The organism is Deltaproteobacteria bacterium, from assembly GCA_016183235.1.
Classification (GTDB): domain Bacteria; phylum UBA10199; class UBA10199; order DSSB01; family JACPFA01; genus JACPFA01.
On the sequence record JACPFA010000008.1, the window covers coordinates 1 to 56,457 of the forward strand.

60 protein-coding genes (1 of these 60 only partly in view) are annotated in these 56,457 nt (G+C 42.1%); 31 read left to right on the top strand and 29 right to left on the bottom strand.

Annotated features, from left to right (window positions below; all coding sequences use genetic code 11):
• Positions 1-155 precede the first annotated feature (155 nt).
• From HYU97_01150 to HYU97_01205, 12 genes are all read left to right on the top strand, one after another.
• A complete protein-coding gene (locus HYU97_01150; protein ID MBI2335355.1) occupies positions 156-758 on the top strand; it encodes a DUF1016 domain-containing protein in 603 nt (200 codons plus the stop codon).
• A 135-nt stretch (positions 759-893) separates the two neighbouring features.
• Entirely contained in the window at positions 894-2,459 is a 1,566-nt protein-coding gene (gene murJ / locus HYU97_01155) for a murein biosynthesis integral membrane protein MurJ (GenBank protein ID MBI2335356.1), read from the top strand.
• A gap of 46 nt (positions 2,460-2,505) precedes the next feature.
• Entirely contained in the window at positions 2,506-3,987 is a 1,482-nt protein-coding gene (gene lysS, locus HYU97_01160) for a lysine--tRNA ligase (GenBank protein MBI2335357.1), read from the top strand.
• Between the two features lie 6 nt (positions 3,988-3,993).
• Positions 3,994-5,226, top strand: a complete 1,233-nt coding sequence (locus tag HYU97_01165) for an ABC transporter permease (protein MBI2335358.1) — start codon at positions 3,994-3,996, stop codon at positions 5,224-5,226.
• Positions 5,219-6,433, top strand: coding sequence for an ABC transporter permease (locus HYU97_01170; GenBank protein ID MBI2335359.1), 1,215 nt, complete (start codon positions 5,219-5,221; stop codon positions 6,431-6,433). Before HYU97_01165 ends, HYU97_01170 begins: the two co-directional genes overlap by 8 nt.
• Before the next feature lie 3 nt (positions 6,434-6,436).
• On the top strand, positions 6,437-7,108 hold the full coding sequence (locus HYU97_01175) for an ABC transporter ATP-binding protein (GenBank protein ID MBI2335360.1): 672 nt from the start codon (positions 6,437-6,439) through the stop codon (positions 7,106-7,108).
• Complete coding sequence (gene bamA, locus HYU97_01180; protein MBI2335361.1) at positions 7,105-9,366, top strand: outer membrane protein assembly factor BamA; 2,262 nt, start codon at positions 7,105-7,107, stop codon at positions 9,364-9,366. Before HYU97_01175 ends, bamA begins: the two co-directional genes overlap by 4 nt.
• Positions 9,367-9,451: 85 nt before the next feature.
• The gene (locus tag HYU97_01185) at positions 9,452-9,970 is read left to right on the top strand and encodes an OmpH family outer membrane protein (GenBank protein ID MBI2335362.1); all 519 of its coding nucleotides are present in this window, start codon (positions 9,452-9,454) and stop codon (positions 9,968-9,970) included.
• A gap of 16 nt (positions 9,971-9,986) precedes the next feature.
• Entirely contained in the window at positions 9,987-10,640 is a 654-nt protein-coding gene (locus tag HYU97_01190) for an FHA domain-containing protein (GenBank protein ID MBI2335363.1), read from the top strand.
• 113 nt (positions 10,641-10,753) lie between these two features.
• Positions 10,754-11,629, top strand: a complete 876-nt coding sequence (locus tag HYU97_01195) for a YicC family protein (GenBank protein ID MBI2335364.1) — start codon at positions 10,754-10,756, stop codon at positions 11,627-11,629.
• Positions 11,619-12,182, top strand: a complete 564-nt coding sequence (gmk, locus tag HYU97_01200) for a guanylate kinase (GenBank protein MBI2335365.1) — start codon at positions 11,619-11,621, stop codon at positions 12,180-12,182. Before HYU97_01195 ends, gmk begins: the two co-directional genes overlap by 11 nt.
• Before the next feature lie 10 nt (positions 12,183-12,192).
• Complete coding sequence (locus HYU97_01205; protein MBI2335366.1) at positions 12,193-14,343, top strand: bifunctional (p)ppGpp synthetase/guanosine-3',5'-bis(diphosphate) 3'-pyrophosphohydrolase; 2,151 nt, start codon at positions 12,193-12,195, stop codon at positions 14,341-14,343.
• A gap of 90 nt (positions 14,344-14,433) precedes the next feature.
• On the opposite strand, the gene HYU97_01210 is transcribed toward HYU97_01205, so the two are convergent.
• Positions 14,434-15,030: a hypothetical protein gene (locus tag HYU97_01210; GenBank protein MBI2335367.1), complete on the bottom strand. Its 597-nt coding sequence runs from the start codon at positions 15,028-15,030 to the stop codon at positions 14,434-14,436.
• Between the two features lie 194 nt (positions 15,031-15,224).
• Entirely contained in the window at positions 15,225-15,380 is a 156-nt protein-coding gene (locus HYU97_01215) for a 50S ribosomal protein L28 (protein MBI2335368.1), read from the bottom strand.
• 74 nt (positions 15,381-15,454) lie between these two features.
• Between HYU97_01215 and HYU97_01220 the strand changes: the two genes are divergently transcribed.
• The gene (locus HYU97_01220; GenBank protein MBI2335369.1) at positions 15,455-16,345 is read left to right on the top strand and encodes a transposase; all 891 of its coding nucleotides are present in this window, start codon (positions 15,455-15,457) and stop codon (positions 16,343-16,345) included.
• Between the two features lie 66 nt (positions 16,346-16,411).
• On the opposite strand, the gene HYU97_01225 is transcribed toward HYU97_01220, so the two are convergent.
• Together HYU97_01225 and HYU97_01230 are read right to left on the bottom strand one after the other, a co-directional pair.
• Positions 16,412-16,990 (bottom strand): hypothetical protein, encoded by a 579-nt coding sequence (locus HYU97_01225; GenBank protein MBI2335370.1) that lies wholly within the window; start codon positions 16,988-16,990, stop codon positions 16,412-16,414.
• 156 nt (positions 16,991-17,146) lie between these two features.
• On the bottom strand, positions 17,147-17,239 hold the full coding sequence (locus HYU97_01230) for a hypothetical protein (protein MBI2335371.1): 93 nt from the start codon (positions 17,237-17,239) through the stop codon (positions 17,147-17,149).
• Between the two features lie 111 nt (positions 17,240-17,350).
• On the opposite strand from HYU97_01230, the gene HYU97_01235 reads away from it, so the two are divergent.
• From HYU97_01235 to HYU97_01245, 3 genes are read left to right on the top strand one after another with little or no spacing between them, the layout of a single operon-like run.
• Positions 17,351-17,950, top strand: coding sequence for a type IV toxin-antitoxin system AbiEi family antitoxin domain-containing protein (locus HYU97_01235; GenBank protein MBI2335372.1), 600 nt, complete (start codon positions 17,351-17,353; stop codon positions 17,948-17,950).
• Entirely contained in the window at positions 17,947-18,858 is a 912-nt protein-coding gene (locus tag HYU97_01240) for a nucleotidyl transferase AbiEii/AbiGii toxin family protein (GenBank protein ID MBI2335373.1), read from the top strand. Before HYU97_01235 ends, HYU97_01240 begins: the two co-directional genes overlap by 4 nt.
• Positions 18,849-19,697, top strand: a complete 849-nt coding sequence (locus tag HYU97_01245; protein ID MBI2335374.1) for a hypothetical protein — start codon at positions 18,849-18,851, stop codon at positions 19,695-19,697. The genes HYU97_01240 and HYU97_01245 overlap by 10 nt, the downstream gene beginning before the upstream one ends.
• Before the next feature lie 25 nt (positions 19,698-19,722).
• Here the strand turns inward: HYU97_01245 and HYU97_01250 are convergent, their stop codons facing one another.
• The 4 genes from HYU97_01250 to HYU97_01265 are packed head-to-tail and all read right to left on the bottom strand — an operon-like array spanning position 19,723 to position 23,308.
• Positions 19,723-20,031, bottom strand: a complete 309-nt coding sequence (locus HYU97_01250) for an EVE domain-containing protein (GenBank protein MBI2335375.1) — start codon at positions 20,029-20,031, stop codon at positions 19,723-19,725.
• Positions 20,028-20,828, bottom strand: a complete 801-nt coding sequence (locus HYU97_01255) for an ABC transporter permease (protein ID MBI2335376.1) — start codon at positions 20,826-20,828, stop codon at positions 20,028-20,030. Before HYU97_01255 ends, HYU97_01250 begins: the two co-directional genes overlap by 4 nt.
• The gene (locus HYU97_01260; GenBank protein ID MBI2335377.1) at positions 20,825-21,760 is read right to left on the bottom strand and encodes an ABC transporter permease; all 936 of its coding nucleotides are present in this window, start codon (positions 21,758-21,760) and stop codon (positions 20,825-20,827) included. The genes HYU97_01255 and HYU97_01260 overlap by 4 nt, the downstream gene beginning before the upstream one ends.
• 3 nt (positions 21,761-21,763) lie before the next feature.
• A complete protein-coding gene (locus tag HYU97_01265) occupies positions 21,764-23,308 on the bottom strand; it encodes a peptide ABC transporter substrate-binding protein (GenBank protein ID MBI2335378.1) in 1,545 nt (514 codons plus the stop codon).
• An 86-nt stretch (positions 23,309-23,394) separates the two neighbouring features.
• Between HYU97_01265 and HYU97_01270 the strand changes: the two genes are divergently transcribed.
• A complete protein-coding gene (locus HYU97_01270) occupies positions 23,395-24,282 on the top strand; it encodes a TraB/GumN family protein (protein MBI2335379.1) in 888 nt (295 codons plus the stop codon).
• Here the strand turns inward: HYU97_01270 and HYU97_01275 are convergent.
• Genes HYU97_01275 through HYU97_01290 form a run of 4 tightly spaced genes read right to left on the bottom strand, consistent with a single transcriptional unit; the run spans position 24,277 to position 28,217 of the window.
• Positions 24,277-25,140, bottom strand: coding sequence for a 4-hydroxybenzoate octaprenyltransferase (locus tag HYU97_01275; GenBank protein MBI2335380.1), 864 nt, complete (start codon positions 25,138-25,140; stop codon positions 24,277-24,279). The two genes, HYU97_01270 and HYU97_01275, sit on opposite strands and share 6 nt — an antisense overlap.
• Positions 25,124-25,675, bottom strand: coding sequence for a UbiX family flavin prenyltransferase (locus HYU97_01280; protein ID MBI2335381.1), 552 nt, complete (start codon positions 25,673-25,675; stop codon positions 25,124-25,126). The genes HYU97_01275 and HYU97_01280 overlap by 17 nt, the downstream gene beginning before the upstream one ends.
• On the bottom strand, positions 25,672-26,352 hold the full coding sequence (locus HYU97_01285; protein MBI2335382.1) for a ubiquinone/menaquinone biosynthesis methyltransferase: 681 nt from the start codon (positions 26,350-26,352) through the stop codon (positions 25,672-25,674). Before HYU97_01285 ends, HYU97_01280 begins: the two co-directional genes overlap by 4 nt.
• Before the next feature lie 47 nt (positions 26,353-26,399).
• On the bottom strand, positions 26,400-28,217 hold the full coding sequence (locus HYU97_01290) for a UbiD family decarboxylase (GenBank protein ID MBI2335383.1): 1,818 nt from the start codon (positions 28,215-28,217) through the stop codon (positions 26,400-26,402).
• 114 nt (positions 28,218-28,331) lie between these two features.
• Between HYU97_01290 and HYU97_01295 the strand changes: the two genes are divergently transcribed.
• The gene (locus HYU97_01295; GenBank protein ID MBI2335384.1) at positions 28,332-29,132 is read left to right on the top strand and encodes a tetratricopeptide repeat protein; all 801 of its coding nucleotides are present in this window, start codon (positions 28,332-28,334) and stop codon (positions 29,130-29,132) included.
• Between the two features lie 19 nt (positions 29,133-29,151).
• Here the strand turns inward: HYU97_01295 and HYU97_01300 are convergent, their stop codons facing one another.
• The 3 genes from HYU97_01300 to HYU97_01310 form a co-directional block, all read right to left on the bottom strand.
• Complete coding sequence (locus tag HYU97_01300; GenBank protein ID MBI2335385.1) at positions 29,152-30,420, bottom strand: amidohydrolase family protein; 1,269 nt, start codon at positions 30,418-30,420, stop codon at positions 29,152-29,154.
• Positions 30,421-30,579: 159 nt separating this feature from the next.
• Positions 30,580-31,644, bottom strand: coding sequence for a dehypoxanthine futalosine cyclase (mqnC, locus tag HYU97_01305; GenBank protein ID MBI2335386.1), 1,065 nt, complete (start codon positions 31,642-31,644; stop codon positions 30,580-30,582).
• Positions 31,616-32,374 (bottom strand): menaquinone biosynthesis protein, encoded by a 759-nt coding sequence (locus HYU97_01310; GenBank protein MBI2335387.1) that lies wholly within the window; start codon positions 32,372-32,374, stop codon positions 31,616-31,618. The genes mqnC and HYU97_01310 overlap by 29 nt, the downstream gene beginning before the upstream one ends.
• A 12-nt stretch (positions 32,375-32,386) precedes the next feature.
• Between HYU97_01310 and HYU97_01315 the strand changes: the two genes are divergently transcribed.
• Positions 32,387-33,295 carry a CoA transferase gene (locus HYU97_01315; GenBank protein ID MBI2335388.1) on the top strand — a complete coding sequence of 303 codons (909 nt, stop codon included), beginning with the start codon at positions 32,387-32,389 and terminating at the stop codon, positions 33,293-33,295.
• Entirely contained in the window at positions 33,292-34,140 is an 849-nt protein-coding gene (locus HYU97_01320; GenBank protein ID MBI2335389.1) for a Gfo/Idh/MocA family oxidoreductase, read from the top strand. The genes HYU97_01315 and HYU97_01320 overlap by 4 nt, the downstream gene beginning before the upstream one ends.
• On the opposite strand, the gene HYU97_01325 is transcribed toward HYU97_01320, so the two are convergent.
• A complete protein-coding gene (locus HYU97_01325) occupies positions 34,121-34,897 on the bottom strand; it encodes a DUF2071 domain-containing protein (protein MBI2335390.1) in 777 nt (258 codons plus the stop codon). The two genes, HYU97_01320 and HYU97_01325, sit on opposite strands and share 20 nt — an antisense overlap.
• Positions 34,898-35,237: 340 nt before the next feature.
• Between HYU97_01325 and HYU97_01330 the strand changes: the two genes are divergently transcribed.
• Complete coding sequence (locus tag HYU97_01330) at positions 35,238-36,338, top strand: 3-isopropylmalate dehydrogenase (GenBank protein MBI2335391.1); 1,101 nt, start codon at positions 35,238-35,240, stop codon at positions 36,336-36,338.
• Here the strand turns inward: HYU97_01330 and HYU97_01335 are convergent.
• The 3 genes from HYU97_01335 to HYU97_01345 are packed head-to-tail and all read right to left on the bottom strand — an operon-like array spanning position 36,327 to position 38,826.
• Positions 36,327-36,932, bottom strand: coding sequence for a M15 family metallopeptidase (locus HYU97_01335; protein ID MBI2335392.1), 606 nt, complete (start codon positions 36,930-36,932; stop codon positions 36,327-36,329). The two genes, HYU97_01330 and HYU97_01335, sit on opposite strands and share 12 nt — an antisense overlap.
• Positions 36,925-37,464 carry a hypothetical protein gene (locus HYU97_01340; protein ID MBI2335393.1) on the bottom strand — a complete coding sequence of 180 codons (540 nt, stop codon included), beginning with the start codon at positions 37,462-37,464 and terminating at the stop codon, positions 36,925-36,927. The genes HYU97_01335 and HYU97_01340 overlap by 8 nt, the downstream gene beginning before the upstream one ends.
• A gap of 3 nt (positions 37,465-37,467) precedes the next feature.
• Positions 37,468-38,826, bottom strand: coding sequence for a hypothetical protein (locus HYU97_01345; GenBank protein ID MBI2335394.1), 1,359 nt, complete (start codon positions 38,824-38,826; stop codon positions 37,468-37,470).
• Positions 38,827-38,912: 86 nt separating this feature from the next.
• Between HYU97_01345 and uvrC the strand changes: the two genes are divergently transcribed.
• From uvrC to HYU97_01370, 5 genes are all read left to right on the top strand, one after another.
• Positions 38,913-40,748, top strand: a complete 1,836-nt coding sequence (uvrC, locus tag HYU97_01350; protein ID MBI2335395.1) for an excinuclease ABC subunit UvrC — start codon at positions 38,913-38,915, stop codon at positions 40,746-40,748.
• Entirely contained in the window at positions 40,745-41,884 is a 1,140-nt protein-coding gene (locus tag HYU97_01355) for a tetratricopeptide repeat protein (GenBank protein MBI2335396.1), read from the top strand. Before uvrC ends, HYU97_01355 begins: the two co-directional genes overlap by 4 nt.
• An 89-nt stretch (positions 41,885-41,973) precedes the next feature.
• Entirely contained in the window at positions 41,974-42,795 is an 822-nt protein-coding gene (locus tag HYU97_01360) for a hypothetical protein (GenBank protein ID MBI2335397.1), read from the top strand.
• Positions 42,796-42,852: 57 nt separating this feature from the next.
• Positions 42,853-43,683: a nucleotidyl transferase AbiEii/AbiGii toxin family protein gene (locus tag HYU97_01365; protein ID MBI2335398.1), complete on the top strand. Its 831-nt coding sequence runs from the start codon at positions 42,853-42,855 to the stop codon at positions 43,681-43,683.
• A gap of 269 nt (positions 43,684-43,952) precedes the next feature.
• Complete coding sequence (locus tag HYU97_01370; protein ID MBI2335399.1) at positions 43,953-44,312, top strand: hypothetical protein; 360 nt, start codon at positions 43,953-43,955, stop codon at positions 44,310-44,312.
• A 202-nt stretch (positions 44,313-44,514) separates the two neighbouring features.
• Here HYU97_01370 and HYU97_01375 read toward each other — a convergent pair whose 3' ends face one another.
• The 9 genes from HYU97_01375 to HYU97_01415 all read right to left on the bottom strand — a co-directional run bounded on the left by HYU97_01375 (position 44,515) and on the right by HYU97_01415 (position 51,358).
• The gene (locus HYU97_01375; protein ID MBI2335400.1) at positions 44,515-45,456 is read right to left on the bottom strand and encodes a branched-chain amino acid transaminase; all 942 of its coding nucleotides are present in this window, start codon (positions 45,454-45,456) and stop codon (positions 44,515-44,517) included.
• Positions 45,453-46,445 carry an S-methyl-5-thioribose-1-phosphate isomerase gene (gene mtnA / locus HYU97_01380; GenBank protein ID MBI2335401.1) on the bottom strand — a complete coding sequence of 331 codons (993 nt, stop codon included), beginning with the start codon at positions 46,443-46,445 and terminating at the stop codon, positions 45,453-45,455. The genes HYU97_01375 and mtnA overlap by 4 nt, the downstream gene beginning before the upstream one ends.
• 4 nt (positions 46,446-46,449) lie before the next feature.
• The gene (locus tag HYU97_01385) at positions 46,450-46,710 is read right to left on the bottom strand and encodes a type II toxin-antitoxin system Phd/YefM family antitoxin (protein ID MBI2335402.1); all 261 of its coding nucleotides are present in this window, start codon (positions 46,708-46,710) and stop codon (positions 46,450-46,452) included.
• A 66-nt stretch (positions 46,711-46,776) separates the two neighbouring features.
• Positions 46,777-47,259 (bottom strand): nucleotidyltransferase, encoded by a 483-nt coding sequence (locus HYU97_01390; protein ID MBI2335403.1) that lies wholly within the window; start codon positions 47,257-47,259, stop codon positions 46,777-46,779.
• A complete protein-coding gene (locus HYU97_01395; GenBank protein ID MBI2335404.1) occupies positions 47,249-47,641 on the bottom strand; it encodes a MarR family transcriptional regulator in 393 nt (130 codons plus the stop codon). Before HYU97_01395 ends, HYU97_01390 begins: the two co-directional genes overlap by 11 nt.
• Before the next feature lie 211 nt (positions 47,642-47,852).
• The gene (gene gatB / locus HYU97_01400) at positions 47,853-49,277 is read right to left on the bottom strand and encodes an Asp-tRNA(Asn)/Glu-tRNA(Gln) amidotransferase subunit GatB (GenBank protein ID MBI2335405.1); all 1,425 of its coding nucleotides are present in this window, start codon (positions 49,275-49,277) and stop codon (positions 47,853-47,855) included.
• Complete coding sequence (gene gatA, locus HYU97_01405) at positions 49,274-50,740, bottom strand: Asp-tRNA(Asn)/Glu-tRNA(Gln) amidotransferase subunit GatA (protein MBI2335406.1); 1,467 nt, start codon at positions 50,738-50,740, stop codon at positions 49,274-49,276. The genes gatB and gatA overlap by 4 nt, the downstream gene beginning before the upstream one ends.
• 15 nt (positions 50,741-50,755) lie before the next feature.
• Positions 50,756-51,037, bottom strand: a complete 282-nt coding sequence (gatC, locus tag HYU97_01410) for an Asp-tRNA(Asn)/Glu-tRNA(Gln) amidotransferase subunit GatC (GenBank protein ID MBI2335407.1) — start codon at positions 51,035-51,037, stop codon at positions 50,756-50,758.
• Between the two features lie 12 nt (positions 51,038-51,049).
• Positions 51,050-51,358, bottom strand: a complete 309-nt coding sequence (locus HYU97_01415; GenBank protein MBI2335408.1) for a zf-TFIIB domain-containing protein — start codon at positions 51,356-51,358, stop codon at positions 51,050-51,052.
• A 65-nt stretch (positions 51,359-51,423) separates the two neighbouring features.
• On the opposite strand from HYU97_01415, the gene HYU97_01420 reads away from it, so the two are divergent.
• The 3 genes from HYU97_01420 (at position 51,424) to aroC (ending at position 54,163) form a co-directional block, all read left to right on the top strand.
• Positions 51,424-52,272, top strand: coding sequence for a prepilin peptidase (locus HYU97_01420; protein ID MBI2335409.1), 849 nt, complete (start codon positions 51,424-51,426; stop codon positions 52,270-52,272).
• Positions 52,273-52,820: 548 nt separating this feature from the next.
• Entirely contained in the window at positions 52,821-52,997 is a 177-nt protein-coding gene (locus tag HYU97_01425) for a helix-turn-helix transcriptional regulator (protein MBI2335410.1), read from the top strand.
• Entirely contained in the window at positions 52,994-54,163 is a 1,170-nt protein-coding gene (gene aroC, locus HYU97_01430; protein MBI2335411.1) for a chorismate synthase, read from the top strand. Before HYU97_01425 ends, aroC begins: the two co-directional genes overlap by 4 nt.
• On the opposite strand, the gene HYU97_01435 is transcribed toward aroC, so the two are convergent.
• Positions 54,160-55,380 carry a hypothetical protein gene (locus HYU97_01435; GenBank protein ID MBI2335412.1) on the bottom strand — a complete coding sequence of 407 codons (1,221 nt, stop codon included), beginning with the start codon at positions 55,378-55,380 and terminating at the stop codon, positions 54,160-54,162. The genes aroC and HYU97_01435 overlap by 4 nt on opposite strands.
• Before the next feature lie 198 nt (positions 55,381-55,578).
• On the opposite strand from HYU97_01435, the gene HYU97_01440 reads away from it, so the two are divergent.
• Both HYU97_01440 and HYU97_01445 read left to right on the top strand, forming a co-directional pair.
• On the top strand, positions 55,579-56,289 hold the full coding sequence (locus tag HYU97_01440) for a hypothetical protein (GenBank protein MBI2335413.1): 711 nt from the start codon (positions 55,579-55,581) through the stop codon (positions 56,287-56,289).
• Between the two features lie 56 nt (positions 56,290-56,345).
• Positions 56,346-56,457: the beginning of a 3-dehydroquinate synthase gene (locus tag HYU97_01445; GenBank protein ID MBI2335414.1), read on the top strand. The gene runs 1,478 nt beyond the window's last position; the window shows 112 of its 1,590 coding nt (coding positions 1-112); its start codon is at positions 56,346-56,348; the stop codon falls past the right edge of the window.

Here is a 56,457-nt window from a genome sequence, read left to right on the forward strand (position 1 = left end):
CCCCTATGCCTACATGAGGCACTTGCTGACTGAACTGCCCCGATGCCAAACCGCCGATCAAATCGAAAAACTCGTGCCCCACAAAATTGATTCCAAGATTTTAAGGTAAGGTGTAGGGTGGGTTTGGTGATCGCTTACGGGACAAAGATGGTGTGATGAATTTGATCCGCAAGGGACACATCATCGCAACGCCGACTGATACCATTAAGGATCCCTATATCCTCGATTTTCTCGGCCTGCCTGACTCTTCAAAATTCCATGAAAGAAATCTGGAAACGGCAATTATTGATAATCTGCAGTCGTTTCTTCTTGAGCTTGGAAAGGGGTTCGCTTTCATCGGGCGACAAAGGCGCCTACAATTTGATGACAACTTTTTCTACATCGATCTAGTTTTCTATAACTGCATTTTGAAATGCTATCTCTTGATCGATTTAAAAATTGGCGAATTAACCCATCAAGATGTCGGACAGATGGATAGCTATGTCAGAATGTTTGATGAGAGATACCGTACTGAAGGAGACAACCCAAGTATTGGCTTAATTCTTTGTACTAAGAAAAATGAAACGATTGCTCATTATTCGATACTGAAAGATAGCAAGCAGCTTTTTGCGTCCAAGTACATGCTCTATTTGCCCACAGAAGAGGAATTGCGTCAGGAAATCAATCGGGAGCGGAGATTGATTGAAAGCAGAAGCATTCCTCTTCCTAAAAAAGTTTTAGCAAAGAGAAACAAGAGGCGAAGCAAAAAGATAAAATAACAAACAAAATTTTATGACAGAAGAAAATGAACTTATTGAAATTATCTTATTTTTTATTCCCTCCTGCCGGATTCAGAATGACACCTTACAAATAAGTGGAAACTCAATCACTAATCGGCTAACAGCTGAAAGGATATGGAGGTTCTAACCAGTAAGCGTGCCATGGCCAAACGGGCCGGGGTGATGAGTTTTTTTACTTTCTTAAGCCGCATAACGGGGTTGGCACGAGACACGGCGATTGCCTATTTTTTGGGGGCGAGGGAAGCCGCCGATGCCTTTTATGTGGCCTTTCGTATTCCCAATCTGTTGCGGCGCTTGTTTGCCGAAGGTAATTTGACCGTTTCCTTTGTTCCCATTTTTACCGAATATCTCAAAAAATCTGAAAGCGAAGCCAAGCGGGTGAGTGACATAACCTTTACCTACTTAACTTTGTTTCTCATTTTATTAGCGGTAAGTGGAGTGGTAGGGGCGAGTTGGTTTGTTAAAGCAACGGCTTATGGTTTTAATCAAAACCCCGAAAAATTTGCCTTAACCGTTGCCCTTACTCGAATTACCTTTCCTTATATTTTAACGATCAGCCTTGCGGCCTTGTGTATGGGCATCCTCAATGCGCGCTTTCGTTTTGGGCCCAGCGCCGCCAGCCCCATTTTTATGAATTTGGGGATTATTCTCTTTGCCTTTGGTTTTCAAAAATTTTTTGATCTGCCCAGCGTGGCCATTAGTTGGGGTGTGTTGTTGGGGGGCGCCTTACAGCTATTGGTGCAAATTCCCTACCTCATTAAAGAGGGTTTTTTGTTTAAGCCTTCGTTTAATTTATTGCACCCCGGGGTTCGGCGGATTGGTAAATTAATGGTGCCAAGTATTATTGGTTCAGCGGTGTATCAAATCAATATTTTTGCCATTACTTTTATGGCCTCTTATTTACCCACCGGCAGTGTGAGTTTTCTTTGGTATGCCGACCGAATTGTAGAATTTCCGATGGGGGTTTTTGCTATTTCGTTTGCTACGGTGGCTTTGCCTTCTTTTTCTCACTTGGTGGCAGAGCAAAAGACTGATGCTTTGAAAAAAAGTTTACGCGATGCTTTAAGTCTTAATTGGTTTATCAATATTCCCGCAAGTGTAGGTATTGCGGCTATTGCCTTGCCCATTGTGGTGTTGCTCTTTCAGCGGGGTGGGTTTGACGCCGAGGCCTCTCATCAAACTGCTCGAACGGTTCAATACTTTGTGTTGGGCCTACCCTTTGTGAGTGCCAATCGTATCCTCACTGCCTTTTTTTATTCAGTACAAGAATCGCGCAAACCCGTGATTGCCGCAGTGGCGGCTATGATCGTTAATATTGCGGTGGGTTATTCACTCAAAGATACATGGTTACATTATGGTTTGGCCTTTGGGGTGGCGATGGGGTCGGTGACTAATTTCATTGGGCTTATTTGGCTATTACATCGGCAAGTAGGCGCTTTGGGTTTAGGCCAGCTAGGGTTGCCTATTTTCAAGATGAGCTTAGCTTCGGCCTTCATGTGGCTGGGTTTATGGGGCGCTGAAAATCAACTCATTCGATTTTCTTTCTCTGGGCTTTGGGGGCATTTGATCTTGGTGCTTTTACTGATGGCCCTGGGGGTATTGATTTATTTAGCCTGCGCCTTACTTTTTAAGATAGAAGAATTAACCCCCGTTTTAAGGCGCCTTAAACGCAATAACTAATAGTATTGCTTGATAGTTTTGTTGCTTCCGATTAAACGGATTATCCATGTCTGAAGAAAATCAATATTATTTACAACGCAAAGAAAAGGCCCAGCAGTTAGCAGAAAAGGGCATCAACCCTTACCCCAATGGGTTAAAGCCAAGCCATCCCTTAGGTGAATTGGTCAGGGCTTACAATGATAAAACCAAAGAAGAACTTGAACAAAGCAAAGTTCAAGTTCAAGTGGCAGGGAGGGTGTTATTGATTCGTTCTTTTGGTAAGGCGGCGTTTATCACCCTGCGGGATCGTAGTGGCGACCTGCAGTGTTATGTTCGTAAAGATCAAGTGCCCGAAACAGAATTTGAAGTCTTTAAAACCCTTGATATGGGCGACTTTGCTTATTGTGAGGGGTATTTATTTCGCACCAAAACCAATGAACTCAGTGTGCATGTCGAGCATTTTCATTTAGCCGGCAAAGGCTTAAGAAATCTTCCGGAAAAATGGCATGGGCTCACCGACATTGAGGCCCGCTATCGGCAGCGTTATGTTGATTTGATTGTCAACCCTGGTGTGAAAGATGTTTTTCGCAAGCGCGCCCAAATCATTGCCGAGATGCGCAAATTTTTTATCGAACGCGATTTTCTCGAATGTGAAACTCCCATGATGCATCCCATTCCCGGTGGGGCTAAAGCAAAACCCTTTGTGACCCATCACAATGCGTTAGGTATGGACCTCTATTTAAGAATAGCCCCCGAGCTTTATTTGAAACGCTTGGTAGTGGGTGGCTTTGAACGAGTTTTTGAGGTCAATCGCAATTTTCGGAACGAAGGCATTAGCATTCAACATAACCCTGAATTTACCATGTTAGAATTTTATCAAGCCTATGCCACTTATGAAGATTTGATGACCCTAACCGAAGACTTGTTAGAAAAGTTAGCCACAACCATTGTGGGTAGCAGCAGCGTGACTTATCAAGGCGAAGTTTTACAATTTAAAAAACCTTTTAAGCGGCTACCCCTTTATCAATCACTGCTTGAAATAGGCAAGGTGCCACCCGAAATCATGGGCTCACGCGAAAAGGCCCTGCAATTTGCCGAAGCCAAAAACATCAAGCTCACTAGCCCCAAAGAAAGCCTGCCCGTTTTGTTAACCGAAATTTTTGAAGACATCGTAGAACCCAAACTCATTCAACCCATGTTTATTACCCATTATCCAACCGAAGTGTCGCCGCTGTCCCGCCGCAATGCCCAAGATCCCGATCTCACCGATCGTTTTGAATTATTTATTTTTGGTCGTGAAATTGCCAATGGCTTTAGCGAATTAAACGACCCGGTCGATCAACGCGGGCGTTTTTTAGAACAACTTAAAGCCAAAGAAGCCGGTGATGAAGAAGCGATGGGGCTCGATGAAGATTTTATCAATGCTTTGGAATATGGCATGCCCCCCACCGCAGGCGAGGGTATTGGCATTGATCGATTGGTGATGTTATTAACCGACCAACCTTCGATTCGTGATGTGATCTTGTTTCCTCACATGAGGCATAAATAGCTCGTCATGAAAATTGAGCGCTATCTAGCTAAAAAAATCTTACTCGGTAAAAAACAATCGAAAATTCTTTCTTTCTTATCGTGGATGGCCATTTTAGGTGTGGGGGTTAGTTGTGGGGCCTTCTTTTTTATTCAAGCGGTCATGGGTGGTTTTTTTAGTGATATTCAAAAAAAAGTCATTGGGTTTAATGCCCACTTGGTGATGGAACTAAGCAGCAACGGTGCAAGCCAACCTATCTTAAACACGATTCAAAAACTTTATCCCGAGGCAAAGCTGGCCTTTTATCAAGAGGCCGAAGGGATATTGCAATCGGTTTTCAGTGAAGGTGATAGCGGGCAGGGCGTTTATATTCGTGCGATCGATTTGGCAAAGCCAGGCACTTATGCTGACATGAACCTTCGCTTTTATCGCGGTTTAAGTTGGGAAGATTTAGGCAAAACCATCGAAGGTTTGCCCACTGTGATCGTGGGCGAAGAACTTGCCAATCAAATGGGTTTGGCCCCAGAACTTTTAGAAGAAGTCGATCTTATTTATCCATTCTCCGATGTCGACCCCTCGGGGGAGGCTATTCCTTCGATTAAACAATTTCGTTTGATCGGTACTTTTCGCACCGGGTATCTCAATTATGATGGTAAATACCTCATGGTTTCTGCCCAAAACACAAAAAGTTTTTTTGAAGAAGATTTGCCTTGGCAAGTGGCCTTATGGTTTCCCAATCCCGATCAAGCGCCTGCTGCCAAGAAAAAATTGGCCCAATTACCTGAATTAAAAAATATTCAAACCTGGCAAGAAATGAACACCAAACTATTTCATGCGTTAAAATTAGAACGCTTAGCCATGCAGATTGTTTTGGTCATGATGGTGGTGTTTGCGTCTTTTAATATTGTGTCGATGCTCACCCTCATGGTGGCCGAATATTTCCCAGACATAGCAGTTTGGAAATCTTTGGGCCTGCCATCAACCAAGGCGGCAGGCGTGTTTAAACAGGTGGGGCTTTTTATTGGCATTGTTGGTTCTTGTGTGGGGCTCATTTTAGGTTGGGGAGCGGTTTTATTGGTGCAGTGGGGGCATATTCAATTGCCTCAACCTTACGACATTGAAACGCTGCCTGCGATGGTGCATCTGCCGTTGATTTTGATAACCCTTTGCCTTGGCCCGGTAGTGAGCATGTTGGCCGCCATTCTGCCCGCCCGCCAAACCGCACGTTTAAATGTCATGGATGCCCTGCGTTATGAATAAATTGAAGATTTTTTTTAATCTGCCGTTACGCAAAGGCCCCTTTCGGTTGGTGACAGCTATTGCAGTGGGTGGCGTTGCCTTAGCGGTGATGGTTTTATTGGTTACTCAGTCGGTGGTGCAGGGGGTTGAAAAATCTTTTTACAAGGCCTTGTTGGGGTTCAATGCCCATTTGGTGGTGTTTAACCCGCTGACTTGGCAATCCGATCCCGACTTGGCAGATCAAATTGCCGCCCATCTAGGTGACTCTTTACAGGCCACCACCCCTTATCTTTATTTAGAGGGGATCCTCGCTCACCAAGGCAAAAAGAAAGGCGTGAGTATTAAAGGGGTCGAGTCAAAAACTTTTCATCAGGTTTACGATGTCAATATTTTCTCTCATTTAACCCCGCCAAAACTTTCTTCCGTTCCAGCCATTTTTAATGCTACCGATGGCAGTAGGCCGGTGATCTTAGGCTCTAAGCTAGCGAGGGAGTTGGGTATTCAAGAGCCAGGGCAATCCCTTAAAATTTTTCTTCCGCAAAAAGATACAAAACTTAAATTAAATGCTTTTCGTTCTTTAACCGTCGTTGGTTTTTTTGAGTCTGGCTATTATGAATACGATGCCAATGTCGCCCTCATGCCTTTGGCCACTTTACAAAACATGGTGGGGGTTCAAGATAAAATCACCGGAATAGAAATGAAACTTCGCGATCCTATGCAAAGTATGCAGTTTGCCAAAAAATTAGAAGAAGATTTGGGTTCGTCATACCGAGTTTTGAGTTGGATGCAACTCAATGGCGAACTCTTTTCGGCCTTACGTTTAGAGAAAAAAGTGTTTTTTTTCATCATGGGGGCCTTGGTGTTGATTGCTTGCTTTAATATCTTGGGTGTGTTGGTGCTCATGATTCACGAACGCAAACGTGAAATCTCTATTTTGCGGGCGTTAGGGTTGAATATGCGGCGAGTTAAAAATATTTTTGGTTGGATTGGGGTTTATTTAGGCCTTTTCGGGTTGGTTTTTGGGTTTATTTTTGCAGGCATTGTTTTATTTTCCCTCAAACATTGGTTAGTCCTTCCGGTGAGTGCCGAAGTTTATATGGTCGATAAAATCCCGGTGGCCTTTTCCTATGCCATGGCCTTGTTGGTGGTGGGGTGGACTTTGCTGCTTGCCTATTTTGCAGGAAGGCTGGCCTTGTTTCGCCTCAAAAATTTACGGGTGGAATTTTAATTTATGACAATCCTTTATAATGTCGTTGGGCTTAGCAAATCTTTTATCAAAGAGCGCCAACCCATTGCGGTGCTAAAAGGTGTCCATTTTCAATTACAAGAACAGGAGGCACTGGTGGTGCTGGGCGCTTCTGGGGCTGGCAAATCAACCCTTTTACATTTATTAGGCACCTTAGATACCCCAACCGCAGGGCAAGTGTTTTATCGGGGGGAAGAGCTTTTTTTAAAAAATGATAAACAATTGAGTGAGTTCAGAAATAATAAAATTGGGTTTGTGTTTCAATTTCATCATCTCATTTCAATTTTAACTGCTTTAGAAAACGTGATGTTACCTTTATTAATTAGAAAATCAGATGAAGAAAATGCTCGCGCGAAAGCCTTAGAGATGCTAGCCAGGGTGGGTTTAAGTCACCGCAAGGATCATCGGCCCGGAGAACTCTCTGGGGGGGAACAGCAACGAGTAGCAATCGCAAGGGCTTTGGTCGGCTCCCCTGAAGTATTATTAGCCGATGAACCCACCGGTAATTTAGATAGTAAAACTGGCGAAGAAATTGCTCAAATCATGATAGACCTACAACGTGAATCCAATATGGCCCTTCTTTTAGTGACCCATAACGAAAAAATTGCGAACCATTTTTCTAACCATCGCGTGATGGAAGATGGAGTGTTGTTATGAGGTGGTGGTTAGCTCTGCTTACCATGTTGTTATGGCTACCTTCCGCATGGGCAGCCCCGCGCATTGTCGATATTAAAGTAGAGGGTTTAACGACCATTGAAGCCAGCCAAGTCAAAGCCGCCATGGTAAGCAAGGTAGGGGGTGCTTTTGTTCCTGAAAAAGTCAGTGAAGATATTAAGGCCATCTACAAACTTGGCTATTTTGGTGATGTGGCGATTGATAAAGTAGCTTCGGGTGGAGGCGTGGTGTTGGTGGTTCGGGTTACCGAAAAACCACCTATTTATGGGGTTAAAATTGAAGGCGCAAAAAAAATCAGTGAAAAGAAGATCCTTGAGGTTGTCACCATCCGGCCCCTGCTGCCGGTGAGCGAGGCCAAAATTATCGAATCGAAAGATAAAATCCGCGAGCTTTATGCCGAAGAGGGCTATAGCCGGGCCAGCATTCACACCGAATTGGTCGATACTGCCCAGGGGCAAATTTTAATTTTTAAAATTAGTGAAAATGAAAATGTTAAAATCAAAGGCATTCATTTCGAAGGCAATAAGGTTTTTAAAGATCGCAAATTAAAGGGCATGCTAGCGACCAAGAAAAAGAGTATTTTGTCGTTTCTTACCGGTTCGGGGAAATTAAAAGATGAGTTGCTCGAGCGCGATGTAGCTTTTGTTACCTATCATTATCTCAACAAGGGCTACATGCGAGTGCAAGTGAGCCCGCCCGATATTGAATATTCTGAAAAGAAAAAAGGGTTAGTGCTAACCTTCCACATTCAAGAGGGCGACCCCTACAAAGTAAGTGAGGTGGGTGTTGCAGGGGATATTCTTACCAGCAAAGAAGAAATGCTTCGCTATCTCAAAGTGAAGCCAGGCCAATTTTATAGTCAGCAAAAAATCGAAACCGATATGGCAAGATTTCAAGAGCTTTATGGCAACCAAGGTTATGCTTTTGCCGATATTAAGCCACTTACTCGGGTTAACGATGAAGACAAGACCGCAAGTGTTGAATATACGATCGATCGGGGTAATAAAGTTTTTGTAGAACAAATCACTATCTCAGGTAACGATATCACTCGCGACAAGGTCATTCGTCGTGAATTAAAAATCAAAGAAAATAGTCTTTATAATGAAAGTTTAGTGCGTTTATCCAAACGCAAATTGCAACAATTAGGGTATTTTGAAAATGTTGAATTTTCAACCCCCCGTGGCAGTTCAGACAATCAGCTCAATCTTAATGTGAACGTAAAAGAGCGTCCCACTGGCACCTTCAGCGTAGGCGCTGGGTTTTCTTCTATCGAAAATTTTATTTTAACCGCATCGGTTTCTAAACAAAATTTTCTAGGTTTAGGGATTAGTGGGTTTTTATCGGCCGAGCTTTCCAGCCGGCGGCAACAGTTTATTTTAAATTTTGCAACCCCCTATTTTTTAGATTCTGATTTTATGTTGTCGGTTAATGCCTTCAAAATGCTTTCAGAGTTTGATGAATTCCGTCGCGATTCTTTGGGCGGAGAAATCAATTTTGGCCGAAGGCTTTTTGATTTTACTTCTTTTTCTCTGGGGTATCGCATCGAAGATGTTTCGCTTAAAAACTTTTCAATCATTGTGCCGGAGTTATTTACACGCAATAAAGATGGTCTAACTTCAAGTGGGGTGTTTACCGTCAACCACGATACGCGCGACAATGCCTTATCTCCTACCAAAGGGGACTATGAGAGTTTTTCTCTAGAGTATGCGGGTAATGGTTTGGGTGGCGACAATGATTTTATTAGGCTGATTGGAAATGCACGTTACTATTTAAACCTGCCTTTAAAAACCGTGTTAAAAGCCAATGTAAGAGTAGGTTGGATCAAATCTCTCAACGATAACCCCATCCCTTTATTTGAAAGGTTTTTTACAGGCGGGATTAACTCACTAAGAGGTTACGAATTACGAGCCGTTGGGCCAAGAGTGCAGATCCCGGGTTCAGCCACCGGAGCTGATGAAGAATTTGTGTATGGAGGCAATAAACTCTTTGTTTTTAATTTAGAATATGAATTTCCCATTTATCCATCTGGGGGGTTCAGAGGGGTAGTTTTCTTTGATGCGGGCAATGCTTATTCAGAACATGAAGACCTAAATCCCCTCAAAGTTCGTACTAACGTGGGAGTAGGTTTCAGATGGGTGTCTCCGTTTGGGCCATTACGCTTTGAATGGGGGTTCCCTTTAAATCGTAGGCCTGGGGAAGACCGCAGCGTGTTTAATTTTACGATTGGTTCGTCTTTCTAGTGGCGATAAAACACTTGTTTTCACAGACCCTATGGTTTATAGGGGCGAGCAATTAACTTTAAAAAAAATGGAGTAAAAAAATCGTATGCGTAAAATATTTTTTGGGGTTTTATCTTTAAGCCTGGTGGTCATTTTCAACCCATTGGTGGTTAAAGCAGAAAACCTTAAGATTGGTATCGTCGATTTTCAAAGGGCCCTCAATGAAGTCAATGAAGGCAAGACTGCTAAAGCAAGGCTTAAAGCGGAGTTTGAAGAAAAACAAAGATCGTTAACGGCAAAACAAAACGAACTCAATACCCTCAAAGATAATTTACAAAAACAGGCCACGGCCCTAAGCAAAGAAGCTCTCCAACAAAAAGAAAAAGAATATCGTGATAAGTTTGTTGAATTACAAAAAACCCTTGGCCAATTCCAAAAAGAAATGGCTACCAAAGAGGGTGAAATTACCAAAAATATCATTGTTAAGCTCAAACAAGTTACCAGCGAAATAGGCAAAAACGAAAGTTTCACGATGATTTTCGAAAAATCCCAAGACACATTGGTTTATGCCCCTGCAGCTGAAGATGTAACTGGGAAAGTCATCGCTAAATTCAACGGAAGATAATAAGGCCTAATTCAAAGTGGTCGACTCCAAACTTTTAGAAATATTAGCTTGCCCAAAGTGTAAAGCGGGAATTAGAATGCATAGTAGTGGGGAAGGCCTGTACTGTGAGCCCTGTGGTTTAGTTTATCCGCTACGTGATGGTATTCCCATCATGCTAGAAGAAGAGGCAATTCCCGTGCAAAAGGGAGGCGTTGTGTCGGCCAAAAGTCGTAAGATCGTTGAATTTGATATCACCGAAGGAAGAAACAAAGGGCAGAAGCTCAAACTTCCGGTTGGCACGTGTAAGGCCATTGGGCGAAGTATTGAAGACAATACCAAAACCCAAGTCTTTAGCATGGATTTTACCACTTCTCTTGATGATTTTACTAAAAAAGTGGTCATGAATTATATTTCGCAACGGGCCAAGGGCTCAAGTGAAATAGGTGGGTTGGAAGGGGAAAAGGATCGTATTGGGGCCTTTAAACGCTTGCCCGACTTAATTTTAAATGACCCCGCCATTAGCCGTTTGCATGCCATGATTTTTCACGATGATCATGGTGCCGGCATTTTAGATTTAGTGAGCAAAAATGGCACCTTTGTGAATGGGGTTGAAGTAGAAAGTGTGAGCCTTAAACCTGGCGATGTGGTTGAAGTGGGTAGCACGAAATTCGTCGTTGGGGTTAAAGAGTAACGCTACCCTGTCATTGCGAGGCAAGCTAGCCGAAGCAATCTCTCTTATTAATTCCAAAAATTTCTTTTACTCTTTTTGAATTCCGAGTTATTTCGTACAGCTAGGAGTTCATCATGAAAAGTATGACCGGGTTTGGTACTGCTCAATTTAAGCTAGGTGCCAAAAAGGTAATCATTGAAGCCAAGAGTGTTAATCATAAATTTTGTGAAATTAATGTCCGTTTGCCAGCCCGATTCGGTGTGTTGGAAAGTAAAGTTTTTGAGTTGGCAAAAAGTTTTTTTACCCGGGGCAGAATCGATATCTTTTTTAAAGACGAAATCAATGGGGCTAAGAATCACCCAGTTCACTTGGATGTTCGGCAAATCAAGCAATACTTAACTCAACTCAAAAACTTAAAAACCCAATTAAAACTTCCCGGTGAAATCAACCTTGATGTATTGCTTGGGCTCCCCAATGTTATTGTTGCCGAAGAAGAAGCCAATGTAGAAGCACATTGGGATATTATTAAAAAAGCTTTGTTGAAGAGTTTTAAAGAGTTGGAAAAGATGCGTTTGCACGAAGGGCAAAACTTAAGCAAGGCCTATGGCAACTATTTAAACCAAATCGGGGTTAGTATAAGTGAAATTGAGACCTATATTCCTGAAAACCTTGAGCAGTATGAAAAAAAATTAAAGGAACGTTTGGCAAAATTAATTCCTTCAGAAATTGCCTTAGATCCCTCTCGTTTAGCCCAAGAAGTTGCCTTTTATGTAGACCGCAGTGATGTTGCTGAAGAATTAGTTCGATTAAAAAGTCATATTCATCATTTTAGAGGGATTTTAAAAGAAGATGCTCCGATTGGGAGAAAACTCGATTTTCTGTTACAAGAGATCAATCGTGAGGTCAACACCTTGGGTTCAAAATCAGCGAGCGCAAAGATTAGTCAAGAGACTGTTGCACTTAAACAGACCATTGAGAAGATGAGAGAACAAATTCAAAATGTCGAGTGACCGTTTATTTATCTTATCGGGCCCTTCGGGAGTTGGAAAAACAACTCTTTGCCAAGCAGTGGCCAAAAAATTACACCTTTATTATTCCATTAGCACTACCACCCGCCCCATCCGTAAAGGGGAAAAAGATGGCGAGAATTATTTTTTTGTTTCGGAAACCAAGTTTCAAAAAGCAATTAAGCGTGGGGCTTTTTTAGAACATGCCCAAGTGCATGGTTCTTATTATGGCACCCGGAAAGACTTGGTAGAACAGCATTTGCAAAAAGGGCAGGGGGTTATTTTAGATTTAGACCCTCAAGGCGCCTTGCAGATTAAAAAAATTTTCCCTTTGGCCGTACTTATTTTCATTAAACCACCTAATCTAGATAGTCTCAAAGCCAGGATCGCTTCACGCCGAACCGATAGCCCTGAAACCATTGCTAGAAGAATGGCTAACGCAACTCAAGAATTGGCCTTTGAGCAACACTACGATCACGTGATTGTGAATCATGAATTAAGCGAGACGGTCCAGGTAGTTGCGGATATCATTGAATCTTACCGAAAAAATGGGTAATTTAAGTATAATGGTTGAACTCTCAGACATTCTACAGAGTATCAAGGCTTATGGCCCTGAAGCCAATATCCCCCTTATTGAACAAGCCTTCCATTTTGCTAAAAAGATGCATACTGGGCAAAAGCGGGCTTCCGGTGAGCCTTATTTTATTCATCCCTTGGAGGTGGCGGCCATCTTGGTTCAGATGAAGATGGATGTTCCTACCATCATTGCGGGGCTCTTGCATGATACGGTAGAAGACACTTCTACCAGTCTTGATGAAATTCGCAAAAACTTTGGCCATGATGTGGCTTATTTAGTGGATGGGGTTACCAAGATTAGCAAAATTCAATTTACTTCTTCGCAAGAAAAACAGGCCGAAAATTTTCGTAAGATGATTTTGGCCATGGCCACCGATATTCGGGTCATCATTATTAAACTGGCCGATCGGTTAAATAATATGCGCACCCTAGATCACCTCGAAGAAGATCGCCGTGTAAAAATTGCCGAAGAAACAATGGAAATTTATGCGCCGCTGGCCAATCGCTTGGGGATTCAATGGATGAAAGTTGAATTGGAAGAACTGAGTTTCAAATATCTCAAGCCCGATATTTATCAGATGATAGAATCAAAGGTCTCTGATTTAAGAGTCAATAAAGAAAGCTATGTTGAAAAAATTCGCAGCATTGTGAGTGAGAAGTTAAATGAGTTTGGTGTTCCTCACGATATTTATGGCCGCATCAAACATAATTTTAGCATTTATCGTAAAATGGAATCACAAAATATTTCCTTTGATCAGGTGCATGATTTGCTGGCCTTTAGGGTGATCGTGAATTCCATTAAGCAATGTTATGAGGTGTTGGGCGTTATTCATGAATTATGGAAGCCGGTGCCGGGGCGATTTAAAGATTACATTGCGATGCCCAAGGTCAATGGTTACCGTTCACTTCACACGACGTTGGTATGTTTAGATGGCGAGCGAGCCGAGTTTCAAATCCGCACCCGAGAAATGCATGAAATTGCAGAAAAGGGGATTGCTGCCCATTGGAAGTACAAAGAAGGCGGTAATATCCATGAAGACGACACCAAAAAATTCCAATGGTTGCGTGAACTCTTAGATTTAGAAAAAGGGATTTTAGACCCCAGCGAGTTTTTAGATACCGTTAAATTAGATTTATTTGCCACCGATGTTTATGTGTTTACCCCGCAGGGTGATTTAAAAGAATTACCCTATGGGTCTACCCCGATCGATTTTGCTTATAGTATTCATAGCGAGTTGGGCAACACCTGTGCAGGGGCAAGGGTCAATGAAACGTTGGTTCCGCTCGATTATCAACTTAAAAGTGGAGATACGATCGAAATTGTTTCGAACAAAAAACAAAAACCCAATAAAGATTGGTTGAAATTTGTTCGTACTTCCAGGGCTAAGGCGAGGATTCGGCTTTTCATTAAACATGAACAACGGGATCGCAGCGTCAACATTGGAAAAGAACTTTTAGAAAAAGAATTTTCAAAATTTCATGAAGTGCCCACCAAATTTTTAAAGGGGGCCACTTTAAAATTAGTGCTGAATAAATTTGAGCTGGAAGATTTAGAGCACCTTTATTGCCAGTTAGGTTATGGCAAGTTAAGACCCTTTGATGTTGTTTCAGTGGTGTTGCCGCCCGAACAATTATTGCAACCGACCAAGGAAAAAGAAACCATCCTTGGAAAAATTTTCAGAAAGATTCAAAAACAACATCGCACTGCCGTAAAAGTAGGTGGCTACAATGACATTTTAATCACCTTGGGTAAATGTTGTTGCCCGCTACCCGGAGAACCCATCATTGGCTTTATTACCCGCGGGCGTGGGGTTACCGTTCATTATCATCAATGTCAAAAGGTGTTAGACAGTGACCCGGAGCGGCGAGTCGATGTAGAATGGGATAACGATGCAGCGATTAATCATAAGGCAAAGATTAAAGTTGTTTCGGAGGATCGCCCTGGAGTTTTGGCCTCGATGACTAAAACTATTTCTAACAGTGGGATAAATATTTCGCAGGCTAGTATTCGAACCAGTGGGGATGCCAAGGCCATTAATATTTTTCATTTGGAGATTAACGACCTCCAACAGTTACAGCATGTCATGCGTTCGCTCGAAAAAATGAAGGGCGTTATTTCCGTCGAGCGAATCAGATCCTAAAATAGTGCGCTAAATACTTTTGCTAAACAGCCTTAAAAAACCGGAAACTCAGTGCCTATTCTACGTTTCCATGCTATTTGGTCCGTTACGTTAGTGGTGTTGGGGGGGTGGAATTCCGAAAACATATTCATAAAGGGAGTCGATGATTCTGCATTCATATTGTTGTACATCCTTTGGCTTAGATAAATTTTCCATGCCCGTGAGTGAATGAGTATGTGGATAAAGGCCGATGCGTACTTCGCAAAATGCATCTTCCTGAACTGTTCCCTGTTGAGTGAGAGTAGGAAAAGGAAATTTATTAGCAGTCCAACTGCAATACATCAGGCACCCCTCTATTCCTTGTGCATCTGGCGGAAGTGGAACATCTGGTGGAGGTGGAATAATCATGCCATAGTGTTTAAACTCATCTGGAAATGGAATATAAAGGCTAGCACTTGAAGGACCTGTAGCTGCTTGAGGATATTTTCCAACTCCACATGCTGGTTGCTGACTAAGATAAGCAGCTGTTCCTTCACACTTATCCGTATATGATTTCACAAAAATGTCATATTCGTCTTGTGGGGGTAATGGTTGAGGCTGCTCTGTTTCTGGTTCCGTTTCTGGTTCGGGCTTGTCACACCCGCTGGCGCAGCCAATGCCTAATGTAGCAGCGCACCAAAGAATGCCTAGGATAGTAGAGTCGGCCATATTATCACCCCTTTGAGTTCATCCCATCCTAAATTTTACCCTCATCCCTCTTATCGAGATTAAAGTTAGTAAGTTGTTCTGGATAATCTTTCGAATGTAGGAAAATGAATACTTTTAGTATACAGCTGTACCCTGCGTAAATTAATTTTTTGTATTAAATTCAATCAGGATTAGACGGCTTATGAAAGGCGGTGTCAGGCGGCTTTTTGGATTTTGCCGGAGCGTAGGCAGCGGGTACAAACAGTAACTCGTTGCACTTGCCCTTTAACCAGGGCACGAACCTTTTTAAGGTTGGGTAAATTACGGGTTTTTAGCCGGTTATTGGCGTGGCTGACCGTATTTTGAGGCAGAAGATGAAGACGACCTACGCAAAATTGGCTTTTCCAAAGATGGCAAGTTTCAACATCCGCAGATTATGCTCGGATTGTTGGTTGGGAAAGGTGGGTATCCCATTGGTTATGATATTTATGAAGGCAATACCTTTGAGGGCCATACGCTGCTCCCAATTCTTGAAAAGATTGAAAAGAAATACCATTTTAAACCCCCAACGGTCATTGCTGACGCTGCACTGCTATCCAAACAAAATCTCGAGAATCTGAGCAATGCCAAATACCGATTTATTATTGGTGCACGGATCAAAAATGAAACAGACACCATAAAGGCCAAGATTTTAAAACAAAGCAAGGGGATGCAAGATGGTGATCATTTCGTTGTAAAAAAACAGGATGAAACCCGGTTGATTGTGACCCATTCCATTTCTCGAGCAAAAAAAGACGCCCATAATCGTGATCGGGGTCTAAAAAAATTAAGAGAACAAATCCGTTTTGGCAAATTGACCAAGCAACACATCAATAGCCGTGGTTACAATAAATTCCTCAAACTTACCGGTAAGGTTGAGGTGGCAGTCGATGAAGCCAAAGTGACCGCTGATTCCCAATGGGATGGGCTCAAAGGTTACATTACCAACACACGACTTTCTCCCAAATCCATCGTTGAGAACTATCGGGAACTTTGGCAAATAGAAAAAGCGTTTCGAATTTCCAAAACTGATTTGCGCATTCGTCCTATATTTCACTACCGAAAACGACGTATAGAAGCCCACATCTGCATTTCTTTTGTCGCTTATACCATTCTCAAAGAACTTGAACGCCTTTTGATTAAACACGAAGCTGGGTTAAGCCTGAAACGGGCTGCTGACATTACTCAAACAATGTATGAACTCGAATGTTTATTGCCAGGCGAGATGCTACCCTCAAAACACTTGCTTAAAATGGACCCTCAACAACAACTTCTTCATGATATTATCAAACCATAAATGGGTGCTGCATCGAGAAAGTCAGGAGTGCCTATTCTACGTTTCCATGCTATTTTGTTCGTTACGTTAGTGGTGTTGGGGGAGTGGAATTCCGAAAACATATTCATAAAGGGAGTCGATGATTTTGCATTCATGTTGTTGTGTGCCTACTGGCGTAGATAAATTTTTAATGCCTGCGGGTATAGTTTCTTTATATGGATTAACTTCGATCCGTACTTCGCAAAATGCATTTTTCTGAAATGTTCCCTGTTCATTGATAGTAGGAGAAGGATATTTATTAGCAGTCCAACTGCAATCTATCAGGCACCCCCCTGTTGCTTCCGGCCCACCATCTGGTAGGGGTGGAATATGAAAGCTAGAGTTTTTAAACTCATCTGTGGATGGAATATAAAGGCTAGCGTTTGAAGAACCTATAGCTAATTGAGGATATTTTCCAACTCCACATAGTGGTCTATGACTAAAATAAAGAGCTGTTTGTTCACACTGACTCACATACAACTTCACAAAAATGTCATATTCGTTTCGTGGAGGTAATGGTTGAGGCGGTTCTGCTTCTGGTTCGGATTCGGGCGTGTCACATCCGCTGCTGCAGCCAATACCCAATGTAGCAACGCACCAAACAATACCTAGAATAGAATCAGCCATATTATCACTCCTTGTGTGTCCATCCTAAATTTCCCCCTCATCCCTCTTATCGAGATTAAAGTTAGTAAGTTGTTCTGGATAATCTTTCGAATGTAGGAAAATGAATACTTTTAGTATACAGCTGTACCCTGCGTAAATTAATTTTTTGTATTAAATTCAATCAGGATTAGACGGCTTTAGCCGGTTGTTGGCATGGCTGACCGTATTTCCAACTCGGGTGCGTTTTCCACAAATATTACAGTTCCGCATAGTGGGGCAGTGGGTAACACAGGGATTTTTCAATGACAAGCCCAAATAACTATTTGTTGATTGTAAAAATTTAGCTATACTTATTTTTAAGTATAGCTTATATTTTACACAATGCAGAAAGATAAAATTATCCAATTTATGAAGGAACATCATGGTTATGCCCGCACGTCGGATCTCCTAAAAAATGGCATTTCCTTCCGGGATGTGAAGAAGCACGTCCAAACAGAACAAATTGAACAAATCAAATGGGGTCTCTATCGCCTTAAAGATACAGATTCCACTTCAACTCGGGATTTTGTCGATATTTGCAAGGCAATCCCAACGGCAGTCATTTGCCTATATTCCGCACTTTCGCATTATGGCCTTACCACTTTCATGCCCACGGAAATCATGATCGCCATTCCCCAAGGGTACCATTCCCCAAAAATGACTTATCCTCCTTTTCGTGTGTTTAATTTTTCAAAAGATCAATATAAAGTTGGTATCGAAACTATACATACCAAGGCAGGTAACTACAGGATTTATTCTCCCGAAAAATCGGTGTGTGATGCCTTTCGATTCAGGCGAAAACTGGGAGATGATACGGCCAAGGAAGCTCTATTCACCTATCTGGACAAGAATGACAAAGGATTCAAGAAGCTACTGGATGCAGCTCAAGTTTGCCGTATGAGCAATGTGATGAAACCCTATATTGAGGCTCGAATGGCATGACCAAGGAAGTCAAAAATATTACTGCTTCAGTCAAAGCAAGATTACTCAATTATGCCAAGAAGGAAGGGATCGCTTTCAATCGTATCTTGGTTTATTACTTCCAAGAACGATTCCTGTATCGTGTTTTCCTTTCAAAATATAAAAATAAACTCATTCTCAAAGGAGGGGCCCTTCTCCTGACATTGAACATCAACAAAGGCCGCTCTACTCAGGACATTGATTTCTTGGCAAGGCTTGAAAAATTAGATCATCCAATGGCAGAAAAGATTGTTCGAGAAATCGCTGCCATTCAGTCTGAGGACGGTGTTATTTTTTATCCCGATTCTGTAAAATGTTCCAACATCCGGGAAGACGGAACGATTAACACCCTGAGAGTTCATTTTGATGCCACGCTTGGGTCGGCAAAAGGCGTCATGCAAATTGACATCAGTTTTAAAGACATAGTCATTCCCGATCCCATATCTTTTCAATACCCAACCCTTCTCGACTTTCCTGCACCAACGTTGGAGGCTTATTGTTGGGAAACGGTGATTGCAGAAAAATTTGAGGCTATGGTTAAACTCCACACGCTCAACAGCCGTCTCAAAGACTTTTATGACATCCTCTTTTTGGCGCAAAGACAAGATTTTGATGGAAAGAGTCTGAGGAAAGCTATTGTTGGCACTTTTAAGAAAAGAAATATCGCATTGGAGACGACGCCCAATGTATTTACCCCTATCTTTATGGGGGATGAGACCAAGAAGGTTCAATGGCAAGCCTTTTTGAGGAAAACACAAGTGACGGCTAATCAGGATTTTCAAAAAATTATTTCTTTGATCAGGGATTTTTTGGAGCCCGTGGCTACAGCCATTGCAGAGAATCGTGATTTTGAAAAACAATGGGACCCAAAAAAATTTGCATGGTTATAAAAATTTCAACTCATGACACTTTTAAAACTTCATTTCTTCATTCACATAAAACTTCGAACGGTGCGATTGAACAAGAGGTTTTATTTTGTAATATGTTGGCGGAGTCCAAAAGTATGGGAAGAGAAACACCTTTTGACAAGCTGATTACTGAACTTTATAAAAACACCCGTAAATCACAAGTAAATTTGATTCGCTCTTTCTTGCAAGAAATAAGAACAATTTACCTCATGATGACAGAGGTGTCTGAAGCTTTTTCAGAAAATATAAAAATAGCCCAGCGATTTAAGAAATTAGAAACTGAAACACCTCCTCCAGGAGACATAATTAGACTCACCGACCCTGACTTAGCAATAAGAGTACGATTGTTTTACAATTTGCTAGTTTCAACAATTGTGAGCTATGGCGAAAAAAGTGAATTTTTTCAAAAAATTATACCAAATTATTTCAGAATAAAAATGTTTAGAAACACCTTTGTGGCACATTGGAGTGAGTATTTAGATGTTCCATCCTATGGTTGCTACTTTAATGGTTTAAAAAAATTTCCGATTCCTCGGTATGTTAGGCAGGACTTCAAAGTTTCTGAGGTAAATGACATTTTCAAAAAGTATGAATTGCAAATCAATTTAGGTGATAACTTCATAGATGAATTTGATAAAATCTATCAAGCCTTTGAAGAAAAGTGGGAAAAACAATTAAAAACTGAAAAGGGAAGTAAAAAAACTGATTTGGGAAAATTAATTTCAGAGTTAGACCAACATCTTTTAATTATTCCAATCAGCGATCTAGGAAAATTTTTTACGGATCTTGCTAAGCAATCTTTCTTTCCAAGTGAAAAATAGCAGGGCGATTAATCGCAAATTTGGGTTATTTGAACCAGTGGGTGATAAGGTTGAAATGCTCTTTGGATACGGGTTGGACGGAAAGACGCATGGCGCGTTTGAGGACGAGCATGCCGGTTAGGCCGGGGTGTTCTTTTAATTCGGTGAGGCTAATGATTTTGGGGAATTTTTCTACAAATTCTACATCGACCATATACCACAGGGGCTTTTGCGGGGTCGATTTAGGATCGTAGTGGTGGTCTTGAGGGTCCCAAAAAGTTTGGCGATCCTTTTTTAGGTTATCGATGGAGTAAGAGCTGGGTTCAGATTTCATTAACCAGTATTGAGTGCTCATAACATTTTGTCGTTTAGCCAAGTTCCAATCCTTTGAAAACTAAAAATCGTCATAAAAATGAATAAAGCAGGAAATAAAATCAAATGGGGATAAAAGGCTAAGGCTTGATAGCCATCCCCGGCGAGGGTCCCCCAACTGGCGTGGGGAGGTTTTAGCCCAAGACCAATGAAAGACAAGGTAGACTCTGCTAAGATAAGTGCGGGAATGCGTAAAAATAATGCAGCTTTGAGTGGCACAAAGGTTTGGGGGAGTAAATGAATAAGAAAAATTCTCCAAGGTTGGGTTCCACAAGACCTGGCACCTTCAATGAAAGGCATGGCTTTGTATTTAAGAAATTCACCTCGCGTTAAACGGGCAATGCCTACCCAGTTTAGACAAGAGAGGGCTATGACCATGCCCCAAAAATCTCGGCCTAAGTAAAGACCCAGCAAAATGAAAAAGAGCAAATCAGGGATAGAGTAGAGCATGTCTAAGATCCGCATGAGTAAAGCATCTACTTTGCCTCCTAAAAAGCCTGAGATACCGCCATAGAGAACGCCCAATCCTAAAGCAAAGCCCGTAGCGATGCCGGCGCAAGCCAAGGAGATTCGGGCGCCAAAGAGGGTCCTGGCTAACAAGTCACGACCTAGTTCATCGGTGCCAAACCAGTGTTTGGCATTGGGCGTGACTAAAATAGCGTCGAATAATTGTGCGTTAGGGTCGTAAGAGGTTAAGAGCGTGGGTAGGAGGGAGCCAAGGAATAATACGCCAATAAAAGCAAAACAAAATAAGATTGAGATGGGGAATTTTTTATTCATGTTGCCTTTAGCCTCGGGTCTAACCAAACATAGAGCAGATCGACGATCCAATTGAATGCTATTAAGATACTCGAATAAACCAAGGTGATTCCCATCACTAAAAAATAATCTCGATTAATGATAGCACTGACAAAATGTCGCCCTAGGCCTGGGATTGAAAAGATGATTTCTACTACAAAAGATCCGGTGATGAGATGAGCGGTGAGTGGGCCTAGCAATGTTAGTACGGGGGGACTAGCATTTTTAAAGGCATGCGAGACGAGGGCTTGTATGAGCGTTAATCCTTTTGCTCTTGCGGTGCGCATGTAGTCTGACTTTAGTTGATCGATTAGTACATGGCGCGTGAAGATAGCAAGATAGGCCGTTGGGTAAAGGCTTAGGGTTAACACCGGAAGTATGCGAAAATTGGGGCCTTCCCAAAGGGCAGGGGGCAATAATTTTAAATAAATCGAAAATACAAAAATAACTCCCACCGCGAAAATAAAACTGGGCCAGGAAATGAGCAGAGTGGCTAAAGATTGAAGGCTTGAATCAAACCAATGGTTTTGAAAACGTGCCGATAAGATTCCCATCAGGCATCCAACCATGACGCTAACCAGTAGTGCCCAAAGGCCCAATTCAAAAGATACAGGCAAGGCCTGAAGAATAATGATACTAACATCTTGGTCTATAAAAGTAAGCGATGGGCCTAAGCGGCCTTGTGGTAAATATTTAAAATAGGCGCCCAAGTCTTTACCTAACCAAACCAGAAAAGAATCATTTCCCTTAGGATGCAGCCCATATTTTTCGTAAAGATTAGCTTGAATAACTTTAGGCAATTGCTTTTCGGTGTCAAAGGGGCCACCGGGCAGGGTGTGAAGGAGAAAAAAAGTGCCTATCAGAATGGCTAAAAGCGTTACCAGATTGGTTAAAGATCGTTTGATGAAAGGCATGCTTTAATTATCCTTACTGACAAGTTTGTAATAAACAAAATCCAAGGGGAGGGGTTTGAAATTGCGCACCGATTTTTTAACTAAGATATTTTGCGTAGCAATAAATAGCGGAATAATTACGGTTTGATCTTCTAATAATAACTTTTGGGCTTGATGGTAAGCTTGAATTCTTTTTTGCACATCTTTTTCTACGGCCGCTTGGGCAATCAACGTATCGTATTGCGGATTTTTCCAACCCGTATGATTGTTGCCTGAATATTGGGTAAAGAGATTCATAAAATTATCGGGGTCGGGGTAATCAGCCCCCCAGCCCAAGCGAAACAAGGCCGGGGGGTCTTGGGCTAATTGAGCCAGGTAAGATTTCCATTCCTGATTTTCTAATTCAACGTTGAGGTTTAAATGTTTTTTCCATTGGGCTTGGGCCCATTCTGCAATTTTTTTATTAAGGGGGTCGCTATTAAAAACCAAAGTGAGTGGGGGAAGAGATTTTGAACTTGCTTCTGCCAATAAGGCCTTGGCCTGTTCGGGATCAAAACGGATTCCTGCATTTTCTTCATATCCCAACAATCCAGGTGGGATCCAAGCGGAGGTTATTTGTTCACCGCCTTTCAAAATTTGCGGTAAGGGTGATTTATCAAGAGCCATGCTTAAGGCACGACGAATTCTTACATCATGAACCGGGGATTTACGAATATTGAAACCTAAGTAATAACCTCGTAGTTTGGTTTGGCTTATTAATTCAGGGTGATGACGATATTGCGATAAAGCAATGGGTGGCAGTAGCGCAATGTCAAGTTGCCCGCTTTCATAAAGGGCCAAAGTGGTGCTGGGATCTTGCACCACATAAATACGAAGTTTTTCAATTTTAGGCTTAGGCAAACCACCATAATGCGGGTTGGTTTTAAGTTGCAATCGATATTGGTGCCACCATTCTTGCAATTGATAAGGTCCGCAAGTTTGAATATTTTTCGGGTCTGTCCAGTGAGAACCATGTTGTTCAACAATATCCTGGCGCAACGGAAAGGTTACCATGAACGTGGTAAGGCTGGGGAAAAAGACAATGGGTTTATGAAGGCGCACTTCAAGGGTGTGGGCATTCAAGGCTTTAAAGCCAAGTTGAGTCGCATCTTTTAATTTGTCTTGATTAAACTCTTGCGCACCTTCGACGTCAAAGAGGTAATACGCATATTCAGCGGCCGTTTTAGGGTCTAATAACCTGGTCCACGAGTAAACAAAATCATGGGCCGTTACCGGTTTGCCATCCGACCAACGATAATTGGGGTTCAAATAAAAAGTATAAATTTTACCATCTGGGCTAATCTTCCAAGATTGAGCAATAGCGGGGGTGGGTTTTAAATTTTCATCAAAGGCAGTTAATCCCTCCATGAGTTGGTTTAAAATTTGATAACTAACATTGTCAGTGGCCAAGTTCCAATCGAGGGTAGGGGGTTCAGAGGCCACTGAAATATTAAGCGAGGGGAAATTTTGAGAAGTAAGGGATGTACAAGCAAATAATAATAAACATAATAGGAGGCTCATTTTTGCCATAAGGTCTATTTAAGATTTTTATGCTTTTATTAACAAGCATTTTAAGTATATCGCTAAATGATATCAATCAGCTCAAAGGAGTTTTTATGAAAAGGAAGCTGCGCTTAGTTTTAATTTTGGGGGTTTTCTCGGTATTATTTTTCTCTTTTTCCAATGTTCAAGCCGAAGAATCGACAAAACATTTTATTTGGAAAATGCATTCTACCCAAGGGCAGGCCTACTTGATGGGGTCCATGCATATTTTAAAAGAAGGAGATTACCCTCTCCCTAAGGTTTATGACGAAACCTTTAAAGCGGCCGATGCCTTAGTGTTTGAAATTGATCAAATGCCTAATTCTAACGAGAGTGCAGAGCTTATTAAAAAGTATGGGTTGCATGAAGCGCCCACCACCCTTCATAACTCTGTTTCTAAAAACACCTTAAAGCTGCTGCAAGATTGGCAAAAGAAAAACAACCTACCTCCTGAGATGTTTAAGCAATTTAAGCCATGGCTAGTATCGGTTTTATTACCACTGCTTGAATTCAACAAATTAGGTTTTGATAGCAAATATGGGCTCGATGCTTATTTTTTAAAATTGGCTAAACAAGCAAAAAAGCGGGTATTAGCTTTAGAAACGGCAGAAATCCAATTTGGATTTTTTAATGCCCTTAGCGCGAAGGTTCAAGAAGCCATGTTAAAAGAAAGCTTGGTTGAGATAAATCTCATGGGGAAAAAGATTAATGAATTATCACAGGCTTGGAAGGGTGGTGATGTTAAAACTATGGCCTCATTAACCAATGAAAGTTTGAAAGAATTTCCTGAAGTTTACGACATTTTATTGGTGAAGCGAAATCGAGATTGGACGGGTAAGATTGAAAATTTGATGAAAAGCCAGCGTAGCCCGTTAATTATTGTAGGGGCAGCCCATTTGGTGGGGCCAGATGGTTTGCTCAAAATTTTTGAAAGCAAGGGATATACCATCGAACAACTATGATGGTACGTGCAGAAACAGATCTAAGCTTACCATCACAAAATAAACCACGCTTAAAAGCCCGTTAGCAGTAAAGAACGAAGCCGTTATTTTTTTAGGCTGGTCTAGTTTGAGTAAGCCATGTTCGGCCATTAAAATTACCCCGACGAATAGGCTGCCTATCCAACCTAACCAATACAGATTCATAAAATAGGCAAAGAGCCCTAAGCTTACCCAAAAAATAAAGTGAAACAGGCGAGATAAGAGCAACGCCCGTTTTGGCCCCATGAGCACCACCAGGGATTTAAGAGAATTTTGCCGATCAAACTCGTAATCTTGAGTGGAATAAATAATATCAAAACCTGCTACCCAAAAAAACACCGCAACCCCTAAAAGCAGAGCAGGGGGTTCAACCTTTCCCGTTACAGCAATCCAGGCGGCAATAGGCGCGATACCTAAACTCAAGCCTAAAAAAAGTTGGGTGTAATGAGTGAAGCGTTTAGTGAGAGAATAACCCAACACGATCATCAAAGCCAACGGCGAGAGCCAAAACGAGAGTGGATTAATAAAATAAGTTGTGACGACGAATAATAAGCCGGGAATGATGACCAGCCCTATAACGTAGGGTTTTGAAAGAATGCCAGTGGGTAGATGGCGATTAGCCGTGCGGGGATTTTTTGCATCGAAAGGTGCATCAACTAAGCGATTAAAAGCCATGGCCGCTGTGCGAGCTAAAATAAGACAGGCAAAAATTTTTAAAAAAAGGGGCCAAGGGGGCATTTGTTTTTTGGCGTAAAACATAGCCGTTAAGGCAAAGGGCATGGCAAAAAGGGTATGAGAAAATTTTACCAGTTCAAGGGTATGTTTAACAATCTTGACCATAGCGAATTTTTAAATCGTGTTGGATGCCCATGTGATCTAAGATTCGGGCCGTGACTGTGTCAACGGCTTCCACTAGATTTTTGGGTTTAGAATAAAAAGAAGGATTGGCGGGTAAAATCACGACACCCAAATTTGATAATTTCAACATATTTTCCAAATGAATCGAAGAAAAGGGGGTTTCCCTGGGAACGAGAATGATTTTGCGCCGTTCTTTAAGAAACACATCAGCCGTGCGGGTGACTAAATCGTCTGAGATCCCTGTGGCGATGCGACTTAAGGTCCCCGTGCTGCAAGGGATGATGGCTAATAAATCATATTGCGCCGATCCACTAGCAAAGGGAGCGGTGAAATCATCATTGGCATAAATTTTATAATCCCATTCTTTTAAAGATGCGCCAACTTCTTGTTGGTAAATCTGAGTTCCATTACGGGAAGCAATAATTTCTACTTGATGGTTGGTTTTGCGTAAAAAAGCTAACACCCGTTGTGCATAAACAGCGCCGCTTGCCCCTGTGATAGCTAAAACAATTTTCATACGGCCTCGGCTTCAAGCAGGTGGGCAATGCCACCTGACAGTGGTTTGCTAGAACGAAGCGAAAAATGATGCTTTTGTAAAAGGGCTTCGTACTCTTCGAGCGTGACAAATTGTTGAATGGAACGAAAGAGGTAGCGATAGGCATCGGGGTTTTTTGAAATAAGGCCACCTAAGGTTGGTAAAATATATTTTCCATAGGTTTGATAAAAGAGTTTAGAAAGCCCGGTGTTGGGTTTGAAAAATTCTAAGATCACAAAAGAACCCCGTTGCTTTAGAACTTTTCTAATTTCTTGCAGGGCCTGTTCTCGCAATTCGAGATTGCGAATCCCAAACCCGCAAACTATAACATCAAAAGATTCAGACTGGAATGGCAACGAATGTCCATCCCCACAAGTAATTTGAATATTTTTGGCCGTCGTCTTGTGCAAGCCTTCTCGCAGCATGGGCAAAGAAAAATCGCAGGCTACAATAGAGAGGTAAGGTGCCTGTTCATAGAGTGCCACCGACAAGTCCAGGGTGCCAGCGCATAGATCTAAAATCGAGGTGGGATTTTTCTTAAGGCAGGCCTCCACCGCCAACTGCCGCCAACGCACATCGGTGCGAAAACTCAAAATCCGATTGGCCGCATCATAGGTGTCGGCAATGCTAGAGAACATTTTTTGAATCTCTTTCGACATATCTAAATTGCACCTTACAAATAACTATCAGAAGATGTCAATATGACCTAAATAATGCCGTGGAGGGGCTGCCCTTGTACTCCCCACGCGTCCACGCGTTTTTCAATGGCAGGATCAGGCATAAGAACAGGGGCGTGGTGAGGTTTGGCCCTAGCATCGATGACAAGAGAACCAGCGCAGCCCCAATGTTTTTGCTGGGTGAAGCTTTCAATACCATCAATATCGGTGGCAGGGTTGGAGCGGGTGAAGGTTACCCACAAAAAATTGCGCAATGATTCACTTAAAAAGTTGGTGTTGTCGGCGATGATGATTAACGGAAATTGATTAATGGGGTCATGGGCTTTAAAGACTTGGCAAAAGTCAGTGGTTGTTTGGGAGGTGGCACCTTCAATTCCTAAAATGCCAGGCAAGATGACGCGAGGATTTTTAAATCCGTTGGGTAGATTTAAATTGCTGGGAAGTTGGGTGGCCAATTTTCTTTTGCTTAAGCCTACTGCGGCCAAAACAACCTTAGACCCTTTATTGAACCCATGTCCTGAATAATCTAAAGTGTCGATGGTGGTTTGAGTTTGAAAATGCACATCGCGACGGAAATCAATTCTAGAAAGCATGTGTTCAAAAAATGCCGGAATATTTTCAAGATCAAGATGGGGATTGTCTTGCTGGGCCGCGATGAATAGATATTTTGCCAGTGATAATTGGCCTTGTCCTAAGATGGCAAGGCTTTGGGTTAAAATTTCTTGGGGTTCGGTTAAGGGTTTATAGGGAGTGTAGCGTTCGCTACCAATGGCTAGAAGCAGAGGATGCACCCCGGCTTCATCAACCGCATGCACACGACGCACTCCCGGAACCACGCTTGGAATAAGGGGTGCCGTGAGTTCGTGGATAAATTTGCCAAAAGTACTGTCTTCTTGCGGGGGGCGCCCTACGGTAGTGAAAGGCCAAATGGCGCCTGGGCGATGGTAGACATTTTCAACTTTCAGCACAGGGTAATCGTGGGTTAGGCTGTAATAACCCAAGTGGTCACCAAAAGGCCCTTCAGGGAGTAGTTTCCCTGGGATGACCGTTCCGGCAATACAAAAATCGGCCTCGGCATAAATGGGAAGTGGGCTTGCTCCCATAATCATCGGGACACGTCGGCCACCTAAGAGCCCGGCAAAGGTTAATTCCGACATATCCTCCGGCATGGGCATCACGGCTGCAACCGATAGAGCCGGTGCGCCTCCTACAAAAATATTAACTCGAAAAGGAAGTTTGGCCTCGGTGGCTAAGGTTTGGTGTATGCCAATCCCACGATGGATTTGATAATGCAGACCGATTTCTTCATCGGGCACATACTGCCCACCCGATAGTTGAATGCGATACATCCCTAAATTAGCATGTTGCAAGCCAGGCTGGGCAATGCTTTCGGTGTAAACAATGGGCAAGGTGATAAAGGCGCCGCCATCTTGAGGCCAAGAAACTTGGTGGGGGAGTTGATGAATTTTAATGGAATGGGCTAAAATCGGGCCTTTTTTAACTTTTTTGGGTAAGAGGTGCAGGGCGGCGCGAGGGAGTTTTAAAAGTTGGCCAGGGTGTTTCAATAATTGAGTAGGGTCTGCCTTAAGCGAAAAAAGCTGTTGAACTCGATCGAGGGTGTCGCGAAATAAAAAATGGCAGCGTTCTTCGGTCCCAAAAAGATTGCCTAACATAGGAAAAGGGCTATTTTTCACTTTTGTGAACAAAATGGCTGGCCCTCGATTTTCACAAACCCGGCGTTGGATGGCACTTACTTCGAGGTTTGGATCAACCGGTTCTTCAAATAAAAGCAATTGGTGATGTTTGAGAAGATCTTGTACACAGGCCTGAAGATTTTTGTAACCCATGGTGTGGCCAATAACAGATTTAAAATTTTTGTGGAGTTTTTTTGAACTTGGGGGTATTTTTAACACTTACGGTCCTTAAAAAAGTTAGCAAAATATTAAGAAAGAGAGTGAACCATGATAAGAATCCATCGTATTGTTTTAGCTGTTTTGTTTGCCATGGCGTCGTTTCAAGTAAGTGCCCAAGCCCAAGGTAAATTAGATGAGGCTTTGAGGGATCATAATAAAGCGATTGAGCTTAATCCCAAAGATCCTGTGGCCTATCTCAATCGAGGTGTGACTTATTATGATATGGGTAAAATGCCAGAGGCCTTATCCGATTATTCCAAGGCCATTGAATTAAAGCCCGATTATGCCATTGCCTACTATAATCGCGGCCTAGTTCATCATGATGGTAAACGCTACCCTGAAGCTATCACCGATTATTCTAAAGCGATTCAATACGATCCAAAATATATCAATGCTTACTACAACCGCAGTATTGTTTATTATTATTCGGGTCAACAACAAGAAGCTCTTGTCGATATCAACAAGGCCTTAGATTTGGGTTCAAAGGTTTACGATACCTATTATCAACGGGGTCTGATTTACCACAAACTTAAACAATATAATCAAGCCTTGGTTGATTATGATAAGACCATTGAACTAAATTCTAAATTTGTTCGAGCTTACAATAATCGCGCCTTAGTAAGGCACATCTTGGGTCAGATGGCCCCTTCAATTGCAGATTACACCAAGGCCATTATGTTAGATCCTAAATATGCCGATGCCTATTTTAATCGGTCACTGGTTTATGAAGACATGAAACAGTATCAAAAGGCCATTGATGATTTAAGCAAGGCCATTGAGCTCAATCCCAACGATTCTGAAGCCTATTCCAACCGTGCTAAATTGAAGAATAAGTTAGAAAATAAATAAAAAAGGGATTAAACAAATGTCATCCCCCGGTCTGAAGCCGGGGGATCCATGATGACCCAGGCAAAAGAATTTTCCCATTGATCATCGAAAAGTCAACCGATTCACTTTGAAACAGGCTGTGCATTGGGTCTTGGCTGTCATCAACAGAAACACCGATGAGGTCGGCCTTTTTGCCTGCTTCAAGCGAGCCGATCTCATGTCCCAGTTGTAGGGCCTTAGCGCCATTTTTTGTTGCCATTATAAAAATATCTTCTTCAGAAAGTGCCGGGTATTTTTCTTTCATACTGCGTAGTACTTCTAACATTGAAAGATTTCGACTACTGGCTAAGCTATCGGTGCCTAAGCCTAGCGTAATATTTCGCTTCAATAATTTTTCTAAGGGGAATGGGTCATGATGAAAATATTCATGGCTCAAGGGGCAATGGATAACCGGAATAGACTTCTGAGCCAATAGGGCTAAATCGGCATCATTAATATAATTAAGATGAATTGCCATCAGGGGGTGATCTAAAATCCCCAACTCGGCGAGCGTTGCGATGGGGCTTGAATGAGAGGGAGTAGGGTACACCCCCCTTTCAACAATAAACTGAAATAATTCACCCGCATTTTTTTCAAAATAGTCGCGCTCTGCGGCGCTTTCCAGCAAATGAATAGAAAGAAGTTTGTGATTTTGATCTTTGAAATTTTTTAAAACCAAAGGGTCTAAGGCATGAACAGAATGAGGGGAAGGGTTAAACGTCAAAAGCGAAGTATTTTTTTCATATTCTTGAGCTAATCGTTGGGTTTGATGGTAAATGCTTTCAGCAATTTCAGGAATAACTCCTAAATTTTCCAAAAAAATTCTACCTCGAAAAGGCATTCGTAAAAGGGCCTCAAAATCACTGTTAAAGCTGGCGTGATCTCCTAGGGTGGTAACCCCGGCTGCTAAATTTTGCTCAATCCCCCTTTGAATATTGTTGCGCCAAGTTTTGGTGCTAAAATTATTTTTTGTTTCAAGCAAAACTCGAATCCATTCGGTGAAAGAACCTGGATAGGGCAAAGGTTTTGCTAGGGTTAATTCTAAATGACAATGCGCATTCACTAATCCAGGAAAGATGGCAAAATTTTTGAGATGAACTCGATTTTTTTCTTGGTGAGCTTTTGAAGGTAAGCCAGCCGCTTGTCCTGCATAGCTGATAGAATCGCCTTGCACCCATACAGCAGCATCTTCAACGATAGCTTGCTGAGGATTCTTTAAAAATTTGGCAAAGACTAAGGAGTTCACAACATGCCTTACTAAGGAGGACATAGTCTACTGCACATATGACACAGGATCATGAGCCGAGACAAGGAAGATGAGCAAAAAATTTGGAGGCGTAGCCTAAGCTACGTCGATGAATTTTTTGTGAAATCTGACGCAGTCGTAGGCCATGAGCCGAAGTCAGATGTGTAGTAGACTATGTCCTCCTTAGTTATGGAGGTATTGATAAAAGGTATTACGTTGGCGGGGGATTTTTCCAGCTTGGGTGATCACGCGACAAAGTTCGTCCACCGTCGTTTTATTACCAACCCCGGTACTGCGTACTACATTTTCCTCCAGCAGGGTGGATCCCATGTCATTGCCGCCAAAATAAATAGCGACTTGGGCTAATTTAATCCCTTGGGTTAACCAGCTTATTTGGATATTTTTAAAGTTGTCCATAAAGATTCGACTAACAGCCAAGGTTTTAAGATAATCGTGGCCACCTACTGAAGCAAGATTAAGCGGAGAATTTCCTGGCACAAAGGTCCAAGGGATAAATGCAAAAAAACCTTGAGTGCGATCTTGCAAGGTGCGCAGTAAATTCATGTGTTGGATGCGATCTTCAAGCGTTTCAATATGGCCAAACATCATGGTGGCCGAACCTTGAATGCCCAATTGATGTGCGGTCTCGCATACCTCTAACCATTGAGCCGCACTGCATTTGCCGGCAGATAATTCCCGACGAATTTTATCATTTAAAATCTCAGCCCCTCCACCGGGGATACTGTCGAGACCCGCCTTTTTTAATTCGGAAAGTAACTGCTGATAAGAAAGTTTACATAATCTCGCAATATGATGCAGCTCGGGTGGGCTAAAGGCGTGAATCGTAACTTGAGGATATTTTGCTTTAATATGAGAGAGTAAGTTTAAGTAGTAGTCTAATTTAAAATCGGGATGATGCCCGCCTTGCATCAGAATTTGAGTGCCACCTGCTTTTAAGAGTTCTTCGATCTTTTCATCAATTTCTGCATGGGTGTGTTCCCAACTATTCGTTGCGCCTTTGTCTGCCCGAAAGGCACAAAACTTACAACGTAGCACACAGACATTCGTGTAATTGATGTTACGGTCTACCACATAACTAATCACATCTTGATTTTTACGTTGATTCAATTGATTAGCCCATTGCCCCAAGGTCATGAGATCGACTTCTTTAAATAAAGCCAAGGCTTCTTCGGATGAAATTCTTTCGCCCGCTTCAATCTTATGCGACAAATTCGATGGGATGGTCATGTTCGGTTTGCTCCATTTTCTTAATGTATTGAAAGAAAGTCTTTAAACCATCAAGTTCGTGGTTGCCAAGCTCATAATAGATGTTTTGGGTAAGGTATTTCCAGGCAAGCTCGGGTCTAATGATTTTTTGGGTGTGGGCAATTTTTTCAAGATTTTTTAAGCCTTGCGCAAGGGCAGCGTGCAAATCAGCGACCACGTGTGATAAATGATCTAGGTGAGTCATCCAACAGGCATAAACAAATGGTTTTTGGGTCCATTGTTGCCAAGCCTCTCCCAAATCAATCATGCGTGTAGATTCGCTCTGAGTTAGACAGGTGTCGCCAATGAGTAATTCCATTTCGAAATCCTTGGGTTCATCCCAAGAAATTTCATTAAAACTTCTACCATGATTTTGGGTCAGCAAAATTTGGCATAATTTTCGAGAAGTCAAAGAAGCGGGGTCAAGCTTCATTTTTTTAACATTTAATAGATTAATTTTAGGGGAGGTTGGAAAGAGTCCCACGCTTTGCACAGGGCCTCGTGAACAAATGCCCATGCCGGGTAAAATCTTTAAAACAGGATTTTCTAGATAAGCCACCACGGGTAAAAGCCCAATATCAATTTCACCTTGGGCCAATTTTTTTTGTAGCGAACTTGGGGTATCAAAGCTAATAGAATATTGGTTTGGATCAAGGCCATAAACTAAGGCCTTAGAATTAAGATAAGCAGGACAACCCAATCGAATCATCATAGGTGAGGATTTATGAAGAATAGCGCTTCAAGTCAAGGGATACGAACCCCCTTTAAGAAGACATTAAAAAATATACGAATTGTGGATTTTTCCCGATTGCTTCCTGGCCCCTTCGCCAGCTCAATCCTGGCTCAAATGGGCGCAAAGGTCACTTGTGTGCTGCCGCCCACCTCGGATCCCTTGCTTACGGAATATTCGCCCTTTGATTGGTTAAGAAAGGGTAAAAAATTTTTAACCGCTGATTTAAAAAATAAGACAGATCAAAATAAAGTGCGCAAGCTTATTGCTGAAGCGGATGTAATGTTAGAGGGCTTTCGCCCTGGGGTGTTAGAACGTTTGGGTTTTGGTTTTAAGCAGGTAAAAAAATGGAATGCGAAGCTGCTTTATTTTAGCATGACCGGTTATCCACAAGGGAGCGCCCAATTTGAAAAGGCGGGGCATGATTTAAATTTTTTGGTGGAATCGGGGGTGTACCAATATTTTTATGATGCGAGTTCTAATAAAATCCCAGCGCTACAATTGGCTGATTTGGCAGGTGGATATTTACTCGCCCTTCAAGTTTTGAGTGGTCTTTTTGAACCTGCCAAAAAACGCAAAGCCAAACATGTTTATAGCAGCATTTTGGAAGGCATGCAGTTTATGCAAGCCTATTTAGCCGGGGCCGAACATCTCATCCCCATCCTTTCAGGGGGGCTGGCCCGTTATCACATCTATCATACCCTCGATCACAAACGCCTGGTAGTTGCGGCCATCGAGCCCAAATTTTATCAAACATTTTTGAAAAATATTGGCCTCACTCATATCAAAAACGACGACCCTTTAGCCATTGAAGCCATCACCCAAACCATCGCCACTAAAACTCTGGCCCAATGGAAAGAACAGCTAAAAAACATCGATGCCTGCTTAAGTTTTTTAGAATGAAAAATAAACTAGGCATTGTTATTGTGGGTTTAGGGCGAGCAGGTTTAGCAAGGCTGCGCGACCTTCAATCGTGCAATGATTGTCAATTAGTAGGCACCGTTTCTAGGCGAGAAATGGGCAATATGACTTTTGAAGATGCTTTAAGTTCACAAGCTGTTGATGCCATTATTTTAACTACCGAAAATAAAACTCATTATGAATTTGCTCGTGCTGCTTTGCAGGCAAACAAGCATGTCTTAGTAGAGTTTCCCCTATGCTTAACCCATGCCCAAGGTAGCGAGTTATTCGAATTAGCACATCAACATCATCGAGTACTTCAGGTGGAGCAGATCGGTCTTTTGACGCAAAACCATGCTTGGCTTAAAAATCAATGTAAGACACAAGCCATCGCAGCCATTAATTTAGAAGCGGGGGGCGATTTACAAGGTTGGGTAGAACAAGCTTATCGACAAGGGAGTGTAGGGCATTTGTGTGTTGGGAGATTGCATGTCCTGTTTGATTTAGACCATATGGCTCACCTTCAAACAATTGATTATAGCGAAACCCAGGATGGCTTTGATTTAAAAGTTGATTTTATTTCGCAAAAAATTTCTAAACTCAATCTTCATTATCAGCGGCGAAAAGACCTTACGAGATTCCAACAAGTTTGTTTAACAACAGTTAAGGGTGACAAATTAATTTCACCTCTTAAAAAAGAAACCAAAGGGCTTTTTTTGCGAGATTTTCAATGTTTTTTAAACCGCCTCCACGGCCAAGGCATGCCCTATGTTTCTGATCAAGCCGTTCTGCAAGTTTTACAATGGGCCGATGCTATTGATGATGCGGTCAAAAAATTCCGCGATTAACGGCCTCGCACATTCCGGCTTTCCACAAGCATTCTATATCATGAGCATAAACTGAGCTTAAAAGAATAGGCCGGCTGGTGTTGAAACCTTCTTGATTAAAGAAACTACAACGAATAATTTCGGTAGGTACAAATTGGGTGCGCCATTGGGGGCGTTCCATAGGAATGACAATCATGGAGTGAGTTTCTCGTTCATAATTTAAATAGTAGTTTGGGAGATCGCCCAAAAGCTTGGCCTCTTTTTCATTTTTAAAAAGGCTTCCTTTAGGAAGAGCGGTAGTAGGGTGGTCAAACTTGATCTTCAAATCTAAATTGGCTTGATTGTAAATGGTCTTGAGTTGAATGTGTATTAAATGAGGGTTTTTGTTGATGCGGGCATCAGCAAGTTGAAAATAATCATGGGTGAAAAAATTTCCAAAGATAGAAAACACTCGTTGATCAGTATCGCTGCGTAACGTTCGAAAGCCGCGCAGCAGTTTTCCGTTTTTTGTTTTGTAGCGAACTAACAAACCATAACTTGCTAAAAATAAATTTTTGCCTAGCCAACTGGGTAAAGAAGCAAGCCGTAAGGCTTCCATTTGAAATAGAGTTAAGTAGAGCAATCCATAATTTTTTTTATCACGATGGAGGGTTTCAAGCTTTAGACTCGGTGCCAGCCAAGGTTCTAAGAGAGCCGCCGGCAGGGCAAAGGTTAAAACTAGAGCTTCCCGTAAAAGTGCCTTGGTGGGAAAGCGGTGCCGCTTAAATAAATAGAGCATGCGAGTTTCTACTTGAGGCTAAGAGTAGGGTCAAGGCGTAACTCTCATCAGAGTCTTGATGTAATGCCTCAGTTTTAGGGGCCTTAGCTTTCTGAAACCCTTTGTGCGAGAGCGACGAGTCATGAGCGCTTAAAAAACATATGGTTTGTAGAAGCCTGTCCTGAGCCTTAGCGAAGGATCTCCTACGAACAAGGAGATCCCTCGTAAAACCTCGGGACAAGCTTCTAAACAAACGTGCGAATACGAGGAGCGGAGCACGGGTTGAGGAAAGCTAAGGCCCCTAAAACTGAGGCATTACTCCTTGATAAAATCAACAATTGATGATTTACAAGGCGTTCATATGGGAAAGATTTATCGATTAGCAATCATGCCCGGTGATTTTATTGGTAAAGAAGTTGTGATCGAGGAAATGCGGGTTTTAGAGGTTTTAGCCAAAAAATTTGGATTGCAGTATACGACCACACATTATCCTCATGGGGGCGAGCATTATGTCAAAACAGGGGAATTGCTGCCCGATTCTGTGGTATGTGAGTTGAAAGATCATGATGCCATTGTTTTTGGTGCCGTTGGTCATCCTCATTTGATCAAAGGTGAAGTGGAGCAGGGGATTTTATTAAAAATTCGTTTTGATTTAGATCAATATGTCAATTTACGCCCCGCAAAATTATATAAGGGCGTAGATGTTCCGATTAAAAAGTTACATCCCAGTTTGCCGGATGGCTATGAGCTCATTGTAGTGCGAGAAGGTACCAGTGATCTTTACACCGGCAAAGGTGAAGTTAAAAAAAATCAAGCAGGTGCTGTGGTTTATGCGACCCAAATCATGGAATATACTGATTTGCAGGTCGATCGAGTAAACCGCTATGCGTTTGAACTAGCTCGTCGCAAAAAATCTGAAACGGGCCAAGATTACCCCGTGGTGTTGGGTGGCAAATCCAATGTGCTGACCAACGTTTTTGCAAGCCTGTGGCAACCACGTTTTGAGGCCATGGGTAAGAGCGAATATCCTGATGTAAAAATACATTATCAACATATTGATGCCCTCAATGGCCCACTGCTGGTGAGCAGTTCGCCCGAGTGGTTTAATATTATTGTCACGGGTAATATGTTTGGCGATATAATCACTGATTTAACCGCGAGTTTATTTGGTGGCATGGGAGTGGGGGCTAGCGGTTGTATCAACCCCGAAGGCACTTCGATGTTTGAGCCCATTCATGGTTCAAGCCCCAAAGATTATGGCAAAGGCACGGTAAGCCCGATTGCCGCAATTTTAAGTGGGTCGCTGATGCTCAAAGAAATCGGTGAAAAAACCGCCGGCATTGCCCTTGAAAAAGCCGTTGAAAAAGTCTTGGCCTCTGGCAAAATTCCTAATCTTACTATTCACAGTGGTGTTTCTACTCGCCAGCAAGCCGACCTTATCATTCAAGAGTTACTTGTCTAAGACTGGCCAGGCTTTAGCCTCAGGGTCATTATAATGCCACCATTCGGTGGGAATAGACTTAAACCCGGCCTTCAGCATGGCCTCTTTTAGAATGGCCACATGGTTTTTAGCTAAGTCACTTGCCATGGGGTACCCATGATGGGCCTTTTCATTAAATTCATCATATTCCGAGGGCATCTCAACATCTTTGCCATCGAGGGTTACCAGGGTTAAATCAACTGCACCGCCCCTATTGTGCACGGATCCTTTGCTGGGGTTAGCGACATAACGGGAGTTGGGCATAATCGCCCACATCTTTTTTTGAACGGTGAGAGGGCGGTAGGCATCAAAAAGTTTGATGCGATAGCCTTGAGTTCGTAAAATTTCTGCAGCAACTTTTAATTTTTCAACCGAAGTTTTTCGCAAAAAAGCTACGGGTTCAGGGTAAACTGTTTGTTTCAAAAAATTGTTAGGGGTGGCATAACGAATATCAAGTACAATGTCGGGAATGATTTGCTTTACTTCGACTAAGGGGTTGTTATCTAAACCTTTAGTCTGCGCCCAAACGGCAACAGGAATAAAAAATAAGAGCAACGCGACGAAAATTTTATTCATGGTTGTGGCTTGAGGTCATATTGGGGGGTGGCCGGTTGGCATCGACCTCAATAATGGAATGAGTAATGTCGAGGTGATTGCCAACAAATTCTTTGGCTAGGTTGAGTTCAACCACTCGATACCATACTTCTTTGGGGCCTACTTTAAAGATATGGTTGATACATAGGCATTTAAATTTAAAACCTAGAGAAAATTCAGGGGGGTTAACGTAGTGAGGGGCAGCAAAAAAATGAAAGGTTTTATTCGTCGGATTTTGCATCACTAAAATAAATGTGGTCGTGCTACCGGGGATTAATCTTAAAGTGGAATCGCTAATTTCTTTTCCCACGGGGGCTAAGCTTAAATTTTTAACCGATTGAGTTTCCCACACAGTGATGGGGCGCCCCGCCGCAGGTTCATAAATTTTGACAGCAGGCAATTTACCAATATATTGCCACAGAATTTTAGTGCTTACGACTTCAGCAAAACCCGTCAGCGGAGTAAGTAAGAAAAATAGACTTATTGCAAATTGGCTAAAAAATTTTCGTGTCACAAATTACTCCAGTTTGAGTTCCAATTGTTTAAAGGTGATTCGTTGTTGAGGCTTGGTGTGAGTGACGATATATTGAGCCCCCATCTTTTTCAAGGTAATGTAGTCAATAAAAATAGATTGCTGTAGGGCTGGATCTTTATTGAGATTGCAATCGCGGCCACAGCCATTACAATCCATTTCAACTGGCGTTTTGGTGGTTTTTAAAAATCCAAAGATCTTAAGATCAAGTTGGTTGGTTTGAGATTTAATCACCTCGTAATTACCGAGGGCATAAAAATCGAGGTAATTAGCACCCTTTTCTGATAAACCATCCATGAACATACTGCCATCGCTGCGTAACCTTAGGTTCCAATTGCCAAAGCCCTTTGAGCCTTTTTCGGCACCCATTAAGTCGTTGTTCAAAATTTCAGCCACCCCTGCTTGGGTGAAAGAATTTGCATTCGATTGGTTTAAACGCTGAATATTTTGCAAGGGGTTTAACATAAACCACCCTTTGCCATCAAAAAACCGCAATTCGCTAACCACCAGGTCTTGGTATTGTTTGCCGGGGTAGGCCTCTTGAACAGTCATGGTTAGTTCTTTGCCAGTAAATGGTTTTGGTAAGGCAACATCTTGGAAACCCATAATATCTTTTAAAGTGACGGTCTCATGATAGCCATTGTCACCTTCCAATAAAAAAGTCTTAACGCGGGCATTGGAGAAACAATGAATGTCCGAGCGTTGGTAGCCATTCCATATTCTCAATTTTTCAACCGTTTCACCTTGGTCAAAATTAAAGCGCAAAGAAACACCAGTGGTTATTTTTGCTGTTGACCACGCATATTCAAAACGAGAATCAAAGAGATTCATCACATCATAATTTTGGTCGTAGGTATGGCTAGCTAAGGCCGTGCCTTTTACGACTCGAGGCACTTCAAAGGTATAGAGCGAGGCCGCATCTTCCTTTTCTTTGTAAATTTTGATGGCCTTAAGACAGAGTGGCGCGTTTTTTCTGAAATTAAAAGTGAGAGAGCGTGCAGTGAAAGGATAATTGGATTCAACCGTAGGCTTTAACTTAGTTAGTTCCCAACTGCCTTCATCAAAATTACGATAAACAACTATACTGTCATTCCATTCACCATTGCAGGGAATAACCTCAATTTTTTTAAAAGGAAAACTTTCGTCGGGGTAGAGGTGAACTTTGACGTATTGAGCCTTTGGGTTGGCATGCCAGGGCTTTCCCTGAAAAATTTGCAGGGGTAGTTCTTGATCAATGCCGTTTGAAGCCACAAGGGACATGGAGATTTTGTTTTCAGCGTGGGAATTGGTAAGTGGAACAATGATGAACAATACAGTCAACAAACATAACCAAAATATTTTCATAAAAAACCTTTTTGCAAGGGGTTAAGGTGGTCTAGAATAAGGCGTGCCATTGCTCAATGTCAACAAATTTGGGTAGGATGCTTAAAATGCCACAAGATTTGCACACAAAAATAAAAAACTTCCCTCGTTCGTCAGGGGTGTATTTGATGAAAGATAAGGCGGGGCATCTTCTCTACATTGGTAAGGCGACTTCACTGCGAGATCGGGTCAAAAGTTATTTTCTAAAACAAGCCGGTGATCGGTATCAAATTAAATATTTGATGGCCAAGGTGGCCGACATTGACTTTATCGTCACCGACAATGAAAAAGAAGCATTGCTGCTTGAAAATACCTACATTAAAAAATATCAACCCAAATATAATTTCTTTTTAAAAGACGACAAATCTTACGTTAGTCTGGCCTTGTCGGTGCAGCACCCCTTTCCTCGCCTTTATAAGACACGCAAAATTTTAAAAGACGGGACCCTTTATTTTGGACCTTATTCCAGTGCTTATGCCTGCCAATCGGTGGTTGAATTTGTGGGGCAGCACTTTCGCCTGCGCACCTGCCAAGACCATGACTTTGCCAATCGCAGTAGGCCTTGCCTTATGTATCAAATTAAAAAATGTGATGCGCCCTGTGTGGGTTATGTTTCTCAAGCAAAATATGCCGAGATGATTCAACAAGTAAAATTATTTCTTTATGGTCGAGATCAAGAACTTAAAAATAACGTGAAGGCACAAATGTTCCAAGCCGCTGAGGCAGAAAATTTTGAAGAAGCAGCCAGGCTTCGCGATTTGCTAAAAGACATTGAACGTACTTTAGAAAAACAAAAAGTCGTTTCACACCAAGACTACGATTGGGATGTGTTAAGTTATGACCGGCAGCAAAACCAAGTGGTTATTTGCATCATGATGATTCGAGCCGGAAAGTTAGCCGACACTCATTTTATTCCCTTAAAAGTTTATGAACCCGATGAAGAATTTTTGTCAAAGGTGGTTGTGCAATACTATGGTGAGACAAAATTTATTCCACCCATTTTATTGTTTTCTCGCTTACCAGCCGATGTTGGTGCATTGGCTGATTTGTTATCAGAACGGGCAGGTTTAAAAGTTCAATTGCGATTGCCGCAAAAAGGTGAAAAATTAAAAATGGTACAATTGGCAGAAAAAAACGCCAAAACACAATTGATGCAACGTCAGCAAAGGCAATCGAATGTTGAACTCATTTTAGAAAACTTAAAACAAGCCTTAAATTTAAAAAATCTGCCACGGGCCATTGAATGTTACGACATCTCTAATTTTCAGGGGCAAGATTCTGTAGGTTCGATGGTAACTTTTGTGGAGGGTGAACCTTATAAACAAGGCTACCGCCGGTTCAAAATTAAAACCGTTGATCAGGCTAACGATTTTGCCATGCTTTATGAAGTATTACAGCGGCGAATTCAAAATATCATTCAGCATCCTAGCGACTCAAAATGGAGTTTGCCTGATTTGATCATTATGGATGGCGGCAAGGCTCAACTCAATGTTGCTTTGAGGTTATTCAAGGAATTAAATATCATTAATATTGATGTGGTGGGGTTAGCTAAAAGTCGAATCAAAGAGAAAAAAGGTAAAAAATTTAAAACCCAAGAACGGGTTTTTTTGCCCAATCGGCTTAATCCCGTTGTCTTAGCAAACAACAGCCCTGAATTGCATTTATTACAAAGAATCCGTGATGAAGCCCATCGCTTTGGGATTACTTATCATCGTCAATTACGGGATAATACAGGAATGAAATCGCAGCTTAAAGATATTAGGCAAGTAGGGCCTAAACGTATGCAAAAACTCTTAACAACCTTTGGCAGTATTGAAGGTATTCAAGCAGCGGATCCTATCGCACTTGCCAAAGTGGCTCGTGTTTCTTTACAATTAGCCAAAAGCATTAAGGAGCAGCTATGAATTTTAAGCGTTGGGTATGGATATTAATTCTCTTTAATTTGATGGGGGTTAAAACTTGGGCGAAAAATTGGGACCCTCGATTGGCCGAAGCCAATCATTTAGCCTTCCAGGGGAATTATGCATCGGCCTTAAGAGTGATTGAGTCGTATATTCAAAGTGCACCCGATGATCCTAATGGGTACTTTATTAAGGGGAATATTTTAGACTGGAAAGCTGCATTAACAGGGCAGGGGCGGGCTGCCCAAAAAGAGATGGTTGATTTATTAGAAAAAGCCAACGACAAGGCCTTTCATTATTGGGATAAAGATCAAGAAAATGTCGATAAGCTCATTGATTTAGGGCAAAGTTATTTGTTTTTAGGTCGCAAATATTCGGATGTAGGTTCTTGGATGAAAGCCGTGCTTACGGCCAAAAAGTGTCAAAAACATTTGGAAAAGGCGGTTAAAAAGGATCCTAGTCGAGTGGATGCCTTATTGAGTTTAGGTGGTTTTCATTATTTAGCCGATAATATCCCCAGTGGTGCCAGGTCTTTTCGAGGCTTGTTGGGGATTAAGGGGAGCCGCAGCCAAGGCTTAAGCGAACTCAACAAAGCATTGGGTGGGAACCATCCTTTTGTTTGGGATACAAAGTATGCCTTGTTTAATATTTATTTAGACTATGAAAAAAATGCGAGCCTTGCGTTTAATTTTATCCAAAATTTAGAAAAAGAGTTCCCCAATAATCCTGAATTTAAATTTCAAAAAGCACGGACTTATGAATTACAAGATCGAACCAAAGGCATTCAAAGTTTTTTAGAGTTAGCTGATTTTTGTCAAAAAAATCCCTGCCATAAAAATTATCTTTTCTTAGCCTATTACCATGCGGGTCGTTTGAACAAAGACTTAGGGAAAAATGAACCAGCCAAAGACCTATTTGCCAAGGCCATTAGCTTTGACACAGGGTTTTACTCTAATCTGGCAGCAGAGGCACATTATTGGCCGGGGTTATTAGAAGAAGCTGCAAAAAATTATCCCACCGCCATCAACAAATATAAAAAGGCTAAAGAAGTAAGAGGCATTTCAAAAGAGCTTAAAAAAAATATTCAAAACTCATTAGAACAGCTTTGTTCTCGCCCTGAAGTGAATCATCAATGTTGATGGATCAATTATTCTCATCATAAAAATTAGTATTTATAATTAGGCATTATTTTGTTACTAAATTAGTAACTTTATGATATATGAATAGCATGAGTAACAGGACCCTCTCAAAACGGGAATCGGACCTCATTTTGGCTCTTGAATGGGAAAAGAAGCAGATCATCAGTTTGAGGGAAATCAGCCAACGTCTCCGGTGCTCATCGGTCTATGCAAGAAAACTGGCCCATGTTTTATCTAAGAAGGGTTGGTTAGAGCGCCTCTTGCGAGGCCATTATTTACTCATTGGAGCGAATCGTGGGTCCAAAGGTATTCCCGAGATGAATCCTTATTTTATCGCAAGACTTCTTCGCATACCTTATTTTTTTGCGTATCGCATTGCCTGTATTCATTATGGCTTGCTGACTCAAATTCCATCGGTTATTCATATTTCTGCCACACGATTGAAGAGGCCTCTTGAGATTAAAAATGTCCGCTTTGAATTTATTACTCTCTCCAAGAAAAGATTTTTTGGATTTGAAGAGACGACCCTTTTTGGTGAAAAGGTAAAAATTTCGGATCTAGAACGCACTGTTTTGGATGCCTTAGACCGGCCAGATCTGGTGGGTGGTATTGAGGCTAGTGCGCAAGTTCTATTTGAGGCAAGAAAAGGCCTTAATAGTTCCAAATTGCTCGATTATCTCAAAAAAATGAATAACACTGCCTTGTCTAGGAGATTTGCCTATTTATCGGCAATGTTCAAAGTCAAGCTGAGCAAAGCTCTTCAAAATTATCTCAAAAGCCAAGTCGCAAGAAACCCGGCCTTTTTGGGTGAACCGAGCAGATGGGGAATAAAGGGTAGCCATAATAAAGATTGGAACCTGGTAATTAATGTCCCTCAGCAAGAGCTTATAGGGGAGATTCAAATTGTATGATGGAACAACGTTATGCGGATATGTTTGCTAATGGAGCACAAGTTCCTCTTGAAATAGCTGAAAGGGAAATTACACATAACTTATGTTTTAAAAGTTTTTGAAGAAACTCAAATTCTAAAGAAACTTGCGTTTAAAGGGGGTACAGCGCTTCGTAAATGTATCTATGGGAAAGAAACCCGATTTTCCCTTGATCTGGATTTTACAAGAATAGACCAGAAAACAAATCCAGATGACCTTATTCTCGAAGTGGTCCAAAATTTAAGGAAGTCGGCTTATGGAATTCAATTTAATGTAGCAGTGAAAGATTTTTATGTGACCGATGATCAATCTGCCTGTGGTGCAGTAATCCGTTATCGTCATGATTGGCATGAAGCTTTTTTTAAATTGGAAATCAGCCTTAGAGAAACACCTTCTTTACCTCTTGTCTCGATGCCACTCAAGGCGCAGGCTTATTTTAAGTATCTTGAGTTTTCTCCATTTTCTGTTCCTTGTTTGCAATTTGAGGAACTGCTGGCAGAGAAAATTCGAGCAGCCGCCCAGCGCGTTAGATCACGGGACCTTTATGATCTTGCTCAGGCTGCGGAGAAACCCTTTATTGCCAACTTGATCCGTGCTCTTACTGTGACTAAGTTCTGGAATGTTCGCGATATCTTTGATCCCCAAAGGTTTTTAGAAAAAATACAATCAAGTCGGTATGACTGGGATGATTTGAAACAGCTTCTTCGGAGAAGTGGAAGAATCGATTCCAAAAAATTGATTGGCAATTGCCAGCGTCGTTACCAATTCTTAAAAAACCTCACGGAAGACGAAAAAAGGATGATAGCCGATGCCAAACGACATCGCCTAAAAGAAGACTTCATTTTATCAAATTGCCATAATCTTTTTTGATTAAATTTAACTAAAGCTTCAATGCCATCTTATTGCAATAGGCTGGGTGGGTTGGGACTCCACAAATGTCAAATCTTTGACTCTTCAAAGGCTCGGATTCTTGTACAATTAGCTTTTTGTATCTCCATTTGATTCATCAAATTATAACTATCTAAAATTATTAGATAAAACAAACCCATTTCACTTAAAACTTTTAGGGTAACTGGTATGATAATTGCTGTGTCTTATTATTAGGGGGACCAGAGAATGAAGGGGGTTTTGTGAAACATATGGACCTAAAAATTTTAAATGTGGATGACCTAGAAGATTCAAGTGAACTTGAGCAAGAAACCGTAGCCTCGGTTCCAGCTACAAACCCTTGCAAAGAAATGGCCCAAGAATCGCAAGGCACTTTGTCTTGCGGTGGAGTTTATGTGCCTCGGGCCTTAGAGCCATCGCCTTTTCAACAAAAATACGGTGCACTTTATTTACCCAATGCTCGCCAACAAGTGATCATGCTAAAAAATACCAAACCCATTAGCATTAGCAATCTGCGTGGCCCTTACTTAGAAGCGGAAGAAACAGTTGAACGTTTCGTCGAAGAGGGCAATCCGGTTTTAAAGAAATTCTTTCGCAGCGATTGTAACTAAGTCTAATTAACCCAATTCACCCAAGCTTTACGAAACCCTTTGCGCGAGAGCGACGAGTCATGAGCGCTTAAAAAGCGTATGGTTTGTTGAAGTTAGGGTATGACCGGAGGGAATACACTAACTTCATACAAACCAACGTTTTTTAAGCGCGAATACGAGGAGCGGAGCGCGGGTTGAGGAAAGCTTGGGTGAATTGGGTTAATTAGACGACTTCCTGCCATTCGGGGAATGGTGTTGCAGCCCCCTGACTTGCTTCTTTAAATAAAGCCTGAACTTTTTTCGTAATAGTGCCAGGGTTCCCACTCCCAATCATACGATCATCTAATTCACGAATAGGCGTGATCTCTGCGGCGGTGCCGGTTACAAAGATTTCATCAGCGATATAAAGTTCATCGCGAGTAAGATTCGTTTCAATCACTTGAATTTTTTCTCGCTTGAGCAATTGAATGACCGAATCACGCGTGATGCCTTCTAGTGCGCTAGTAATGGGGGGAGTTTTGACAATCCCTTTTCTAACCGAGAAGAGATTTTCACCACTGCACTCGCTTACATTGCCTTGCGTATCGAGCATGATGGTCTCTTCATAGCCAGCCAGCATGGCTTCGCGTTTGGCTAAGATGGAGTTGATATAATTACCCACCGCTTTACTTTTGGTCATGGTGACATTCACATGATGGCGGGTAAAACTCGAAACTTTAGCGCGAATCCCATTTTTAACACCTTCATCGCCCAAATAAGTCCCCCATTCCCAAGCGATAATGGCCACGCGAATGGGATTATGCACCGCATGTAGGCCCATGGCCCCATCGCCCAAGAAAACTAAAGGTCTTAAGTAACCATGTTTGAGTTTATTAACTCGGAAAATTTCTTTACAGGCTTCGATCACTTCTTCTTTAGAAAAGGGGATTTTAATTAAGAGGATATGGGCAGAGTCATAAAGCCGGTCAATGTGTTCACGCAAGCGAAAGATCACACTTTTGCCGTCTGGCCGCTGATAGCAGCGGATGCCCTCAAAAACGCCCAAGCCATAATGCAAGGTGTGAGTGAGCACATGAACTTTGGCTTCATCCCAGGGCACCATCTTGCCATCGAGCCATATTTTATCGACTTTAGGGACACCGCCTACTTTTTCTTTTTGAGTCATTTGAGCCATCCTTGTAGTTTCTCTGAAAACGGTTTTTTTGCAACTCCTTTTTCAGTAATGATGGCGCTTAGCAGTTCGTGAGGGGTGACGTCAAAACTATAATTGAAGACGTTTATTTCTGCGGGGGCAATGGGGATGCCATTAAGATGGGTGACTTCTTCGGGGTGTCGTTCTTCGATAATAATCTGTTCTCCACTAGGGGTTTTTAGATCAATCGTAGAAGTAGGTGCCACGGCATAAAATGGGATGGCATGGGCCTTGGCTAAGGTTGCCACCCCATAGGTGCCAATTTTATTGGCCACATCACCATTGGCTGCAATGCGGTCGCTGCCCACAAAGACCCCGTGAATTTTCCCAAGCTTCATCAAATGGGCAACCATATTGTCGGTTATCAGTGAGGTGTGAATTCCATTTTTAGAAAGCTCCCAGCAGGTGAGCCTAGCCCCTTGTAAATAAGGCCTGGTTTCACTCGAGATCACTTGAAAAGTTTTTCCCTGGCGTTTGGCTTCATAAAATACCGAAAGGGCAGTTCCTTGCCCTGCCGTTGCCAATGCACCGGCATTGCAATGGGTAAGATAGGTTTTGCCATTTTCAATCAATTCAGCGCCCCATTTGCCCATGAGTCTGCACATCTCAATGTCTTCTGCTTCAATGGCCTTGGCTTCGTTGAGAATAACCTGCAGATTTTTAGGCTTAAGTTTTAAAATTCTTTCCACGGCCCAGGCTAAATTGACTGCGGTAGGGCGCGTAGATTTTAAGTAAGTAGCGGCTTGTTGAAGGTCTTCAGATTTCAATGCAGCCAAAGCCATGGCATAACCTGCCGCAACTCCAATGGCCGGCGCACCTCGTACCACCATATCTTTGATGGCAAGGCCCACTTCTTGGTAGGTTTGATAAGTGTGATAAATTTCTTGGGCCGGAAGTTTGCGTTGATCTAATAAAATCAGCTGATTATTTTTCCACTCAAGGGTTTTAAATTTAAGGTTCATTAAATTATTTAGATGGGAAAATAGGGCTTTTATAAAATAAATCTAGAATTTCATCGGGCAAGGGATCATTAAAATCATCAGTAATATTAATCTTACCTTTGGCCAGCCCAATCGGGCGTTGGTTTTTCTTTTTTTTAGGAATAGGGCGCACTTCGGCCACCGGGATATTATGCTTGCAAATCGTTAACACATCCCCTTCTTTTAGAGATTGTAAGTATTTGGAAAGATTAGTTTTTGCATCATGAATGTTAATATGCTTGTTCATAACGAGTTCAAATGTAGACTAATATTTGAACTAGGTCAAGATAGGCGCTTCTTTTCTAACTACTTTTTAGGAGCTTAATAATTTGTTGATACGCTTGATGGTTTTTTGAATGTATTTTTCGTCAAGTTTTTTCCCGAATAACTCTCGTAGTTCTTCAATGTCGCGACGATCTACGCTGCGGTTAGCCAGGGTTTTAAGAACAATGATGTCTTCAGGTGTGGCAATTCTTACGAATTTATCGCCAAGTTTTTTTTCGACGGCTCGATGAACAACGTCGGATCCTATATAATGGTCAGCATATAAAAGATCGATGGGAACTCCATCGACTTTGGCTTGTAGTTGGTATTCTCCTCGGGATTTTACAGGTATTTGGTGATTTGTTAAAAGATTTTTAATAATCTTTAGATCATCAACTAAGACATAAAAATCAATATCGACGGTATTAGCCCTTCCATTATAAAGCATCATGGCTAACCCACCAATCACGCAATAATTAATATCGTTGTTCTTAAAAAGGGTTGTTATCTTGATCAAGGCATTAAGCATCATATTTACTTAAGGCCTTTGAAAGTTTAGGATAGGATAGGTTTGAATTCCTTAATTCCAGAATCTCATAAACCGCAATGGGGTCTACTTTTCTGTTCAATTGGATTTTAGGAATAATAAGGTTAGATTTAGGGAGGTGCTCGCTTTTCTTGAGGATTATGCTTATAAGTTCTTCATAGTAAGGGTAGTGGCGATTTAGGACATAGAAAGTGCAGGAGGGTTCTTTCTTGATAATACCCGCCTTGATCAATTGATTTAAGGCTTTAAAGATCTGCGAGGGGCTTTTTTTTAGAACCTTGGCCAATCTTCTGCCACTGCATCCCCCTCGTAGACCTAAATACAATAAAACTTTCTCTTTGGCGGTACTGTTGAGGAGTCCTTTCATCGTGTATCTATTATATAGGTACACTTAATTTATTCAAGGACATTTTATACTGCTCAAAAAAATGAATTTTCATTTAGTTACTAACAAGTCCGTGGTGTGTCTAACATTTTGCTTCGGCTTTTGGCCTGCGACTGCGTCAGATTTCACGAAAAGTCCTCGACGTACCTATGGGTACGCCTCCGGGCTTTTCGCTCATCTTCCTTGTCTCGGCTCAAAATAATTTTTTCTTCAACAGATCGTTGACTACTTGGGGATTGGCCTTGCCTTTGGATTCTTTCATTACTTGGCCTACAAAAAAACCAAATAATTTATCTTTGCCCGATTTGTATTGTTGAACATTGTCAGGGTTGGCAGCTAGGACTTTATCAATAATGGCTTCAATGGCACTGCTATCCGAAAGTTGGCCACCCATTTTGTTGACAATGGTTTCGGCGCTTTGTTTTTCCGTGTGCATGGCCAAAATCACATCTTTGAGCATTTTGCCGCTAATGGTGCCTTTGAGGGTCATGGTGATGGCTTTGCCCAGTTCAATGGCTGGGATAGTCTCAAAAGGTTTTTCTCCTTTGGCAGCTAAGCCCAACATCTCGGTCATAATAATGTTGCTAGCCCTTTTGGCATCACCACATTGTTTCACCACTTCCTCAAAATAGAGGGCAACTTCTTTTTCAGCCGTTAGAACTTCGGCATCATAATGGGGAATAGCATAATCGCGTTCAAAGCGTTCTGCCTTTTGATGACCCAATTCAGGTAAGTTCTTTTGAATCTCTTTAAGCCAAGCGTCATCGATGATGAGTGGTAATAAATCAGGATCGGGAAAGTAGCGATAGTCGTGGGCTTCTTCTTTGCTGCGCATAGATTCCGTGATGCCTTTGGCAGAATTAAATAAGCGAGTTTCTTGTACCACACGGCCACCTTCATTTAATATCGCTTCTTGGCGGGCGACTTCATATTCGATGGCCTTTTCTACAAATTTAAAACTGTTGATGTTTTTTAATTCGGCACGGGTGCCTAATTTTTCTGAACCCACGGGTCGTAGGGAAACATTGGCATCACAGCGAAAGCTGCCTTCTTCCATGTTGCCATCACACACATCGAGATAAACTAAAATATTGCGCAAGTGTTTTAGATACGCGCTTGCTTCTTCAGAACTGCGAAGATCAGGGCTGCTTACGATTTCCACCAAGGGCGTTCCTGCGCGGTTAAGGTCGACATGGCTGGAATCAGGGTGGCCAAAGTCGTGTAGTAATTTCCCGGCATCTTCTTCCATGTGGATGCGCTGAATTTGCACTCGCTTCTTTTGATCTTTGACATAAAATTCTAAATAGCCATCTAAACAAAGAGGAAATTCATATTGGGAAATTTGATAGCCTTTGGGGAGGTCAGGGTAAAAATAGTTTTTGCGGGCCCAAATGCTGCGTTTTTGAACTTTGCAATGAGTCGCCAGGCCTGCTTTGATGGCATATTCCACAGCGGTTTTATTCAATACCGGTAACACGCCAGGTAGCCCCAAACAAACTGGGCAAGTGTTTTTATTAGGCGGTTCACCAAAAGTTGTTGGGCATGAGCAAAAAATCTTTGACTTGGTTTTGAGTTGAGCGTGAACTTCTAGCCCAATGACGGTTTCATATTGCGTCATAACGTAGGCCTCCTCTTATGCCAAACGGTGGCTTGTTCATAAGCAAAAGCTACGTGAAATAATTTTTCTTCGGCAAAGGGGCCAGCAATGAGTTGCATGCCAATCGGTAAATTTTGAGAATTAAAACCACAAGGCACGCACATGCCTGGCAAACCGGCTAAGTTAACATTAATGGTGTAAATGTCAGACAAATACATTTTTAAAGGGTCGTCGGTTTTTTCTCCGAGTTTGAAAGCGCAAGTGGGGGAGGTTGGAGTTACCAGGGCATCTACTTCTTTTAAGGCATTTAAAAAATCTTGTCGAATGAGGGTGCGTACTTTTTGGGCCTTCAAATAATAAGCATCATAGTAACCGGCAGAAAGCACATAAGAGCCGAGCATAATGCGCCGTTTAACTTCACTGCCAAACCCTTGTGTTTTGGATTGCTCATATAAATCCAACAAGGTTTCAATATTTTTAGCACGAAAACCATAACGTACCCCATCGTAGCGGGCCAGGTTGCTGCTCGCCTCAGCTGGGGCCAAGATATAATAAGTGGGTACGCCATATTCGGTGTGAGGCAATTGAACAGGTTTGACAGTAGCGCCCAGTTCTTTCAAAGTTTGTAAGGCTTGTTGCAAGGATTTTTCGATTTCTGGGTCCAGCCCTTCGGCAAAATATTCTTGAGGGATACCTAAGCGAATGCCCTTGAGGTCTTTTTTTAAGGCCGCAAGATAGTTGGGCACGGGCTGATTGACCGAGGTGGAATCTTTGGGGTCGTAGCCCGCAATGGTTTGCAACATTAAAGCACAATCGCGCACGTCTTTGGCCATGGGGCCCACTTGATCGAGCGACGAAGCAAAGGCAATAACGCCATAACGCGACACCCGACCATAGGTAGGTTTGAGACCCACAATACTGGTGAGGCTAGCGGGTTGACGGATTGATCCACCCGTGTCGGTGCCAAGGGTAGCATAAGAAATCCCTGAGCTGACCGCCGATGCAGAACCACCACTGCTTCCCCCAGGAACACGGTTTAGATCCCATGGGTTTTTGCAGGGGCCAAAATGTGAAGTTTCGTTACTCGAACCCATGGCAAATTCATCCATGTTCAGTTTTCCCGTGAGAATAATGCCAGCATTTAAAAGTTTCTGTACGGCCGTGCTGTTATAAGGGGGAATATAATCTCCCAGAATCTTGGAAGCACAGGTGGTGCGAACCCCTTCGGTTAAGAAAATATCTTTGAGGCCCATGGGTACCCCAAATAGTGGGGGCAAATCGCTAGCAGGATTTTTTGCTAAATGTTGATCAAGCTCTTGCGCCCTAGCCATGGCCTTTTCTGGGCATAGCGTGATAAACGCATTGAGTTGTGCATTCAATTTTTCAATACGTTTAAGTTGAGCGGCCGTTATTTCTTGGCAAGAAATTTCTTTGGCTTTAATTTTTTGATGAATTTCAAAAAGGGTGAGGTGAGCTAGTTCCATGGTTGACTCAAAACTTTAGATAACTTTGGGGACGCGGAAAAACCGGTCTTCGGTGTCGGGGGCTACTGCAAAGACTTTTTCTAAAATATCACAAGGGTGGGCGATGTCTTCACGAAAAATGGCTTGGGTATCGACAGCATGAGAAGTGGGTTCAATGTTACTCGTATTAAGTGAGTTAAGCTTTTCCACATGGTGTAAAATGTTTTGCAACTGTTCAGTATAAACTTGAATTTCTTCTTCTTTGAGTCGAAGCTTAGCGAGCTTGGCTGCCTTAATAACATCATCGCGAGAAATCATGGTTGCCTTTCGTTATTTGTTTTCAAAAACTTGTAAAACCTTTTTCAAAAAACCACTCTCTTGACCCGCTAACTCTTCTAGTTCGCCTTGGTCAAGATAAACTCCACCGCAAGAGAAACATTTGTCAATCGTAACCCCTCGATATAAAATAGCGTGAAGCTCCATGCCACATTTGGGGCAATGCATAAAATGAAGGTTTTTTAGCTGGGTTTTTTCTTTTTCAGCCATTTCTTTTTTGATTTTGTCAGTAAAGGCTTTGCGTTTTTCAATTTCTTGTTTGGCAAAAAATTCTTCTTCGGGGCTCTTTTTGGTGGCATCCATAGGTTGACTCCTTTATGATTGGATAAGAATATACTAAACTCAGTGAGCTACATACAAGCAAAACTATGTTGATACTTCCATCCCCCTTTGGGCAAATAGGATTTTTTGTTTTAGGCGCGTTGTGGGGTTCTTTTCTTAATGTATGTATTGTGCGTATTCCCCAAGAGCAATCCATTGTGTTTCCTGCCTCGCATTGCCCGCATTGCCAGCGGGCTTTAAGCTGGCATGAAAATATCCCACTTTTTTCTTACTTATTTTTAAGAGGGCAATGTCGCACCTGCCATCAAAAAATTAGTAGCCGTTATTTTTGGGTAGAATTATTAACCGCAGGTTTAGGATTATTAACCTATTATTATTTAACCCCTTGGCCGGTGGCCCTGCTTTATTTTCTGTTGTTGGTGTGTCCGTTGATTGTCTTGTCTTTTATTGATCTTGAACATCAAATTTTGCCGAATGTTATTACTTTGCCCGGTGTTTTGGTGGGATTGGTCGTACGACAGGCCCATCTTTATATACTTCATATAACCGAAGGGCCATTGCTGGATTTGAATAAGCTCATGCTGCAAACCCTGGTGGATTCTTGCATGGGGGTGTTAGTTGGAGCTGGCACTTTGTTTTTGCTCAGCGTGTTTTATCACAAAATTCGCAAGCGAGAGGGTTTAGGTTTTGGCGATGTGAAACTGGCGGCTATGTTGGGGGCATTTTTTGGCTGGAAACCCGTGTTTGTGATTTTTTTAATCGCATCGATTACCGGATCCATTGTGGGGCTTATTTATATTTTGTTTTCGAAAAAAGATTTGAAAGCGGCCATTCCCTTTGGGCCTTTCTTAGCACTCGGCGCCCTTTTTCAACTTTATTGGGGGCAGGCCTTTTTGCAAGCTTACTTCAAGTTTTTTAAAAATTTGATCCATTGACGATGTCATTGCGAGCGAGCCCCGTCGGCGAGCGTGGCAATCTTCCAATTCATCTGCAATTATTTACCACGTCTTTTCGAATCCGGCTTAAGGCTCTCTCAACCCCAAGCAAAGGGGTTTCGAGTAGCCTCTTCCCGCTTCGAAAAGACTTTTCCGTAAATATTTGCAGAGATATGAAAAGTTTTACTGAAGTCGGCTGAAGCTGGAAGGGGTTTGTCCCTGTCGCTTTGCTCAGGGTAAACTCCAGCTTTCACCACTATGGCTATAAAGCCGTGAAAGCCGAGACTTTGAGTGCGCCCAGGGGCCGTAACCCCTGGGGCGACTCAGGACCCCTGGAAGCTTCTGCCGACTTCAGTAAAACTTTTAAGTTTTATATATAATAAAGTTAAATTATATATAAATTATGCATAATTATATTATTTTTATGGGATTTTTAATAAAAAGATAATGACTTTCTTGAAATTAAGGCACATTTCGATTAAGATCATGAGTCTGTGAATAATCCTAATCCTAAACCTATTTCAAAAAAATTTAAAAACAATGTTCGGATGTTGCGCGAACAGCAATTGTTGAGCAAGGCAGAATTGGCGCGTAAAGCAGGTTTGTCGGCTTTAACGATCGATCGCATTGAATCGGGCATCCCCTGTCGAATGGACACCATGCGAAAAATAATTCTCGCCCTTGGTTTTCAGCTCACCGATAAAGAAAAAGTTTTTCCAGCATGACTTCATTAAGATATCTCACCAGTGGCGAATCCCATGGCCCAGCTTTAAATCTCATTTTGGAAGGTATGCCAGCAGGGGTGCCCATCACACTTGAAGCCATCAATCATCAATTGCTACGTCGGCAAAAAGGTTATGGCCGGGGTGGGCGCATGAAAATCGAAACCGATCAGGCGATTGTGATGTCGGGGATTCGTCATGGCAAAACCTTAGGCAGCCCGATTGCTATCCGTATTGAAAATAAAGATTGGAATGTTTGGCAACAAGAGATGAGTCTTTGGCCTATCTCGGGAGATCCAAAACGCGAAGTAACTTCGCCGCGCCCTGGCCATGCCGATCTTTCGGGTGGGCTTAAATATAATTTTAAAGATTTGCGCAATGTTTTAGAAAGGGCCTCGGCTCGTGAAACCACGTCGCGCGTGGCCGTAGGGGCCTTGTGTCGCCAATTGTTAGAGCATTTTGGTTTTGTGCTGGCAGGCCATGTGGTGGCAGTGGGAGATATTTGTTGGGATGGCCTTCGCCCATCGGCCAAAGAAATTCTTGAACGCACCGAAGAGGCCCCTATGCGGTGCTTAGACCCACAAATCGAAACCAAGATGATGGCACGAGTCGATGAAGCTAAAAAAGCAGGCGATTCTGTGGGTGGAGTTTTTGAAGTGATTGTAGAAGGTGTTCCGCCGGGTCTAGGCAGCCATGTGCATTGGGATCGAAAACTCGATGGGAGGCTCGCGCAAGCGCTTTGTTCTATTCAGGCGGTCAAAGGTGTAGAAATCGGCGAAGCCTTTAGACAAGCTCATTTACCAGGCAGCCAAGTGCATGATGGAATTTTTTATAACGCACAACAAAAGAAATTTTTTCACAAAACGAATCGTGCGGGTGGTTTAGAAGGGGGCATGACCAATGGTGAGCCCCTCATTTTACGTGGTGCTCTCAAACCTATCGCCACTTTGTATACTCCACTGCACTCAGTCGATGTGGTCACCAAAAAAGAATTCGAAGCAGCTGTCGAGCGCTCAGATACTTGTGTCGTTCCTGCGGCTAGCGTGATTGCTGAAAATGTAGTGGCAATCACCTTGGCCGATGCCTTTTTAGAAAAGTTTGGCGGCGATAGTCTTGATGAAATTCGCCACAACTACGAAGCCTATTTACAACAAATCCATTCCTATTAAGAAGGTTCGATGGTTCGCCATAGGCCTTCAAAAATCCTCGTCATTTGTGTGGTAATATAATTCTCCCATTCGGGTGATTGAAAGCCAGCTTCGCTGCTTCGAATATCAGCGGGTGAAGTGTCAAGATAGAGATCGTGGCTATAAAGATTCCAAATTGCATCATATTTATTGGCATAACTGGTGTGGGCGAGGGTGTTATGATAATAAAGCGAAAGCCCTAATTCCCAACCCACTAATTGGCCAATGTCATTGGCCATGGTTTCTTCTCGAACCGTTCCTTGATTCCCCTGAGGTCTAATGTGGGGTATGGCATGAAAGAGTTCATGACAGAAGACCTCAACCATCATTTCAGGATTATGTTCTAAATTAATTGGCGAGAGCATGAGACTATAGTTTTTGGGGTCATAATAGCCAACTGTTTGAGGACCGAATTCTTGCATTTTGGCAGGGGTCATTAGGCTAATTTTCAAAGGCATGCCCCCATCAATTTGTTTTTTTATAGCTTCAAGTAATTTATAACCGGTTTCTGACTGACTTATTTGGTCTAAGATTTTATAAACTGATCTTTTGAGCTTAGGATTTTTGATTTTAATGCATTGCCTAATCGCTACCAAGGTGTTGTGGACCCTTAATGGATTATCAGGTTTAAAGGCACTTGTATGAAAAGATGGGGCTGGAGTTTTAAGCCCTTGTTCAAAATAAGGTTGGTAATAATCAATCTCTTCTAGGCTTATCCCAAGGTTTCCATCAGTAGGTTCAATGCGATTATAATTGTGCAGTAGCCACTTGGACTGTTCCAACATTTCTTGTGAAAACTCACTTTCATCGAAAGGCTGACCTGATTTTAAATTAGCTTTAAAAGCGAGAAATTGTTCTCTGAAATAAGCCCGTTCTTTGGGTGGAAGCTGTCGGTAAACCGAAAGCATGAGATTAAAAAATTTAAAATGGGCTTCGGTAGGTGGAATTTCAAGAATTGGGGTTACACCCGTTGGATTTGCTTGTTGTAACTGATCAAAGGTATCAAGTCGTTCAATGATCTTTTCAACGATGGTGGTGAGAAATTTTCGCCGATCATCAACTTGTGGATGAGCAGTTTCTGAAAATTGCAGCAGGGCTAGGGTCGTTTCATGAAATTGACTAACAGCATAGATTTCTTCAGGATAAACCGATTCATTGCCATCAATATCAAAAACTGGGAAATAGATTTTATCGTTCATCGTTAAACCCCTAGAAAAGCCCCCGGGGCATTTCCCTTCCATTAGAATTTTCGGTTAGTTAGATGAGTGGAGTTACGGCAAAATACCATGAATATTGCATTTGCCGTATTCTCGCTTGGCGAGGTGCGTTACAAAAATAATCCGTTGGTAAAGATGGCTAGATTTATGCTAAAATCTCTGCATTAGCTAGGAGGGGTTATGCGGGTGTTTTTAATGATAATTCTAGGCGCGGTGTTTTTGTTAATGATTGAACCCTTGGGTCATGCCCTTAAGGTGTCGCTCAGAACCGTTCAAGTTAATCTTTATCACAAACAATTTGTGCCGAACTCAATAAGTGTGGGGCATAATGATGATATTAAGATTTGCAACCAAGATGACTTTCGGCATCATCCCTTTAGCTTAGATCATTACAATAAATTTAGTGGAGTTATTTTGCAACCGGGGGAGTGTTATTCTTTTCGGGCTTTTAATCCAACCACAGAAACTAGGCGAGTGATTGTTTACGATGAAATTCATTCAGAAGAAAGACTAGAACTTCAAGTGTCGCCTGGTGATCCTGGGCCTCCACCAGAATATTCCAATCCTCCCCCTGTTCAAGGATCCTCGGGCAATTCGGGGAATGGGCAACCCATTTTTGTTAGCGAAGCAAGCTATGGTATGAATTGCTATAATACTCCTGGGAGTCGTGTGGTACAGGGTAATGCTACGCTCGATATGCGCGCGGCTTGCGATAATAAGACACGTTGTGAATATCTCATTGACCCGCGTAGTTTGGGTGACCCGGCTCCTAATTGTAGCAAAGAATTTTTTGCTAGCTGGAGTTGTGGGAGTATTTACTTATCTGAGCCCAGAAGTTACCGAATAAGAGCTGAAGCGGCTAATAGTGTGCTGACGATTACCTGTGAATAGAACTTGACCTCTTTTGAAAGGGAGATAATGATGAGCTCCTTTTAAAAGAGGTTTTCTTGGAAGATTCAATTCCTTTACCTAAACGCATTGTATTAACTGGTTTTATGGGCACGGGTAAGTCTGGTGTGGGGAAGTTATTAGCCGAAAAATTAGGCTATACCCTTATCG

Bases quoted from the DNA above. Each gene is read 5' to 3' on its own strand.
- HYU97_01150 (MBI2335355.1), top strand. From the start codon at position 156: ATGAATTTGATCCGCAAGGGACACATCATCGCAACGCCGACTGATACC.
- murJ (MBI2335356.1), top strand. From the start codon at position 894: ATGGAGGTTCTAACCAGTAAGCGTGCCATGGCCAAACGGGCCGGGGTG.
- lysS (MBI2335357.1), top strand. From the start codon at position 2,506: ATGTCTGAAGAAAATCAATATTATTTACAACGCAAAGAAAAGGCCCAG.
- HYU97_01165 (MBI2335358.1), top strand. From the start codon at position 3,994: ATGAAAATTGAGCGCTATCTAGCTAAAAAAATCTTACTCGGTAAAAAA.
- HYU97_01170 (MBI2335359.1), top strand. From the start codon at position 5,219: ATGAATAAATTGAAGATTTTTTTTAATCTGCCGTTACGCAAAGGCCCC.
- HYU97_01175 (MBI2335360.1), top strand. From the start codon at position 6,437: ATGACAATCCTTTATAATGTCGTTGGGCTTAGCAAATCTTTTATCAAA.
- bamA (MBI2335361.1), top strand. From the start codon at position 7,105: ATGAGGTGGTGGTTAGCTCTGCTTACCATGTTGTTATGGCTACCTTCC.
- HYU97_01185 (MBI2335362.1), top strand. From the start codon at position 9,452: ATGCGTAAAATATTTTTTGGGGTTTTATCTTTAAGCCTGGTGGTCATT.
- HYU97_01195 (MBI2335364.1), top strand. From the start codon at position 10,754: ATGAAAAGTATGACCGGGTTTGGTACTGCTCAATTTAAGCTAGGTGCC.
- gmk (MBI2335365.1), top strand. From the start codon at position 11,619: ATGTCGAGTGACCGTTTATTTATCTTATCGGGCCCTTCGGGAGTTGGA.
- HYU97_01205 (MBI2335366.1), top strand. From the start codon at position 12,193: ATGGTTGAACTCTCAGACATTCTACAGAGTATCAAGGCTTATGGCCCT.
- HYU97_01210 (MBI2335367.1), bottom strand. From the start codon at position 15,030: ATGGCCGACTCTACTATCCTAGGCATTCTTTGGTGCGCTGCTACATTA.
- HYU97_01225 (MBI2335370.1), bottom strand. From the start codon at position 16,990: ATGGCTGATTCTATTCTAGGTATTGTTTGGTGCGTTGCTACATTGGGT.
- HYU97_01230 (MBI2335371.1), bottom strand. From the start codon at position 17,239: ATGCGGAACTGTAATATTTGTGGAAAACGCACCCGAGTTGGAAATACG.
- HYU97_01235 (MBI2335372.1), top strand. From the start codon at position 17,351: ATGCAGAAAGATAAAATTATCCAATTTATGAAGGAACATCATGGTTAT.
- HYU97_01240 (MBI2335373.1), top strand. From the start codon at position 17,947: ATGACCAAGGAAGTCAAAAATATTACTGCTTCAGTCAAAGCAAGATTA.
- HYU97_01245 (MBI2335374.1), top strand. From the start codon at position 18,849: ATGGTTATAAAAATTTCAACTCATGACACTTTTAAAACTTCATTTCTT.
- HYU97_01250 (MBI2335375.1), bottom strand. From the start codon at position 20,031: ATGAGCACTCAATACTGGTTAATGAAATCTGAACCCAGCTCTTACTCC.
- HYU97_01255 (MBI2335376.1), bottom strand. From the start codon at position 20,828: ATGAATAAAAAATTCCCCATCTCAATCTTATTTTGTTTTGCTTTTATT.
- HYU97_01260 (MBI2335377.1), bottom strand. From the start codon at position 21,760: ATGCCTTTCATCAAACGATCTTTAACCAATCTGGTAACGCTTTTAGCC.
- HYU97_01265 (MBI2335378.1), bottom strand. From the start codon at position 23,308: ATGGCAAAAATGAGCCTCCTATTATGTTTATTATTATTTGCTTGTACA.
- HYU97_01270 (MBI2335379.1), top strand. From the start codon at position 23,395: ATGAAAAGGAAGCTGCGCTTAGTTTTAATTTTGGGGGTTTTCTCGGTA.
- HYU97_01275 (MBI2335380.1), bottom strand. From the start codon at position 25,140: ATGGTCAAGATTGTTAAACATACCCTTGAACTGGTAAAATTTTCTCAT.
- HYU97_01280 (MBI2335381.1), bottom strand. From the start codon at position 25,675: ATGAAAATTGTTTTAGCTATCACAGGGGCAAGCGGCGCTGTTTATGCA.
- HYU97_01285 (MBI2335382.1), bottom strand. From the start codon at position 26,352: ATGTCGAAAGAGATTCAAAAAATGTTCTCTAGCATTGCCGACACCTAT.
- HYU97_01290 (MBI2335383.1), bottom strand. From the start codon at position 28,217: ATGGGTTACAAAAATCTTCAGGCCTGTGTACAAGATCTTCTCAAACAT.
- HYU97_01295 (MBI2335384.1), top strand. From the start codon at position 28,332: ATGATAAGAATCCATCGTATTGTTTTAGCTGTTTTGTTTGCCATGGCG.
- HYU97_01300 (MBI2335385.1), bottom strand. From the start codon at position 30,420: ATGTCCTCCTTAGTAAGGCATGTTGTGAACTCCTTAGTCTTTGCCAAA.
- mqnC (MBI2335386.1), bottom strand. From the start codon at position 31,644: ATGACCATCCCATCGAATTTGTCGCATAAGATTGAAGCGGGCGAAAGA.
- HYU97_01310 (MBI2335387.1), bottom strand. From the start codon at position 32,374: ATGATGATTCGATTGGGTTGTCCTGCTTATCTTAATTCTAAGGCCTTA.
- HYU97_01315 (MBI2335388.1), top strand. From the start codon at position 32,387: ATGAAGAATAGCGCTTCAAGTCAAGGGATACGAACCCCCTTTAAGAAG.
- HYU97_01320 (MBI2335389.1), top strand. From the start codon at position 33,292: ATGAAAAATAAACTAGGCATTGTTATTGTGGGTTTAGGGCGAGCAGGT.
- HYU97_01325 (MBI2335390.1), bottom strand. From the start codon at position 34,897: ATGCTCTATTTATTTAAGCGGCACCGCTTTCCCACCAAGGCACTTTTA.
- HYU97_01330 (MBI2335391.1), top strand. From the start codon at position 35,238: ATGGGAAAGATTTATCGATTAGCAATCATGCCCGGTGATTTTATTGGT.
- HYU97_01335 (MBI2335392.1), bottom strand. From the start codon at position 36,932: ATGAATAAAATTTTCGTCGCGTTGCTCTTATTTTTTATTCCTGTTGCC.
- HYU97_01345 (MBI2335394.1), bottom strand. From the start codon at position 38,826: ATGAAAATATTTTGGTTATGTTTGTTGACTGTATTGTTCATCATTGTT.
- uvrC (MBI2335395.1), top strand. From the start codon at position 38,913: ATGCCACAAGATTTGCACACAAAAATAAAAAACTTCCCTCGTTCGTCA.
- HYU97_01355 (MBI2335396.1), top strand. From the start codon at position 40,745: ATGAATTTTAAGCGTTGGGTATGGATATTAATTCTCTTTAATTTGATG.
- HYU97_01360 (MBI2335397.1), top strand. From the start codon at position 41,974: ATGAGTAACAGGACCCTCTCAAAACGGGAATCGGACCTCATTTTGGCT.
- HYU97_01370 (MBI2335399.1), top strand. From the start codon at position 43,953: ATGGACCTAAAAATTTTAAATGTGGATGACCTAGAAGATTCAAGTGAA.
- HYU97_01375 (MBI2335400.1), bottom strand. From the start codon at position 45,456: ATGACTCAAAAAGAAAAAGTAGGCGGTGTCCCTAAAGTCGATAAAATA.
- mtnA (MBI2335401.1), bottom strand. From the start codon at position 46,445: ATGAACCTTAAATTTAAAACCCTTGAGTGGAAAAATAATCAGCTGATT.
- HYU97_01385 (MBI2335402.1), bottom strand. From the start codon at position 46,710: ATGAACAAGCATATTAACATTCATGATGCAAAAACTAATCTTTCCAAA.
- HYU97_01390 (MBI2335403.1), bottom strand. From the start codon at position 47,259: ATGATGCTTAATGCCTTGATCAAGATAACAACCCTTTTTAAGAACAAC.
- HYU97_01395 (MBI2335404.1), bottom strand. From the start codon at position 47,641: ATGAAAGGACTCCTCAACAGTACCGCCAAAGAGAAAGTTTTATTGTAT.
- gatB (MBI2335405.1), bottom strand. From the start codon at position 49,277: ATGACGCAATATGAAACCGTCATTGGGCTAGAAGTTCACGCTCAACTC.
- gatA (MBI2335406.1), bottom strand. From the start codon at position 50,740: ATGGAACTAGCTCACCTCACCCTTTTTGAAATTCATCAAAAAATTAAA.
- gatC (MBI2335407.1), bottom strand. From the start codon at position 51,037: ATGATTTCTCGCGATGATGTTATTAAGGCAGCCAAGCTCGCTAAGCTT.
- HYU97_01415 (MBI2335408.1), bottom strand. From the start codon at position 51,358: ATGGATGCCACCAAAAAGAGCCCCGAAGAAGAATTTTTTGCCAAACAA.
- HYU97_01420 (MBI2335409.1), top strand. From the start codon at position 51,424: ATGTTGATACTTCCATCCCCCTTTGGGCAAATAGGATTTTTTGTTTTA.
- HYU97_01425 (MBI2335410.1), top strand. From the start codon at position 52,821: ATGTTGCGCGAACAGCAATTGTTGAGCAAGGCAGAATTGGCGCGTAAA.
- aroC (MBI2335411.1), top strand. From the start codon at position 52,994: ATGACTTCATTAAGATATCTCACCAGTGGCGAATCCCATGGCCCAGCT.
- HYU97_01435 (MBI2335412.1), bottom strand. From the start codon at position 55,380: ATGAACGATAAAATCTATTTCCCAGTTTTTGATATTGATGGCAATGAA.
- HYU97_01440 (MBI2335413.1), top strand. From the start codon at position 55,579: ATGCGGGTGTTTTTAATGATAATTCTAGGCGCGGTGTTTTTGTTAATG.